Raw genomic sequence first — 57,671 nt, 5'->3', positions numbered from 1 at the left:
ATTGGAGCTAGATGTAACCAATAAGTAACGCAATATTACGATGATTGATCACAACAATAACTAGTTAAATCCAATTATATTTAAGCAATAATTATGCCAGTATCGTAAATTATGAACGTCTTTTTATAAAAAGTGAGATAAACATTAATGCCATGATAGTAAAATAAGGCCAATTTCCCCATCTTGCATAAGGCGTTAGACCTGTTGTGGGTGATACAGTTGCTGATAAAACTGCTGTTTTAAATTGTGATAACTGTTTAACAATATTGCCATGTGGATCGATAATTGCGGTAATGCCAGTGTTAGTGCTACGGATTAAAGGCCTACCAAATTCTAATGCTCTAGCCTGTGCCATTTGTAGATGTTGTTTAGGGCCAATGCTATCACCAAACCAAGCATCATTTGAAACAGTAAGTAAAAAATCGGTATCATGGGCAAAGTTTTGCCACATTAAATTAGATAAAATTACTTCATAACAAATGGCTGGGGTAAATTTAAAGCCTTTTATTTGTAATTGAGGTTGTTTTACATCGCCAGATTTCATTGATGACATGGGTATATTGAGCAATTCAGTAATCGGTTTAAGTATTGATTCTAGCGGTGTAAACTCTCCAAAAGGCACTAAATGGTGTTTTTGATAACGGTTGGTTGTTGGATATTGATATGGCTCTTTTTCACCTAATACTAATAAAGTATTGTAGAGTTCCCCATTAGCTTGAAACCCATCTTTACCAAAGCGGTAATCAATAATACCTACAGCAATTTCAGAATCATGGGCTCTGGCTTCGTTATCCATATATTTTAAAAAAGATTGCTGATTTATTTCATAATCGGTAATACTGGCTTCTGACCATATGATAATTTTATCTTTTTCGAAGTTGTCTTGAGTCAGTTTGATATAGGTTTGTAACGTGTTATTGAGTTGCTCTTTTGTCCAACGAATTGACTGTGAAATATTTCCTTGAATTAAAGCAAAATTAGCCGAACGAGTGTTATCTATCGTAGTCCAATTAATATTATTGAATGAAACTGGTGCAAAAAAGATCGTAAACAGTGCGACAATTGCACCAAGCGCGTGCTGTTTTGGTGTTTTGCTGGTTATTGTCTTTATACAATAAATGAATAGTCCACACAAAATAGTTAACAATAAATTAACGCCATCTATCCCCAATACAGGGAAATAGCCCTTTAACGGGCTATCAATCTGGCTATAACCGAGTTGCAACCAAGCAAATCCGGTTAAAAGATAACCGCGCAAGAACTCGGTTAATTGCCAAAGCATAGGAGCTACAAGCACAAGTTGTTTAAATGAAAATTGTCCAGCAAAACTATTTGCCATTCTTAACAGAAAAGCAAATAGCATCGGGTAAAGCGACAAATATACAATTAAAAGGTCTAAAACGATAATGGCAACCAGAGCAGGTAACTCGCCATACTGTTGAATACTAATATAAACCCAGTGTATCCCTGCCATAAAATAGCCAATGCCCCAACTTAATCCAAGTAACATGGCTTGTTTTTTCGTTTTATCGGCAATAAGCCATAAAAGCCCCGCAAACGAGACAAAAGCTAAAGGCCAAATATGAAATGGGGCATAACTAAAAACCGCTATACCACCTAAAATTAGGCTTAATAAGATTTGTTTAAACATTTTCAGGTAGCTCTAAATTAGGCACAGTTGCTCCATCAGGAATAGTCACATGCAATTGGATTATTCGCCTTCGGTCAACAATGGTGACCTTAAATTGATAACCGTCAATGGTAATGCTTTCACCACGTAAAGGTAATCGTCCAAAATGTTGCATTACCAGCCCACCAATGGTGTCCATTTCGTCATCACTAAAATCAGTGGAAAAAATTTCATTAAAATCTTCAACTGGTGTAAGCGCTCTTACCGTATAAACTGAAGGCGTTAAGCGGCGTATATCGCGATCTTCTACCTCATCATATTCATCTTCAATATCACCAACAATAAGCTCTAAAATATCTTCGATAGTCACAAGCCCCGACACACCACCAAACTCGTCGATAGCCATCGCCATATGATAACGTTGCATACGAAACTCTTTTAACATATGATCGACACGTTTACTTTCTGGTACGACAACGGTTGGTCTAAGGATTTTTTTGAGATCGAAATTATCAACACCTTGGCGAATAAAAATCAAAAGATCTTTAGCTAATAAAATGCCTTCTATATGATCTCTATCTTCACTGATGACAGGATAACGTGAGTGGCCATGTTCAGAAATAATATCAAGACATTCATCAAGCGAATAATTATCTTTAATCGTCACAATTTGAGAGCGGGGAATCATAATATCGCGAACGCGTTGCTCTGCTATATCCATTACGCCTTCAATCATATCAAGGGTATCTGGATCGATAAGTTCGTTTTCTTCAGCTTCGCGAATCACCTCGATAAGTTCTTCTTTATCTTTTGGCTCTGAATTAAATAACTGACTTAACCATAATGCAAACCCTTTTTTAGGTCTCCGGTGATTATCATCACTCATTTGCTCTTTTCCTTTCTTGCTTTGTTTTTAATATAACTTATTTTATATGCTTGTTTAGTTAGCTAAATTGACATTTAACTAAACGGTTAATGGTATATTTTATTCATTAATGGGCTGATAAGGATCTTCAAATCCCAATTGCTGCATAATCTCAATTTCAATATTTTCCATTTCTTCGGCCTCGTCGTCAAGGATATGATCATAGCCTAATAGATGCAAACACCCATGCACAATCATATGTGCCCAGTGCGAAGTTAATGATTTATGTTGTTGTTTGGCTTCGGCTGCGACAACTTGTTTACAAATAATGAGATCGCCCAATAAAGGAACATCAATCTCAATGGGTGATTCAAAGGGGAAAGATAAAACATTGGTGGGTTTATCTTTATGACGATAGGTATTATTTAATTGCTGGCTTTCTTGTTCATCAACAATACGGATAGTGAGTTCGGCATTATCCATAAATTGAGGTAGAATAACATTTAACCACTGCAAAATTTGCGCTTCGGTTGGTAAATTTAGGGTATCTTCTGTAGCAATTTGCAAATCTAAAATAATGGCGCTCATTTTATTACCTTAATTATTCACGATGATAAGGATGATTAGTGGTTAAACTCCATGCACGGTAAAGACTTTCAGCCACAATGACTCGTACTAAAGGATGGGGAAGCGTAAGTGGCGACAGCGACCAACTCTGCTGTGCTGCCGCTTTGCAAGCAGCAGATAAACCTTCAGGCCCGCCGATTAATAAACTCACATCACGTCCGTCTACTTTCCAGCGTTCTAACTGCTCAGCTAAATTATGCGTTGTGTATGGTTTACCCGGTATATCAAGTGTCACAATGCGATTGCTTTTACCGCAAGCATTTAACATCAATTCGCCCTCTTTATCTAAAATTCGGGCAATATCAGCATTTTTAGTGCGCTTACCTGCGGGGATTTCAACTAGTTCTAAAGGCATATCTTTAGGAAACCGTGACTGATAATCATCAAAAGCAGTCGTAACCCAGTTTGGCATTTTATTGCCAACAGCTATAAGCTGTATCTTCACGCCATTAACTCCAAAGCTTCTCAAGTTCGTAAAGCTGACGGCTTTCTTCTTGCATGATATGCACAATCACTGAATCCATATCAACCACGACCCAATCCGCATCACTTTGCCCTTCGCTACCTAACACCAAATGGCCCTGTTTTTTAGCTTCATCAAGCAAATGCCCCGCAATAGACGAAACATGACGGTTTGAAGTACCCGTACAAATAATCATATAATCGGTAATGCTTGATTTACCGCGGACATCAAGGGTAACAATGTCTTTGCCTTTTAGATCATCAATCTTATCAATAATAAAATCTTGTAACGACTGCTGCAAAATAATCTCTCTTTTATTAATTTATGAAACATAAGGCTCCATTATAGCATATATTTCAAAAAGAACGGTGGAGTTAATGTTTGACAGGAAGTTTTTTGTCAAGAAAAACATTGAGCTAATGTATCCGTTTTCACCAAAAAGGTTGAAAAAATTCAAAGATGGAATGCAATATCATAAATTTACCAATTGGGCAAAATCAGATGGTATAGCCATAAATTATATCACAATCCAGATATTCAATATAAAAATGGTTAAATGGTAAGATTTAACCGTACATATCTTACATAATTAAGAATTCGTTAAGATTTGTTAAATACTGAAAATTAGATTAAAAATTAGTCAATCAAACTAAAAAAAAAATAATCTCTCATTTGTTTATTTTTTTTTAAAATTTATATTTAACAATGCGTTAATGTTATTTTTTTTATTATAAAGTTTGTTTTTAACAATATAGGTCATTATAATAAATTAAAATTTATATGGTTAGTAATTGACTGTAATTCGATAATAATTTATACTGCGTAAACTTTCAGATAAGAAAGTAAATTATTTTTAAAAAAATTGTAAGAAATGTAAGAAATTTTAAAGGAGAAAATTATGATGAACTTATCAGTAATCAATACTAAAGTAAGAACTTTTTTAGGTAAATTCGCTAAAACTGAAGAAGGTGTAACTGCGATCGAATACGCGATTGTTGCAGCGGGTGTTGCAGTAGTAGTTATGGCTGTTTTCGCTTCAGGCGGTCCAGTTGAAACTATGCTTAAAACTATATTTGAATCATTAAAAAATAAAGTTGGAGCTATCGTTGGCGGTATTGGCGGTAAATAACTCTTAAATAGCGAAGGTTGTATCTATGAAAATGTTTCTTATGATGTTCGATAGTTACGTAATTCCTTAGCATTTGTAGTTTGAAAATAACGTTTTACCGTTATTTTCTAAGGTGAAAGCTGTTAGAAGCAGAAAGCAACTAGCAGCTTTTAACTGCCTTTAGATAGTAGAGTATGAAATAACCAGCATGGATAATAAAGAATTTAAATTTTCTAGTGAGTGGGGTAAAGTACGCGAATTAGTATTTCAGGTCCTTAATCTTGATTTAATTGAACAATTAAAAAATGAACCCAACCAAATCCTACGTGAAGTCCAAACTGCAATCAGAGAAATCAATAGTTCTGGAGCTGCCTATATTTCCGCAGACGAGTTAAATGTATTGGCAAGTATGATTTGTGATGAAATTGTCGGTTATGGTCCAATTGATTCTTTGATGAAAGATGAAACAGTCAATGATATTTTAATAAATGGACCTTATAGCATTTATGTTGAACGAGGCGGTATTCTTAGTAAAACGGATAAGTTTTTTATTAGTGATCGCCAGTTACTTGATATTGCAAGACGTTTAGTTAATAAAGTTGGTAAAAATTTAGATGAGGCACACCCTTTAGTCGACTCCCGCATGCCTGATGGTAGCCGTCTTAACGTTGTTATTCCACCGATTGCCATTGATGGTGTCTCAATGTCCATTCGTAAATTTGGTACAGGTCGTAGAACATTTCATGATTTAATTCATTCTGGCTCGTTAGATGAAAACATGGCAAATTTTTTAGTTATTGCTGCACGTTGTCGAATGAATATTATTGTTTCGGGGGGAACAGGTTCAGGAAAAACAACAATGCTTAATGCTTTGTCTGGATTCATTGGTGAACATGAACGTACTATTACACTTGAAGATGCCGCAGAATTAAAACTCCAGCAGGATCATGTGGTTAGAATGGAGACGAAAGTAGGAGGCGATGATGGTCGAGGAAAAATTACCATGCGCGATCTATTGGTTAACGCATTGCGAATGAGACCTGATCGGATTATCTTAGGCGAATGCCGTGGTGAAGAGGCGTTTGAGATGCTTCAGGCCATGAATACTGGGCACAGTGGTTCAATGTCAACATTACATGCCAATACTGCTAAAGATGCGTTATCCCGTCTAGAAAGCATGATTATTATGGCTCAGTCTGAATTACCTATTTCGGCAATTAAACGTTATATTAGTTCTTCCATTAATTTTATTATTCAAGTTTCTCGCCTTCCCGATGGACAACGTAAAGTAATGAGTATCACTGAAGTTCTTGGAATAGAGACCGACAATATTGTTACCCATGATGTGTTTAAATTTAAAATTAATGATGAGAAAAAAGAGGGGAGCAAGATTCAAGGTGAATTCATCTGTAATGGACTAGTAAAACGGTCAGCTCTTTATGAAAGTGCTCAATATTATGAAATGTCTGAGGTATTGGAAAAACTAATGTTAAATGCAGTGGGAATTAAAGCATGATTTTAATCCTTTCAGTTGTACTTATATTTGTTGCTCTCGTAAATATTTTGGTATTACTTCGTCGTAAAGAGCGTTTGCAGATTTTTTATAATGTCGAAGTTAAAAAGGTATCACTAACTAGTTTGGTTGAAGACCAACTTACCCAAAAAAAACAATCTTTTGGTGATCAAATTAGCTCTAATTTTATAATTACGATCAAATCTTATTATAATCTCCTAATAATGGGGCAATCTAAAGTGCGATTGCTCGTTTATGTTTTTATAGGTATTGTTGCAGGTATAATATTCAATCAACAGTACATCAATTTTGATAATTATATTGCAATTCCGCTTAGTGCTGTCGTTACAATTGTTATAATACTCTTTATTAAAAAAAAGAAACTAACAAAAGAATTTTACGAAACGTTTCCCGAAGTATTAAATATTATTACGGGTGCAGTCTCATCTGGTAATGCAATAACAACAAGCTTTAAAGAATGCGGAAATACTGTTGACGGCATTGTTGGTAAAACAATGAAAGAGGTTGATAGCAGAATAGAAATCGGTGAAAACATTGAAAGTGTCTTGTTAAACTCTTATCTACGCCTTCCTTTTCCAGAGTATTATTTTTTTATTTTAACGGTAATGGTTAATATTGATAGTGGTGGAGAATTAAAAGAGATTCTTAGTCGATTAACAAAGATGCTCACAAACAATCGTATTCTAACTAAAACTAGAGATGGTAAAACAGCAGAATTAAGAATGACGATGACAATTCTGGGTTGTATGCCTTTTGGCTTCTTGTTAATGCTTAAATTAATCTCACCTACGCACTATGAGAACTTGGTTGATACAACAGTTGGTAACTATCTTTTGTACTATGTCGTAGGTAGCGTAGTTATTGGTTACCTTATTATCAAAGGTATGATTAATAAGATTATTTAAATTATGAATAGTTTACTGTATATATTATTTTCAATTATTTTAATCTACTTTGGTTGTAGAGAGTTGCGTAATTTATATTGTTTTTATCAAAGAAAAGAAAAAATTAGCTCAATCTTCTATGATGAAAATAATGAAAAGAAAGTGTTTAAGAAGAATCTGAACGAAAAAAATCTTGCTTTTGAAAAGATTATTGCTAAAAACAGTATTAGCCTAGAATTTATACGTCGTTTTCAAGAAAAAAATAGCTGGAAGTTGTATGCCGTTATTGTCGTATTTTCATTCTTTTATCTTGTTAATCAAATCTTTTCGTTTATTGTAGTTAATTCAAATATTCTACTGATTTTTTTGCTTATAATTATTATTATGGTTATTTTCTTGCCAGATTGGGTTGTAAGAAGACAAACAATAAAACGGATCAAGAGAATTTCACAGGATTTACCATTAATCATTGATATGATGGCGATTATGATTAAATCGGGTATGACAATCGAAAATAGTTTTAAGTATTTAAGCATAAGAGTAAAAGTGATCAATAAAGATGTGTCAGTAATCTTAGAAAGAGCCTGTTTAATGATGGATGTCAATGGTATTGAATCCGCTGTTGAATTAATTCAACGAGATGTACCATGTAAGGAAATCAGAATGTTTTGTATTACATTAAAAAGAAGTATTAGTTATGGCAACTCAATTTATGATGCTTTATTAGATTTATCAACTGAAATTCGAGAAATGCAAAAATTAACAATAGAAGAAAAAATTGCTGCTCTTGCGGCCAAAATGACTATACCGATGATGATATTTTTCCTATTACCTGTACTAATCATCGTCGTGGGACCTGTTATCATGAATATTATGTCAACATTAGGTAAGTTGAAGGGATAAAAGATAATGAACTATTTTTCAATATGCTGTAAGCCAAAAAGGTTAATGAAACCAAAAATTATTGTTGTATGCTCAATTTTGTTTTTTGCTACTGGGTGTCAAAATAGTACTTTAAGATACGATTTAGATGAGCAACAAAAAATTTATATACATGAAACCACGAAGAACTATGGTGGTTTAATTGAGATTTATAAGCAACGCTTACAACGCACAGACAGTGAAGATACAAGGCATAAACTTGCTCAGATCTACTATCTTTCTAATGATTTTGATGCAGTAAAAAGAGTTTTAAAACCTGTTTTAAGGGAAACTAAAAATGATAGTATTTTGGTTTTATATGGTCATGTTGAATCTAGGCTTGGTCATAATGATATAGCATTAGAATATTTAAATAAGGCAATTGCAATCAATCAAAAAAATGGTGAAGCATATAACGTAAAAGGTATAGTTTTGCTTAAAAAACGACAATATGATGCTGCGCGCTATTCGTTTAATCTAGCCAGAGAAAACTTCTATGATGAGAATAAAGTCACTAATAATTTAGCAATGCTATCAATTTTGAATAAAGAATACAACGAAGCTTATAAGCATCTAAATATCTTATATACTAAAGGATATCGTGACCAAACTATTCTTCATAACTTACTTTATACATTAGTTAAATTAAATAAAATGCAACTAGCTAAGTCTTTTTGTATAGGGCATAGATTATCTAATGATCCAGACATCCTAATTCAAGAATTAAGACAGATTGAACCTGTTGATGCCATAAAATTTAATGAGAGTATACCAGCACAGAGCGAGAATCAAAAGCAATATACCCTTGAAAATACAATATCACAGCAAGTGTCTAAAGTAAAAAACATTAAACCAGAAAAAGGAAATAAATTAGACGTTGGTACAAAATTATCAAATATGGCTAAACTAGAACCAAGCACAGAGCCAAAACAAACTACTCTATCTGTAACAAGCTCAGGGGCAGTCACCAATACTGCTGTTTCTAAAAACAATAATAAAATAAGTAAAACAACGATTGAAGAAAAAATTTTAGCAGTTCGTTCTGGAGAGCATAAAAAATTTAGTCGTATTACTTTTGAAACTACAAATCAATTGAGTAAAAATCAATACGTAATTGAGAAAATTTCTCCCACTGAATTTAAATTAACAATTTATGATGTAACCTTACCTGCTAAGGGAATAAATTATGTTATTAATCAAATCTCCCGTAGTAATAGAGATTTTTCCTACGTCACAGGAACCTTAACTAGCGAGAAAACATTAAATCTAAAAATAAAAACTAAACAAGACTCAATAGTGAAAGATTTTTATGCAGGTCCTAATTCTAAAGGGGATGCCCACTGTTTTGTTTTCGATTTTTATTTAAAAAATAAATAATTGCAACGAAAAAAACAATAGATATAAAATTATATGGAGTTTGCATGAAAGGTAAAAAATTAATTATTTTATATATATTAATGTTAGTTGTGGGACTGGCGTTATTACTTACAAAATCATCACCAAAACAGGTTGCTGAGCCAGCGGTTCAACCTGTTGAGGTGAAAGTAGAACCTAAAAAAACAGAAACGATGACAATTGCTGTAGCAAAAAATGCGATTAATAAAAATACAATTTTAACTAAGGATCATTACTATTTTAAATCAATAGAAATTGATGTTGATGACAGTAGTGACAAAACTAAAGAATATATAACTGATGCAAAAGAACTTGACTCTTATGTGGTTAAGAACAATATTGCGAAAGATACTTTTATTGAACGGCGTTTTATTGCTTCGCCTGATTCGCCTGATTACAGCATGTTAGCGCTAAAAGAAGGAAATTATATGTTTCCATTCAAATTAGATCCTACTGATTATTATTTAACAACAAATCTAAAAAGTGGTGATCTTGTTGATCTTTATATATTTTATGCTGATGAAACGGCTAACTCACGTAAAGAGAATAAGTTAGTTTCACCTAGCGCTGATTTTGTTAAAAATCGCATCAAACCAATTATTGTTGGAAAGAAAATCCTCTATATTACTCAAGCAGGTGAAATAAACTCTAAGTTTCAAAAAGACAATGTTGGTCAAATTCAATTAGAGCTTTCGAATCAAGAAATTAAATTATTAAGAACATTAATGACAAATTCTACAATTATGATATACCCAAGTACTTACAAAAAAAATGTTGAAGATGGATTACGCTTATTAAGTGATAGAGAAAAAAACTGGCCATTATCTGATAATGATATTTTTTCAGAGAAAAAACGGATTAATTTACTAAAAGGTAACTAAGAATGTTTATAAAAATTAAATCAATTATACATATGATAAGACCCCTTGCTTGTTTATTCTCTATTGGCTTTTCTTCACTGGCGTTTGCTAATATTCATAATTTACAAGTTGGGCAAAGTAAAACCATTGTTTTACCAGAGAATGTAGGTACAGTGTTCATTAGTCAAGATTCTGTAGCAAATTATGAGGTTATTGATGGTAAGTCTTTGATTATATATGGTAAATCAAATGGTAGAGCCAGCTTGCTTGTTTATGATGATGCAAATAATATTATCGTTAATGACACCATTAATGTGGATCCGCTTTTATCTCAGATTACACATAGATTGGCTCAAAATTTTCCCAATAGTAGTGTAACAGTCGATCGTTATGATAATGGTGATCCGAATGGAAGATTTGTATATGTACTAAATGGCACCACTCCAGATACTACGACAAAAGGTAAAATTATGGCGGTCGTAGGTTCACTTGTCGGGCAAGGTGCAGAGCGAATACGCACTACTGCAAAGGGGGATGCAGGAAGCGCGGAGCTTACATTTCAAGATTATTATATTTATAACAATATCATTGATAACATTAGAGTGATAGAAGAGTATCAAGTTAATGTCAAACTGACTTTTGTTGAAGTTAGTAAGCAATTTACTGATTCGTTGGGTATTGAATGGCAAAGTTTAACTTTGGATAGTATGATAGAAAATGGATCCGATATGAATACTGTTGGGGAATTTACAGTATTAGGTCTAAAAAAAGGATTTCGTATCCATGATATTACCACAATGATTCGTGCATTAAAAAATGATCGTTTAGCTAAAGTGTTAGCACAACCTAACTTATCTGTACTATCTGGCGAGAATGCATCATTTTTAGTCGGTGGTGAGATTCCCATTGTGACTAAGAATAAAGATGGAGAAGCAAATGTTACCTATAAAGAATACGGTATAAAATTAAACATCAGCACTAAAGTGAATAATGATAAGCGTATTAGATTATTCCTTGATAATGAAGTAAGTTCAATTGCTGGTTCATATGCTTTTAATAACTATAATATCCCAACTTTGACAACTAGAAAAACTAGTTCGACTATTGACTTATCCGACGGAGATAGTTTTGTTATTGCAGGATTAATTAACGAACAAGACAGCGAAACATTATCTCGCCTTCCTTTTATTAGTGATATTCCTATTTTAGGGGCATTAGCTCGTAGTGCGCAGACAGAGCGAGGAAAGACAGAAATGGTAGTATTTGCAACAGTTAATTTAGTGACAGCGAATAGCAGTTTTGATAATGTCGAGTTACCAATTTTGGAACGTACTGATGTGATTAATAGTTTCTTCAATATTAAAAATAATATGAATAAACAACGTCGCAAAACAGTACCAATTTCTAACGAAAGTGAAAAATTTATTAACGATATGGGCTTTATTGAATAAAAGATTATTAGGAATTTTTATGCAATTATTTGGTAATAAAAAAGATACAGAAGTATCGAAAGACTCGTCACAAGAATTTGTAGCTGGACAAATATCGAATTTTCAAGTCGCTATTTTAAGTAAACGAAGTGAACTGATTGAAAAAGTTCGTTCTTTGTTATTCCTTTACAATATATTAAGTATAGATATCATCTCATTAGAATTATCTGAATTGAAAGAAGATCCAATTTTCAATAAGTATGATGTGATTTTTTTAGATATCAAAGATGAAGATAATGCTGCACTATTATCAGAAAGCATTAATAAGTTTCTTCCAATTAAAGCAACTACAATACTTTTGGGCAGCCATGATTCAATCGTATTTTCTGAATCTTTATCAAAAAAAGGAATTCATTTTTTATTAGAAAATAGCCAATTAGAAAAAATCCCTACTATTTTGCATACAAGGAGTTTAACCGCACAAGGTTCACAAAGAGTGGGGAGCATTGTTACATTTTTAGCCACTAAAGGAGGAATTGGTACATCATCATTAGTGGTTCATACAATAAAAAATATTAGCGGCTTAACTAATTATCCTCTTCTTTATATTCAAGGTGCAACTACAAGCCCAAATGCCGACTTCTTATTTGAAATACCAATACCTCAAGATGGTTCAATAATTAATGTTAAAGATTCTTTACAAGTAAAAATTGAAGATAGAGCTTGGCAATATGACAATCTTAGCTCAGGACAATTTAACATTACTTTTATTGAGCAAAATATGGGATTAGCGTCTTCATTTAAACATTTAGAAGAGATCATTAATTTTTCAAATATTGTGTTTATCGTAATAAATCGAGATCCCTACTCAATTAAAATTGCTAAAAAAATGCTTGATGAAATATCGCGTATTAATACGCAAAACTCCGATCTATTAAATAAGCGTTTTTTAGTTTGTTTAAATGACAATCTTCCTTTTGATAAAAGAAATGATTTACGAGATGAAGATATAGAAGAGTTTTTAGATCGAAGTATTGATTTTAGACGTAAATTTATTCCAAAGATGGATAAATTTAAAGAATCCTACAATAGTAGTGAAATAAAAGAGATATCTTCAGCGATTATTGGAAATAAACAAAACAATCAAAATAATTCAAAATCGTCTTTTACATTATTAAAGAGAAAAAAAGATTAACACTTAATATCTAATAGGGCTGAGCAAAAATTATGTTGAAATGTTGGAAATTATTTTTTAGGAAAAACAATGCAAATGTTTCTATTGAGTTTGCAATTGTTTTTCCTTATTTAATTGTGCTATTTGTATTTGTACTTGAATTAAGCCGAATTATGTTTATTGGTTCTGCCTTAGATTTAATGTCAACAGAAATAACAAGAAAAACGGCAATTTCTGAAAATGGAAATTATACTAAGCAAATGCAACAATTAGTCATCTCTGAAGTACCACTATGGCCCTATCTGACTAATCCAGATGATTTTCATGTAACCGTAGCATATTGTCAAACAATACAAGATGTAATTAATAAAACTTGTCAAAATACGCTTAATGCAGATACACGTTTGTTATTATTTAATTTACAGTATGACTACTATGCCATGTTTTCAGGGCCGTTTAGTCGTATTTTAAATTCTTCTTTAACAAAGAAAACTGTTATTTACCGTGAGTTTTATGATAATTAAAGGAATAGAGTAACAATGAAATATTTTGGTAATTTTTTCCGCAATAAAGACGGTATGATGTCAATTGAGTTTGCAGCATCTTTCTGTTTGTTTTCAGCATTAGTGTTTATTATCTATGATGTGTACAGTACCATCATGCTACAAAATAAATTGGAGCGAGCAAATTATGCTGTAGCTTCAATTTTTCGCGAAAGATCGGCTTTCTACCCTGTTATAGATGGCACAAATAATCACAAAATAAGTTTATGTCATTCAAACCCTAGTTCTTGCCATAAATCTTATGAATTATTTGATGATGCTCAAGTGCAAGAATTAGAAAAATTGGCAACTTCATTATTAGATAGTGAAGTTGTTATAAAAGTAGATGCTTTATTTATTTTACAAAATGTTGAGCATCCAAAAAGTTTAAATCATGCTAAGTTAGTAGCTTTAAGTTCTGAATCATGTTCTTCTGGTATTTGTAATAATACGGGAATCAGAAGCTATTTTGATTCACTGCCTAGTATCACCGAGAATTTAACAAATTCTGCAATTGCTAGTTATTCAGATCTTGCCCCATATGCTCCAAGATTTATCGATACAACAACTGGATTAGATGGACGATGGATCCCTATATATCGAGTTAGTATGTGTATTGTTAATGAAGAAAGTCTTTATTTAAAATGGATTAACTCTAATAGAAAAGCAACTGATACTTTCCCAAATTTATGTAGTAATACTGTAGTAATATCTCGTTGTAATGATATTACGAATGTTAATACAGCTTGCCCTATTTATCATCGTTAATCAACACTCTTTTGAGAGGATTTTATGAATAATAATAACAAACTAAAACGGAAAAATTACAAAAAATCTTTTTTACAGTGTACAGCTGGAAATATTATTATAAGTTTTGCGATTATGTTTCCTGCAATGTTTATTTGTATGTATTTTTCAATTGATCAAACACAAAACATGCGCACTCGGGCTCGGATATCGGAAGCGACTAATGAGGCCTCGTTAGCTGTTGTAGCCATAAATAATAAAATTCGAGATCAAAAAGCACTTGAAAAAAATATCAAAATAGCATTGAACTATATTAATTATTTTATGAATCAAACGCGTGAGGATTTAATAGGACTTTCTAGGGCCACTATAACCTATGATAAAGATAAAAAAGAATATTATGTTAGGTATGTACAAGAATTTGCATCTTTACTGGATAGTGATGGTGGATTTGTGGCATTAAATCAAAATACAGTTATAACAAATAATGAAGAAACTTATGGTAATACCAGAAAGTACTATACTCCTGATTCTGTTGGTATTGCTTTTATTAGCGACTTTTCAGGTTCGGCTACATGTCAATACTCTGATTCGTCTTGTAATAATTACTCTCAAGGGTTAAATAACGACCGTAAGCGACTTGACTATATGAAAAAAGCAATAGTAGACATTATTGATAATTATAAAAAGGAGCCTCAATTCAATTTTGCTTTAGTCCCTTATGACATTGGTGTCCCAGTGCCCTTTGACCCTAACGAAGTGAATAATAAAGAAAAAAGTCAAAATCCTGCTGGAGGGGGAAGTTATGCATGTTCTCTTATGTATAAAATGAAATCTCCTTTCGATTCAGTTGATTACAATTTTTGGGCAAATAAAAATATTGCATATCCAAAATGGAATAAGTTGAAGAAAAATGATCTAATTTCTAATTATGTAACCTATGATTATTTTGCTGATTTTAAAAATACGGTTTATTACTATCTAGACTATTATAATTACCTTTATTATTCAAAAATAATTGGACCGGCAAAAGGTTTGAATGATAATGAGTCATTAGTTGATGGCGGATTATGTCGTAAACGACATAATATTGAACGAGTTAATATGGGGTCTACTCGATATGCTTGTGGTGAAAATAATACTGATTATCCATTAAATCAAGAAAATAAAAACACTATTGAGAGTCAATACGGTAAAGTAGTTCAACTATATGATTATATGTTCTCTAATGACTATCCTGATGTGCATTATTCGTTTGCTAATACTAAAACAGTTGATGTAAAAGGCACTATTGACACATTATTTAGTGGTATGAATGTTAATACGATAACGTTTAACCGTCCTATATCACCTGCTATTACTGATTTTTCACCATTTCAGGGGATGTGTCAGTCGCCTTTATACAGCAATGAGATTATGAGTGAAAAAGTGATCAATATGCCAAATTCTAAAAGGCTTGAAGAAGCGTCAAAACATATTAGCAAATTTAAATTGTCACCTCATTTAATTCCTTTCAGTGATGATAGTGAGCACAATATTAAACTTCTTAATTCTATTAAAAGTGCGGATTGGCAACCAGGAGGAGGAACTGATACCATGACAGCTTTGTTAAGGACTGTACCAGTGATGGCTCGAGGTAATACTATTAATAATAAAGTTATGATTATTATAACTGATGGTAAAGATGACGCTGGGGCAGATGTTCTGAGAGATGAATTTTTAGATAATAACGTTTGTCAGAGTATAAGAGAAGGTTTGAAATCTGAGCAAAACCAAGAGAATGGTTATATTGATCAAGCGGCTAAAAATGCAGCTATTTACTATATAAAATTAGATCCTAACGCTGGATATTTGAAAACAGACTCTGAATATGAACGTGCGTTCGGAAAGTGGTTTACTAAGTGCATGAATGGTCACAAGCAATTCTTACATGAGGCTAGCGATTACAAGACATTGTATGACGCAATAAATAGAATCATTGAAGTTGAAACGGGCAATTTTGTTATTAAAAAAGAGCAGATTAAGCAATGAAAAATAGGAGTTATAAAAAATGAAAACGTTAAAAGTCCTGATATTATTTATAACTTGTATATGTTTTCCATTGTTAGCAAACACGCGTACAGATGCAATAATATTTACAACTAAAGCGGAAATAAATCCACACACCCTAACTAACTTATCGAGAACAGGCTTAACCATAGAAAATGGTGATCTTTGGGTTTGGGGTTATAGGAATAAGGGATTACAAGGTAATGGTGATAAAAAGGTTTCTCGTAAAGAGCCACCTGCCAGAATAGAGTACTTTGTTGAAAAAGGACTTTCTATTACACAGGTAGCCGGTGGAACATATCATATTATTGCGCTAGATGATCGAGGAGATGTCTGGGGTTGGGGAAGAGATATCCACAAAGAAGCTTCGGGCGGTAAATATACAGGTCACGGTCATTATCCAAGTCTCCCTGTTTTAGTTTTGGAAAATCAAGATATTATTCAGATCAGTTGTGGTAAACGTATTTCTTATGCTTTAACAAGATCGGGGGAAGTGTATTTTTGGGGAGATGGTCATGATGGTGAATCAGGAACAGGTATTCATGGTGGTCATGCTTCAAAGGTTGCGCTTACAAAGATCCCCTCTGGTTATTTTGACAATCGACCTGTAGTGAAAATCGGTGCTGGTTATGATAGTGGTTATGCCATCAATGATGCTGGGACAGTTTTTGCTTGGGGGGATGAAGAACGAGATTCATTTGGTGAAGTAAATCACAAAGCCCATGTTAAAACTCCTATTCCAAAGCAGATTAAAAATTTAGATGGTATTGATGGTAAAGATATTGTACATATTACCGGTGGAAATGCATTTACTGTTTTTTTAACCTCATCCGGTAGGGTTTACGGTATGGGAAAAGCTAGTCGTTTAGGTGTTGCCGGTCCATATGATGATGATGATGATGATGATGACATAGATGAGGACGATGACGATGACGATGAAGATGATAATAATGATGACGACGACGACGACGATGATGATAAAGAATTGACGCCAGAAGAAATAGAGCACGAGAATCAAAAAAGAGAAGGTGAAAAAAAGGGGAAGACAATTGCTAAACCTGTTCTAATTACACGACATGTTAGCTCCGTTTATTGTAGATTTCGTGGTTGTGTTGCCATCACTAACCATAATAGATTAGTAACATGGGGTCATAAAGGTGGTCCTTATAAAAATATAATGTATGGCAGAAATCCAACGGAGAGAGATTATCTAGGTCATCTAACCAAAATTGATGTTGGTAAACAGCATATTTTTTATTGGAATGACGAAGGTGAAGCTTTTGGTGTTGGATCTGGTGGTGGACATAAATTTAATTTGGGTACTAATAAAAAAAGGGATTGGCCAGGATATAATATGACATCTCTTGTTGATGCAATGAAAGGAGTGTATGGTCAAGATTACATTCCAGGTCAAGGATATGATCATAATGATTAGCCAAGAATTAATTAATGATATTATTATTTTGGTAATTTGGGGATGCTTGTTAGTTACTTGTTATACTGATATAACACGCCGAACGATCTCAAATTATATCGTCGGCATAATATTCATCCTCATTATTTTGAATTTTATTTTCGGACGAGGTCAATTAAATTATAGCGCATCGGGCATATTTTTAATCTGTGGTCTATTTATGTTTTATTGCCGATTAGTTGGTGCAGGGGATATAAAATTAATTACAGTGCTACTGATATCCATTCCATCAAATTGTGTATTGTTTTTCTTGGTGACAATTACGTTAATTGGACTCCCTATTGCAATTGTAGCAATAATATATAAGTACATTAAAAAGCCGGCAGGTGGAGTTACGCTACCTTATGGGCTAGCAATTAGTGGAAGTTATTTTTTAACATCATATATTTTAATAACTAATTTTTAGTTACGGCTACTTTAAAAATATAAACATTAATGTTTCCTAACCTAGCAATTGGTTGGGAAACTTTTTTATTCTAAATAGATAATATATTATAATTAATTTGATAGGTATCTCCTAATGGTTGGTTATTACCATAATACTACTACTATTATTAAAATAATTAATTTATATAAGTGTGCGCTGTCTAATATTTTGTAGAGAAGCCAAAAGGCGTTAACTTTATTTGTTTATAAATAAACATTGAAAATGTTAGTGTGATTGCTTTAATATGTGACTTGAACAAATAAATTATCAATTGTTATATTTTCATTTGATTTATTTAAAAGTAATCTAATATTTCAAAAATAGTTGATTTTTCTGAATTACTTTTGTCCACAAATATACTTATACTTCTGCCTCAGTTATTCTATCTTAAATATTAAAATTTAGAGTTTGTTTAACTTGAAAACCTTTACAATTTTCCGCCTATAATAACTTAATAAAAATTAATTTTTATTATTTAACATATTTATTTTATGCATGTTAATATAATAGCGATTATTTTTTAAATAAAAAGATCAAATGACAATATAGGGGTATTAGTTTAAATACATCGACTTATTTATAAAATAAATATTAATCAATCATCATAAATTTTATATATCTGCAAGTCAAAGATAGTGTACAATAGTTTAAAAAGAGTCCAATACATAAATCTAATTTGCAAAGTTTGAATAGTACTCAATACACATCATTTATCAAAACGAAATAACTCGATCAAACAATGGATTATCTGTCAATCGATGCGTAACCATGATTAGTGTTTTATTTTTGCATGTTTGTTTGATCAATCGGATAATTTGTTGTTCTGTTTGTTGATCAAGGCTTTCTGTGGGTTCATCCATTAAAATTAACGGTGAATTATGCAGCAATGCCCTTGCTATGCCGATTCGGCGAATTTCACCGCCCGATAAAGCGCGACCACCTTGTCCAATCAGCAAATCTAAACCTTGTTCGGTAGTGAGTAATTTGTCGAGTTCAACTTGGTGTAATACGTCGATTAACTGTTGCTCGGTAGCTTGTTGATTGCCTATTAGCAAGTTTTGTCTTAAAGTGTCACTAAAAATAGTGATCACTTGAGGCACCATGGCGACAGTTTGTCGTAGTGTTTTTTCATCAAGTTGATTAAGATCAATACCGTTGATATAGATATGACCTGAGTTAGGTTCCCATGTACGATTAACCAGACTTAATAAGGTCGATTTACCACAACCTGTTTTACCAACCACACCAATATGTTCACCTTGTTCAACCGTCAACGAAAAATCCGTTAACACCGCAAAGGGTTGTTTGGGATAGCTGAAATTAATTTGTTCAAATTGCAATTTTGCCGAACTTAAATCTATTGCTTTGCCTTTAGCAACAAATTGGATATCGGGTATTTGGTTAAAAATAGCTGTTGTACGTGTGGCAGAAGTGAGTACTTGCCCTAAAAAGATAAATGCACCAGGAATTGGCATGAGTATTTCGGCACTTGCAAGACTAACAAATACAAATAAAGCCACTAAAGGGGATAAGGTGTATTGGGTAATTAGCCACAGAACCAGTAACGTTAAAAAACCAGCAATAAGCAAGATCAATGCACTTGATAGCGCCATTAATGTCGATTGCCGTTGTTGATTATAGAGCCAGTTTGATTCAAGCTCATCAAGTTTCGCGCGATAGCGTGGTTGTGCATTAAATAGGATAAGTTCAGCTTGTCCTTGCAGGTAATTAATTAATAATAATCGGTATTCACTTTGTTGTTTAGCCAGTGTTTTACCTAGCTGTTTTCCGGCTTGATAAAAGATAACAGGTACCACAAGTAAGGTGGTTGTAAGGATAATGGTAATGATTAACGCAATGGGTAAGTTTATGCTTGCTAACCCTATAAACAAAACGCCAATGGTAACTAATGCGGTTACAATGGGCGAAAAGAGTTTTAGGTATAAGTGATCAAGTGCATCAATATCGACAATAAAGCGATTAAGCAAGTCTGCTCGTTGGTAATGAGCTAATTGATGGGTACTTAGTGGTAAAATTTTACGAAAAGCAAGTGTTCTTAAATAAGCCAAGATTTTAAAAGTGGTATTGTGATCAACCAAACGCTCCATATAACGTGAAGCGGTTCGAGTAATGGCCGCCGCTCGTACACCTGCCGCAGGCAACATATAATTAAATGTATATAAACCAGCAACGCCAACAAAAGCGGTAGAGGCTAAAAACCATCCTGATAAAGATAGCAAAAATACGCTAGCAAGTAGCGTTAGAATTGATAGCGATAAGCCAAATAAAATTTGCCAAAAATAGTGTTTATAAAGGGCTATATAGGGGCGCAATATGGCTAGCATAAATTCTCCTTGATATCACAATGTAGTTTGCCATTAGCCAATTGCCAGATCTGTGTAAAATCTTGCATATCATCTGTTTGATGAGTAATAGTGATGCTATTGGGCGCTATATGTTGCTTGTCCAAATTTTGTACGGTTTGTTTATCTAAGCTGGCAGTTGGTTCATCAAGAATCAGTAATTGGCAAGGTTTAAGCATTGCTCTTGCTAAAGCGATCCGCTGTGCTTGCCCAACGGACAAACGTACCGCATCTTCACCAACTTGGTTTTCAATACCCTGTGGTAATTTTGCAATGACATCGGTTAATTGGGTTTTGGTTATCACTTCATCAAGTTCTTTTTCAGTGGCATTTTGCTTGCCGAGTAAAATATTATCGCGAATAGAACTATTTAACAGATAAGGATTTTGTCCAATCCAGCTAACGTGTTGTTGCCAATCATTAATATCTAATTGAGTAAATTCAATACCATTAATTTTTAGTGAGCCTTGATAAGGTAAAAAGCCAAGTAGTACTTGTGTTAACGAGGTTTTACCTTCGCCACTTGTACCTATTAAAGCCAATTTAAACGGTGCTTGCAGGCTAAATGATAGCGGACCAACGATCGGTTGTTGTTCGCTAGATAAAACAATTAAGTTATTGGCTTCAATGGTTTTTAATGGTTCAGTCAATTTGATGTTTGCCGTATTAGCGTTAGTTGGTTCTTGCGGTAATTTTTTACTTAAAAACGTTTCGATATTATCAGCCGCGGCGACTGCTTCGGCTTTGGCATGATAGTAAGTGCCTAAATCGCGTAAAGGTTGAAAGTACTCAGGGGCTAAGATTAGTGCAAAAAAACCTGCAAATAGGGTAACGGTGCCATTGTATGAGCCAAAATTAAATTCGCCTAAATACGAAAAGCCAAAATAAACCGCGACAATGGCGATCGAAATAGAAGTAAAAAACTCTAATACTGCGGAAGATAAAAATGCGACTTTTAGGACTTGCATGGTTTTGATTCGAAAATCCTCAGACGCGCGGGCGATTTCGTTGGTCTGTTTTTCGCCTTGGTTAAATAGTCGAATGGTATTAAGCCCCTTTAAACGATCTAAAAAGTGACCGCTTAAGTAAGCGAGTGCTTTAAAATGACGGCGGTTAATATCAGCAGCCCCCATCCCCACTAAAATCATAAAGATAGGAATCAGAGGTGCCGTGCAAAGCAAAATTGTAGCTGCAGCCCAGTTAAATGGGAAGATTGCAATACAGATTAAAAGCGGTGCCATGCTTGCCAAGCGCATTTGGGGTAGATAACGGGCAAAAAAGTCATGCAATTTATCAACTTGTTCAATGAGCAACGTGCTCCAAGCGCCGATCGTACTTTGATTTAGATAAGCAGGCCCATGTAGCTCAAGTTGATCAATTACTTGCTGTCGAATTTGCTGTCGAACTTTTTTGCCTATAGTAAAGTTGATCTTTTCGCGTAGATAGATTAAACCCGCTCGAGCGAGTAGTACCACAATTAATGCGCCAAAAAAGGGTAAAATATCCACAAAATGTTGTTGTTCAATAATGATTCGTTGCAAAATTATTGCAAGTAATCCCGCTTGGATAATGATTAATACCGTTAAAATAAAGCCAGTTAAAATTGAAGCTCGCAAATTAGTTTTATGCCTTTTTGCATGCTGTTTTAACCAGCCAAGTAGATAGGTCTGGCGTTTTTTATCTAATGACATAAAGATTTTTACTGCTTATTTTAAGTTATCCAAATAGTGTTCAGCATCTAAAGCCGCCATACAGCCCGTACCTGCTGATGTGATTGCTTGACGATAGATATGATCCATTACATCACCAGCAGCAAAAATCCCCTCGACACTGGTTTGAGTAGCGTTGCCCTGCGTACCTGATTGTACTTTGATATAACCACCGTTGAGTTCAAGCTGACCTTCAAATATGGCGGTGTTTGGCTTGTGGCCAATTGCGATAAATACGCCTAAAACTGATAATTGTTCGGTTATATTGGGATCTTGTGTGCTACGGATCCTAACACCAGTCACGCCCATATTATCGCCTAATACTTCGTCAATAATGCGATGCGTATGTAAGATAACTTTGCCTTCCTTGATTTTTTGGTCCAAGCGATCCATCAATATTTTTTCAGCTCTAAAGCTATCTCGACGGTGAATTAAATGGACTTCGCTAGCGATATTGGCTAAATACAGCGTTTCTTCAACCGCAGTATTGCCGCCACCCACTACGGCAACTTTTTGGTTACGATAAAAAAAACCATCACAGGTTGCACAAGCAGATACACCTTTGCTTTTGAATGCTTCTTCTGACGGTAAACCAAGGTATTGTGCTGATGCGCCAGTTGCAATAATAAGGGCATCACAACTATATTCAGTCTCACTACCAAAAAGTTTATAAGGCTTAGAACTAAAATCAACACGATCGATCTGATCTAAAATAATTTCAGTATTAAATCTTTCGGCATGTTCTTTCATTTTGACCATTAATTCTGGTCCCGTTAAATCAGGTGCACCAGCTGGCCAGTTTTCAAGCTCTGTGGTTGTTGTCAGTTGTCCACCTTGTTGCATTCCGGTAATTAACACGGGCGAAAGGTTAGCGCGTGCGGCATAAACAGCTGCGGTATAACCTGCTGGACCAGAACCGAGTATTAATAAACGTGCATGTTTGGTTTTCATTTTAAATCCTTACTTATTTTTAATTTTGGCAACTTTAGACAAAACTCGCGCAATTTATGGTAGATAAGTCTAACATCATCAATCTTTATCGTGCAAAAAAATTGGTTATTGTAGCGATAGGTAATGACAATAGGCTTTATTAACGTTAAATAATTAGGTTGTCTGTTCCTTTTCGGTTCTTTTAAAATTAGTTGTGTTTTTTAAAACGATATTTGTTTTTGTTTTTTATTTTTAGTGTTTAAAATATGCGCTTTCCTTATTCTTAAACCTTTAATCTTAAATTCTTTTTCATTATCAGATAATTTATTTTAGATTATCGGTTTATTTGACATCCTAACAAAACGGGGGAGATGCTATGAATAATCCTTCAAAAGAAAGTGTAGAAGCAGTACTTACAAAAATTAATTGGGCTCAAGAGATTTTAAATTCGGTACAACAAAATGTCAGCGATCCTCAGATTGGTAATATTTTATCTGGAATTGCTTTTATTATGGACTCAGCTTCGGCTGACGCCGAAGCGCTCTATCAATCAATTGAATAATGATTGTGCCTGTTTTTTTATCTACCTTCATGCGCCGCGTGTGGCGATTGAAGGTAGCAAGTTGCTATATCTGTTTAGTGATTATCAGTAAGATACGTCGTTAAATCAGCAAGTGGCCAACGAATATGCGCTGCTGGTTCATTGATTCGATAACCAAAAGCTAAACAAAGCCCTATCCCAAATGATTCTTCACCAATTTGTGGAATATGTTTTTCTAGCATTTTTATCACTTTATCGTGGTCGAACCCACCAATAGCACATGAATCAATACCGCGAAATGCCGCAGCAGTCATCATATTGGCACAAGCGATGTAATCTTGCATTTCTGACCAGTGGTTGATCGTTAAGCCATCAGCAAGCCCTTGCTCGCAAAAATTGATAAATGCTTGGCAGGCAATATCAATAGATGTTTGATTATTTGGATCGGGTAAAGTGCGCGCAATTGTACGTCGTAAATAATCGCTCTGTAATGTAAAATTATTCGCTTTTCGATAAAGCACAATCACAAAATGTGAACAGCTGGTGACTTGTTCTTGGTTGTAGCAAACATTACGCAATTCTGCTTTTATTTTGCTACTATCAACAACCACAAAATGCCATGGCTCCATGCCAAATGATGAGGGAGATTGTCGACCAGCTTCCAAAATATATTCAATATCATCATTATTAATTTTTTTTGTATCATCAAATTTTTTACATGCATGTCTAAAGTTGAATGCTTGGGTTAACTTATCCATATTTTCTCCTAAGATTTGATATTCCATGGGGCCACTTTTAATAATAATAGCATACCGGGAAAGGCAAGAATAAAACATAGCCAAAAAAAGTTTGTCCAGCCAAAGTATTCAACCATAAAACCGGTAGATGAATTAATTAATGTTCTTGGGATAGATGCAATACTAGTAAATAAAGCAAATTGGGTCGCGGTATAAAGTGGATTGGTTGTTTTAGCAATAAACGCAACAAACGCGGCTGAACCAAGACCAACGCCAAGTGATTCAAAGCCAATCACTGTGGCTAATAAAGTTTTTTGGGAAGTTCCTATTGTAGCGAACGGACCTTCTATAGAGAGCCAAGCAAAACCTAGAATTGAAATAACTTGTATAATGCCAAAAATCCATAGTGCGCGGTTTATGCCTATTTTAATCATTAAAACTCCACCCATTAATGCACCAAATACACTTGGCCATAATGATGCATTTTTAGCAATCCAACCTATGTCAGGCCGGCTATAGCCCATTTGTAAATAAAAAGGAGTGGCTAAGGATGTAGCCATACTATCGCCTAATTTATATAAAAATATAAATGCTAAAATCGATATGGCTGTTTTAAGTCCATTTCGAGTAATAAATTCACTAAATGGTTTAATAATAATATCTTCAAAATCATGTTTTTTTGATGTTGGACTAATAGGCTCTTTTACTAACAACGTCATGATGATAGCGGGTAGCATAAATAGTGCGGTAATGATGAAAACACTATTCCATGGTAGAGAGTTTGATAAGATCAGTGATAATGAACCTGGTACTAAACCTGCAATCCGATAAGCATTAGTATGAATACTGTTACCAAGACCTAATTCTTGATCAAGTAACAGTTCTCGTCTAAAAGCATCAAGTGCAACATCCTGAGTCGCTGAAAACAGGGCAATAATAAAGGAAATAATTGCGATTAGCCAGATGTCTAACGATGGAGAAAAAAATCCCAATATTGCGATTGAAAAGATAAGCACAATTTGAGAACCAAGCATCCAGCCACGTCGCCTTCCTAAATTAAATAATGAAAAACCATCCATAAAGGGTGACCAGATAAATTTCAAGATATAGGGAATTTGCGTTAATGAAAAAATACCAATCGTTTTGATATTTATGCCTTCACTTTCCAACCAAGCTGGTAATAGTTGTAATAATAAATAAAAGGGTAGCCCAGAAGCGAAGCCAGTAAAAATGCAGATTAGCATCTTAGTGGTAAAAATCGTTTTTAAAAGTGAATTTTTCGCATTATTCATTATTTAACTTTATTGTTAGTTTTTAGCAAAGTGTTATCATAGCACACAACATATTAAAAAATAATTCTACAAGCCAATATAAATCGTTTATCGATAGTCATGTTTTCAACATAAAAAATTATGCGCAATAACATTTTGGAAGCTAAAGATTCATTATTTTAGTCAGATCTTGTAAAAAAGTTTCAGGAAACAATGTGTTTCAGTATAAAAGTGTTTTAGTATAAAAATTAATTAATGCCAATAACCAGCCAAAAATTTAACCAATACTATTAATAGGGGTGTATTAACATGAAAAACTCAATCAAAGTTGCTGTCTTTAGCAGTAAGCATTACGATAAAGAACATTTAGAAATTGCCAATAAAAAATTTGGTTTTGATATTGAATATTATGAACATAAGCTGAGTCATAAAACAGTTGTTACGGCCCAAGGATATCATGCGGTTTGTGTATTTGTTAATGATGAAGTAGATAAAAAAGTACTACAAAAATTAGCTAGCTATGGCATTAAAATTTTGGCACTTCGCTGTGCTGGATTTGACAATGTTGATTTAGCCGAGGCTGAAAAATTGGGTATTGCGGTGGTTCGTGTGCCTGCTTATTCGCCAGAAGCAGTAGCAGAACATGCGGTGGCTTTAATGATGACGCTAAATAGAAGAACACATAAAGCCTATCAGCGTACTCGTGACGCTAACTTTTCATTGGATGGATTAACGGGGGTTAACATGCACAATCGTACCGCTGGCGTTATTGGTACGGGCAAAATTGGTCAAGCCGTTATTCGTATATTGAAAGGTTTTGGTATGCATATCCTTGCTTACGATCCTTATCCGAATGATACTGTGGTTGAGTTAGGGGCTCAATATGTTGAGTTAGATGAATTATATGCAAAATCAGATGTGATTACGCTACATTGTCCAATGACACCCGAAAATTATCACTTAATGAATAAAGAGTCTTTCCAAAAGATGAAAAACGGTGTGATGATTATTAATACCAGCCGTGGAGCATTGCTTGACGCAACAGCGGCTATTGATGCATTAAAGCAAACAAAAATTGGTGCTTTAGGGATGGATGTTTATGAAAACGAACGTGATCTATTTTTTGAAGACAAATCTAATGATGTCATTTTAGATGACGTATTCCGCCGTTTATCTTCTTGCCATAATGTTATTTTTACTGGTCATCAGGCCTTTTTGACACAAGAAGCATTGTTGAATATCTCTGATACCACTTTAAACAATATTAGACAAGTTTCGGAAGGTAAGCTGTGTCCAAATATTGTTAAATAACAAGAAATATCTTATGATGTTGCCAATTTTTAATTACTAAAGATATGGATTTGTATGCAGCGTATTATCATACTTATTAATATAATTTTATTGCTTGCAGCTTGTAGTAATGGTAGATTTTCAACATCCCCTATGAAAGAACACCGTGGGCATGCAAATGTTGTGGGCGGTGTCTATCTCGAAAAAGATCACAATCAATCTAAAATCGCTAGCGCTCCGTTAGCCATAGCTAAAGAAAAATTTATCGATAGAATGGTTAGTAAGCATGGTTTTAATCGCCAACAGCTTCGTAATGTGCTTGCACAAACCAATAAACTTGATTGGGTAATTAATTTAATGGATAAACAAGCACCAAAAGCTAGCCCTTCAACGGGACCAAATGGTGCTTGGATTCGATATAAAAATAAATTTATTACTGCAAGTAATCTTCCTCGAGGTGTTGATTTTTGGAACCAATACCAAAAAGAATTACAGCGTGCTTATAATGAATATGGTGTGCCACCTGAAATTATTGTCGGTATTCTTGGAGTCGAAACTGGCTGGGGTAGGATGATGGGGAAAACTAAAGTCATTGATGCATTGTCAACATTGGCTTTTGACTATCCAAGGCGAGCACAATATTTCTCTAATGAGTTAGAAGATTTTTTAGTTATGTGTCGAGATGAAGGTGTGGATCCGTTTGATTTAAGTGGATCGTTTGCTGGTGCAATGGGATATGGTCAATTTATGCCGTCTGCGTTTAGACGTCATGCTGTTGATTTTAACCATGATGGTCAGATTGATTTATGGGATCCGGTGGATGCTATTGGTAGTGTGGCTAACTATTTTAAGTCACATGGTTGGCAACGCGGTAAAAAAGTGGCAGTAATGGCTGATGGTCAAGCACCATCACTTGATACTGGTTTTAGCACTAAGTACTCAATAAAATCACTTACGAAAGCTGGATTAAAACCCCAAAGTTCATTAGATGGATATACTCAAGTGAGCTTATTGCGTCTTGATATGGGCGATCGTTACCAATTTTGGTATGGATTACCAAACTTTTATACGATCACCCGTTATAACCATAGCACGCATTATGCAATGGCTGTTTGGCAATTAGGAATGGCGGTCAAAGAGGCAAGATAGTCATTGATATTTGATATCAAAATTTATAAGGTCACTTTTGTGACCTTTTTTATATCCAATAATGTTTAAGACATGATTAACTTGATTACGAGCAATAATAAAAATAGACCAAAAAATCTGATTAATTTTTTAATTGATAATTTCTGTGCAATTTGTACGCCCACTTTGGCCATGGGGGTACTTGCTAGCATAATTACTAAGGCTGCAGGTAAATAAATAAAACCTAAACTGTTGCAATAGCTATATGATGAACTCAAGGATTACCTAGATTAAAGTAATTTAAGATAAAAATTAAAGAAGGCACTATTAATGCGCCACCAACGCCAAAAATACCGGCTAATAATCCTGCATCAGCTCCAATACTACGAAAGATAACAAACTCAAAAATCATATTCAATCTTTAAGGTGGTGGTAAAGCGAATCACTTGTCTATTTGTTCGTTAAGTGAAAGTTAAGAGTAGATAATTGATTTTAATTATATTTACAAAGATGTTTGTTGCAAATAAGTTGGTTATTCTACCTGAGCTATTTACAATAACCCAATGAATCTATTCGCAAATAAATCAAAATTATTATCAAGTTTGATCAAAAATTAATAGGTGAAAAGATGATAGAATGCTTAAAAAAGCTTATGTTATTGCGTAAATTATAACGAATGAAAAGTTTAAAGATAAATTAAAAGGAGCGAATAATGAAAGATCGTTTAAAGTGGATTGATGATTTTGGTTTTTTAGGCGAAACAGCAAGTGGACATTCATTAGTGATGGATGGTGGTATTGAACATGGCGGTCGCAATCGTGGCGCTCGTCCTATGGAACTTTTGTTACATGGTGCAGCAGGTTGTATGGCTTACGATATTATCGCTATTTTAAAAAATAATAAAAAAGATGTTCGCGATCTTTGGATAGAGATTGATAAAACTCAAGCCGAATCTTCTCCTAAAGTTTATACATCAATTAATTTTCATATAGTGATTACTGGTATTAATGTAGATAGCGAGGCAGTTGAAAGAGCAGTGAAACTTGCTTCAGAAAAATATTGTAGTGCCTCTATCATGTTAGGTAAGACCGCAAAAATGTCGTATACCTATGAGGTGAGAGAGCATCATTAAACATCTTCTTATAACAAATAATTATAACTTAATAACAAGCTGATCTTAGTGTGTTTTTTAGTAATCATTTAACATTCTACTTTATTGATGATTATGATACGAAAACAATTATGCAACAGTTAAGTAAAAATATGCGGTTCTGGGATTTAGTTATTCTGGGATTGCTTTTTATTGGTCCAGCAGCACCTATAGGATTATTTGGCGTTTTAGATGCGATAAGTGATGGTGCAGTTGCTTTAGTTTATATAGTTGCCACTTTGGTGATGTCATTTACTGCATTTTCTTATGCTAGAATGGCAACTGCTTTACCGCATGCGGGCGCCGTTTACGCTTATTGCTCTATTGGTATCCATCCTAATGCTGGATTTTTAGTAGGCTGGTTGTTATTACTTGATTATATGTTTATTCCTGCTGTTGCTTATTTATTTAGTGGCATATCGTTCAATGCATTGATCCCCGAAGTGCCAATATGGGTATGGACTTGTGTAGCTGTTATGTTAACTACCACGCTGAATTTAATGGGTGCCAAAAAATCGGCCAAAATCACGTTGATCATACTAATATTTGAAATTATTGTCCTGCTTGCTGTGTTAGCTACTGGTATGTGGATAATAATAACCAGTGAGAGTAGCAAAGATTGGTTGCAACCTTTTGTTGGGGGAAATTTATTCAGTTGGGGTAAACTATTTAATGCGGTGTCTATTGCTGTACTATCTTATTTGGGATTTGATGCTATTGCGACTTTTTCTGAAGAAAATAGTGGCCATCATAATTTAGTCAGTAAAGCGATTATGAGCTGTTTAATTTTAGCCGGTTGTTTATTTGTGGTACAAATTTATGTTGGAGCTTTACTTAATCCTTATAGCTCAGACTATTTGCGTAGTCATCCCGAACTACAAGGTAAAGCTTACTATAATATTGTCAATCAAGAAATTAATTTATGGTTAGGATGGGCACTAAGTTTAATGAAAGCTATTGGTGCATCATTTGCTGCAATGGTTGGACAAGCCGCAGCAAGTCGCCTTTTATTTAGCATGGGGCGTGATAAGCGTTTACCTCCAGTTTTTGCTAAAGTGGGTGAAAAAAGCGGTGTGCCAACAATGGCTATTTTATTTGCTGCTTTATTTAATTTATGTTTAGTAGTTATTGCTGCGAATAATGCAAAAGGGTTACCAACGTTAGTGTCATTTGTTGATATTGGCGCATTAACGGCATTTATTATGTTACATTTATCTGTAATCGGCTATTTTAAACTCAAAAAAGGCTCTAAAGGCTGGCTTTCTTGGTTTTTAGATATCTTTATGCCTATTATCGGTATTGTGGTGCTATTACCCGTATTACTACATATTGATAATGATGCTAAAATTGTCGGTATTATTTGGCTAGCAATTGGTGTGATTATTCTCTATTTAAACAACAATCGAACCCAATTACTGTGGCTAGAAAAAAATGAACGATAATAGCTTAAATACGTTTGTTATAAGCATATGGTATCATGATTATATAATAAATTTTCCCATTCTTAAGTGTTATAACAAGTGTTATCAGAAATATTACGTGGCGCTTTAATTTCAGCCAGTCTAATTATTGCTATTGGTGCTCAAGCAAGGGTTATTAAAAAATCATATCTTTTATGTCTCGGCAATTTATTTTATCTGTGATTTTGCTTTGATGTCCGTTGGTATTTTGGGGGTAGGTACCTTTATTGGTAGCAATCCTTTAATTACTAATATACTTGCGCTACTAGGGGGCGGCTTTTTTAGTTTGGTATGGCTTTTGTGCGTTTAAAAGTGCAATTAAAGGCACACGTAGTATGCAAATCAAATCTCAAGTTCCTAATAATAACAGCTTATTAAAAGTTATACTAGCAACTTTGGCAATCACACTGCTCAATCCTCATGTCTATTTAGATACTGTTGTTATTGTGGGTGGGATTGCTGGAACGTTAACCAGTGAACAAAAACTTGCTTTTTTGATTGGCGCGGTTTGTGTTTCATTCATCTGGTTTTTTAGTATTGGTTATGGGGCAAGATTACTCACACCGCTATTTAGACAAAAAAGAATGTGGGTAATATTGGATTGCATTATTGGTACTGTAATGTTCTATATCGCTTACCGATTAGTTATTTATATAGTTTATAAAAATTAAGCTAATAGTTGTAAGCTAGCCATGCATATTACTGACAAAAAATATTTTATGTTTTGACTGATTTTTAGTTCTAGCTAAAGAATATAGTGTTAAAAAAATAATTAATTCATAATTGGTTATTAAATAACATATGGATTAAGAATGTGACTGTCATCACAATTACATCAACAAGTTAAATTATAGGATATCTTCTTTATCTTATTAATGTTAGTTTACATAGTATGAATTTGGATTGTTACTACATCGTCAATTGACGATATAGGCAAAACCTAAACAATTTGGTTAACAAAGTGTTTAGGTTTTTTTGTTTTATATAAAGGCAAAAAAGACGGGATATAAATTCGCTATAGCAAATTTCATAAGATGATTTGTTGCTGTGTATTCAAATCAGCTATTTTAAGAATTTAATATTAATAATAAATGTGTAATAGGTCACTTAAGGAGAAAAAGATGAGAAGTAAGATTTTAAAGATTGCGCTATTAATCAGTTCTGTTCTTACAATAAGCCCATTATTTGCCATTGACCAAGTCAAACTTGAAAGTCGTCAATTAAAAAAAATTATTGTTGATAACCTTGAATTTAAGGATATGGATAAAAATGGAAAACTAACTCCTTATGAGGATTGGCGTTTATCACCAGAACAACGTGCGCAGGATCTGCTTTCAAGAATGACATTAGAAGAAAAAGCTGGGTTGATGATGCATGGCAATGCACCGAGTTTAAATAATGAGATTGGGCGTGGAGACAAGTATGATTTCAAAAAACTGACCGCTTTAATTTTAAAAGATAAGGTTAATAGTTTTATTACACGTTTAGAAGTTAATCCTAAGGATTTTGCAAAACAAAATAATCAACTACAAAAAATAGCTGAATCTTCCCGTTTATCTATTCCATTGACGATAAGTGTTGATCCTAGAAATACATTTTATTATGGCAATGAATCAGGCATAAAAAGCGGTTTTAGCCAATGGCCAGGAACATTAGGAATGGCAGCTATTGGTCATGAAAAAGATATTAATGAATATGGTGATATCATTCGTCAAGAATATAGATCATTAGGAATAACCCAAGCATTATCACCAATGGCAGATTTGGGTACAGAACCTCGTTGGGCTCGCTTTGAAGGTACATTTGGTGAAAATCCTGAACTAAGTAAAAAGATGGTTAGAGGTTATATCTCAGGAATGCAAGGTAAAGATGGTTTAAATTCACAAAGTGTGGCCGCCGTTGTTAAACATTGGGTGGGTTATGGCGCAGCCGAAAATGGTTTTGATAGTCATAGTGCTTATGGTAAATATGCACTTTTTACAAAAAAAGACAGTTTGAAAGAACATATTATTCCATTTACTGGCGCTTTTGAGGCAAATGTTGCCGGTGTCATGCCGACTTATTCTATATTGAAAAATGCTCAAATAAATAATCATAAACTTGATGCTGTTGGTGGTGGATTTAATTCGTTTTTATTAAAAGATTTATTACGTGACACCTATAAATTTAAAGGTGTTATCATGAGTGATTGGAATATTACGAGTGATTGTAATGAAGTTTGTGTCAATGGCACGCCTTCAGGTGTTAAACCCAAAGTAGAAGGCATGCCATGGGGAGTTGAAGATCTGACCAAAGAGCAACGTTTTATTAAAGCTATTCAAGCAGGAATTCAACAATTTGGAGGTGTTAGTGATAGCTCAATTATTGTAACAGCTGTTAAAAACAAAAAAATTGCTGAAAAAGACATCGATAACGCAGTGTTGGCTATCTTGATTCAAAAGTTTTCTTTAGGTCAATTTGAAACACCGTATGTTGATCCAAGTAAAACAAATCTTGTCGGTAACAAAGATTTTCAAAAAGTGGCAAATCAAGCTCAATATAATTCTTTAGTATTACTTGAAAATACACAAAACACATTACCATTAAATCCTAATAACAAAATCTATTTACATGGTTTTTTATCAGATGCTAAAAATCTTTTAAAGCACAAAGCTAATATTGTTGATGATTTAGACCAAGCTAATGTTGTTGTAGTTCGAATAAATGCGCCTTATGAACAAAACCATAAAGGTTACTTTTTTGGCTTAGAACAGCATGAGGGATCATTGGCATTTCCGCCTAACGACAAAGATATTGAATTTATTGCTCAAGCAAGTAAAACGCATCGTGTTGTTGTTACCGTTTATTTGGATAGACCAGCAGTTCTTGCCCCTATAAAACAATATGCTAGTGCGATTATTGCTAATTTTGGGGTAAATGATAATGTATTATTTGATAGATTATTTGATAACAAACCTTATTTGGCTAAAATGCCATTTTCATTACCCGATTCAATGGATAGTGTAAAAAAACAAGCGTCTGATTTGTCAAACGATGTAAAAGCAATATACCTACAAGGTTATGGTTTAATAGATTAATTGTAAGTATTGGTATCAAAAAATGGTGGTCGTGAGGTTGATTATTCAGTACATTGTGTGCCTCACCCCCTTTGGGGATAACCTAACGTGTCGTTCAAATTTGTTCCAGACAAATTTTTTAAACGACTGGTGTACTCACCATGTTTTTCGTTAAATAAATTTTGATTTGGTTTATTTGAAGTTTACTAAAGATAAATGGTGGGTCGTGAGCGATTCGAACGCTCGACCAACGGATTAAAAGTCCGCTGCTCTACCGACTGAGCTAACGACCCATCTGGAGATGGTGGGTGATACCGGGTTCGAACCAGTGACCCCCTCCTTGTAAGGGAGGTGCTCTCCCAACTGAGCTAATCACCCCAAGTGTTCCATTGCTAAAACGTCACGGTAAAGATTGGTGGGTGATACCGGGTTCGAACCAGTGACCCCCTCCTTGTAAGGGAGGTGCTCTCCCAACTGAGCTAATCACCCTTACCGTGTGGATGTGCATTATAAGGCACGTCTTATTTCAGTCAACCTTTTTTTTTAAATTTTTCTAAAATCCGTCTTGTTCGGTTTAAATTTAAACATTTTTTGGATGATAGTTCACAAAAATAACGTTTATTTATTTTCATTGAGTAAAGGATGATTATGATTAAGGGATGCTGTCATCAGAATCAAGAAGATAATCCATCATGTTTTTTAATAAAAATCGTGCCATTATTTATGTAGAGCCTACAATTTTACGCTATAGAATCATAAGCAACGTTAAGCAAAACACTACATTATCCACTAACGAAGATTTGATTATCTTTAAATATCAAAATGCGTCCGAATTAGAAGTTTTTATTGATGAGTTATGTAAAAAAATTTCTGGTCGTACTGTATTTGAAGTTAATTTGGATATTAATTTGCTTCAAATGCAACAATTAACCTTACCTGATGTAAAGCTAAATTTTAGTGAATTGATTTTATATGTTGAAGCAAACATTTATAAATTATTTCAAGTGTCAGCTAAAAGTGTGTTTTTTGATTTTGTTTATTCAAATGATCAAACAAAACAAATCACGGTGATGACAGTTGAACGCCATTATATTGAAAATTGGATTAATCTTTTTAAAAAGTATGAACGACTATTAACATTTGTGGGTTGTCAATTTGAAAATACAACAGTTAATTTTTTACCTTGGCGGCAAGAAAAGCAAGCCAAGCATCAACGACAACTGATAGGTGTGGTTACTGGTTTTATTGGCATAGTTAGCTATTTGCTCTGTTATCTGTGGATACAGGCACGAAATGATCTACAAAACTATGATGAAAAATTACTACACCAACAAGGGATAGCACAAAAGTTAACTGAAGAATTAACAAATTATTTACCTAATCCATCATTAAGCCAAAAACAAATTCAGCAATCTTTATTATTGCTTTCAAAGCAATTACCTTCAGTAATTTGGCTTGAATCATTTTATTATCAACCACAAAAAGTAAGAATCGAAGGGCAAAGTTTTAGTTATGTTGAGCTGACTAATTTTAATCAAAGTTTATTAACACTAAAAAATATAAGTCATAGCCAAGTAAAAACTATCTCGTCCAATGAAAATAATCTATTTTTTGAAATGGAAATAAAGCTTAATGAATAATAATTTTTTTTACCGCCCAGTTTGGCAACAATATACGATTTGTATTTTATGTTGCTTAGTACTTTTTGTTATTGTTTATATTATTTTTATTAAAGATGTCCAGCAGCAAGCTGCGCTAAAGCTCCAGTTATATCAGCTAAAAATTACTGAAACTGAAGTGCTACAGGCAAAAGTAAATCGCTATCAGGCAAGTAAAAATACTTTATATAGTTTGATATCAGAAAAAGAACTAGCACAGACGATCGAGCAAAATCATCTGGCATTAAATTCCTTTAAACATTATCAAACAGACAATATGGTTAATTGGGATATTGAATTAGAGGGGCAGTTTTTTGATTTTATGACTTTAATTGCATCATTAACGGATGATTTTTATTATCTTGATTTTCAAAATCTAAAAATCAGCAAGCAAGATCAGCAGTTGCAGATCATATTTACTTTATTGTTTAAAAAGGGCATAGAGTGAAGTATTGTTTATATAGTTGCATCAGCCTACTGGCTATTAGCTGTTCTGACCTAAAGGCTGATATGTCTTTAGAGCGAAATCCTTTTCAACAAAATCACTCAGTTTCTTGTAGTGAGCAAACGGCGTTACTACTTGAACAAATTCAAGTTTGGCATTTTAGGGGGCTGATGAAACAAATTGATCAAAATTATCAACAGATTTGGTTAGTATCCGACAATCAATGGCTAGCAATAACCGATGATAAAGTACCGAATGTTTTGTTTCCTTGGTATGTACAATCTTTACTAAACGATAAAATTAAATGGCAAGCAGATTTACCTGATTATTGCCATAATAATGTGTCATGGACAATGCCCATCAATGAATAATAACAATAGCACCAATCAAACGTATCATTGGTTCAATCAATGTATTAGCAGAATAACTAAAATTAAAATAAGTTTGTTAGTTGTAATAGCCTTTATAGCCGTAACAATTGGCATAAATACTGTTCATGCAAATCTGAATCAACCAGTAAATGTTGATCAACAAAAAAATATCTCAATGACATTTTATCAAACGGATATTGCAATTATCTTGCAGGCGTTAGCCGATAATAAGCAAATGAATTTGATTATGTCAGAAGATTTACCAATGAAACAGACTATCAAGCTTAATAATATTAATTGGCACAAAGCGCTAAAGATCATATTAGACTCAGCAAATTTACAAGCTGAAATTGACGATAATATTTTGTTCGTTTCTAAAGCGATAGATCCTGAATTTTTAATGCAAAAAAAACAGTTACAGCAAAAAGAAAAAGAATTAAAACAACCGCTTAATTCATTATCTATAGCAGTTAATCATGCTGACCCAACGACCTTAATCGAAACGATTCAACAACAAGAATTATTATCAGAACGGGGTAAGGTTGCATTTGATAAACGGACAAACTCACTTATAATTACTGATCTAGCTAAACAATTTACTAATATCGAAAAATTAATTAAAACACTTGATAAACCTATGCCTCAAGTGCATATTTCAGCGCATATTGTTACCATGAGTGATGAAAGTATGTCTGAAATGGGGATTAAATGGGGTTACTCCGGCAAATCATCGCAATTATTAGATAAGTTTAATGTAGGTCTTGGCACGAGTCATCCGACCGCAACAGTAGGTTTTAATTTAGCTAAACTATCAGGTAGTTTACTCAATTTAGAGTTATCTGCGCTCGAATCTGAAAATCAGCTTGAAATTATAGCCAGCCCCAATTTGCTCACATCTAATCAAAATATGGCTTCAATAAAACAAGGTACTGAAATTCCTTATGAGGTTTCGAGTAGTAATAATGGTGCCACATCTATTGAATTTAAGCCTGCTGTGTTGGGATTAGAAGTTACACCTAAAATACTATCAAATGATCGGATGATTTTAGATTTGTATATTACGCAAAATACGGCTGGTCGCTCAATAAAACGAAGCGATGGCGGTGAAGCGTTAGCTATTGATACTCAGGAAATTAAAACACAAGTTCAAATAAAAAATGGCGAAACAGTGGTATTAGGGGGTATCTTTCAAGAAGTTAATACTCATGGTCGAAGAAAATTCCCTGGTGCAGATGATATGCCAGTTATTGGAAATTTGTTTAAATACAACAGTAAAAGACAACAAAAACGCAAGTTAGTTATTTTTATTACACCACAATTGGTTGAGTAAATGCTAATGGAGTTGTATCATACATCAACTTGTTTTAGTCTTTGCTTGAATAAGTAATTATTGTTTTAATACAATATTATTTTAATCGTTATTATTACCATTTATTATAAAAGTTGAGAATATTATGTATGTTGTTGCTTCTGATTTAGACGGCACTTTATTAACTCCTGAACATAGCTTATCACCTTATACCAAACAAGTCCTTCAAGGACTACGTAAAAAAGGAATTCATTTTGTTTTTGCAACCGGCAGGCACCACATCGATGTCGCTCAGATGCGAGAAAATATGGAAATTGATGCTTTTATGATAACGGCAAATGGTGCTAGAGTACATGATAGCGAAGGTAATTTAGTCTTTAGCCAAAGCATTGAACCATCGCTTGCTAGAGAAATAGCTAAAATGAGTATGGAAGATCCTTTAGTTTATACTCATTTGTATCGTGGTGATGAGTGGTTAATTAACAAAGAAGATACATATTCATTAGAATTTTATCGAGACACGCAGTTTACTTATCAATTATTTAACCCACTTGATTTTGATACCAATAATATTGCTAAAATTTATTTTACTACCACAGATAATGCACTTTATCCACATTTAGTTCAGCTAAAAAATCGACTAGATGCAAAATTTGGTAATAAAATTAGTGTCGCTTTTTCTACTTTAAATTGCCTAGAAGTGATGGACGAAAAAGTGTCTAAAGGCAGTGCATTAAAAAAAGTGGTTGAAAAATTAGGTTACAGTTTAAAAGATTGTATCGCTTTTGGTGATGGCATGAACGATTACGAAATGCTAAAAGCCACAGGTAAAGGTTGTATAATGCAAAATGGTAGCTCAGAATTAAAAGCATTGTTACCAGAATTAGAGGTGATTGGATCAAATGCTGAAGATGCTGTGCCACACTACCTAAGTAAACTATTTTTATAATTATCAAATGTTTAAACATGAAAATAACTATCAACAAAGAACTCAATACGCTTGGTTTACGTTGCCCAGAACCCATTATGTTAATCAGAAAAACGATTCGGGAACTGGCTATTGGACAAGTTCTTTATGTGATTGCTGATGATTTAGCGACCACTCGTGATGTTCCTAGCTTTTGTCGCCATATGGATCACGAATTACTGTCATTGCAAATAGAATCTCAACCCTATCAGTATTGGATTAGAAAATCTCATTAGTTTAACAACTTTTTGACAAAAACTTTCAAGAACCTAGGTATTTGCGTTAAGTGAATTGAATTTGTTTTAAGTAAAAACGTAATGTTCGCCAGTCATTAGATTGCAAATTATCAATCATTAACAACAGCGTACAGCGTTTGCCATTATGTCGAGATTTTAAATTCAATATAACAATATAACGAAATATCAGCGGTTTATGCATTAAATACCAGCGTTGTTTGTGCCAATATATTTGATTGATATAGTGAAATAGTGCAAATTCGCCTTTAATGGTTTTGAAATAACAGGCACAACGCCACCATTCTATTATTAATAATATTATAATAATAAAGGTATAAGAATTTAAAGATGTGTTAGCAAACATGACTAGACAAAGCGTTATTAGCATGGAATAAAAAAGTGTTGAAATCAATAATTGCAGTTTTGATATGCTAAGTTTTATGCTCCACATAATACTTACTCTACTTAGTTAAAACAGAATTATTTCATGATTTTGTTAAAAATTGCTTAAAATAAAGAGAAAGATGGGAGATAATGCACACAATTTCAGTGTGTTTTAATAAATAAATGAACGATCAACCATTAGCATTTTCCTTTAATGTCAATGTGAAGATCCTTACCTGAAGGCAGCATTACTAAATTTGGCGCAGAGATGACTCTGGTGCCATTATTTTTGCCTTAAAAATTTAGATAGGAAAGATTCGTGATATTACTTAGAGTGTTAAAATTTCTTCTAAAATTTCTTCTAAAATTATTCATTGGCTTATTCCTTTGTGGCTTAATTATTGGTATTGCAGGTTATGCTTATTATTCGAAGGATCTTCCCGACGTTGCGTCTTTAAAAGATGTTCAATTACAAACACCAATGCAAGTATTAAGTAAAGACGGCGAGTTAATTGCTATTTTTGGTGAAAGGCGTCGAACACCACTAAAATATGACGAAATTCCCCCAATGGTGGTTAACGCAGTGATTGCAACTGAAGATGCTCGTTTTCATGAACATTTTGGTGTTGATCCAATAGGTATCGTACGAGCAATGTATGTTGGTTTAAAACAGAAAGGATTTTCTCAAGGCGGCAGTACAATCACTCAACAAGTTGCTAAGAACTTTTTCTTAACGCCTGAAAAAAGCATAACACGTAAAGTCAAAGAAATGATTTTGGCTACTCGTATGGAAAAAGAGTTATCCAAAGAAGAAATCATGGCACTGTATCTTAACATGATTAACTTTGGCTCTAGAGCATATGGTGTTGCTGCTGCTGCTTATACTTTTTTGGGTAAAACACCAGATCAATTAACGGTTGATGAAGCAGCTTTATTAGCGGGCTTACCGAATGCACCATCTGCTTTTAATCCAATTTCTCATCCAAAACGTGCATTAACTAGACGTAACTGGGTATTAAGGCGAATGTTAGATCAATCCTATATCACTCAAGCTGAATATGATGCAGCGATTATAAAACCGCTTGGTGCGAGTTATCATTCACCTCAAATCGATTTTTCTGCTCCTTATGTCGCAGAGATGGCTCGGCAATTTATGTACAATAAATTTGGCGAGAATGCCTATACAGATGGCTATAAAGTCTATACGACTATCTCGAAAACGGATCAAATAGCAGCTAAAGAAGCTGTGCAAAAGCATATTATTGATTATGATATCAGACATGGTTATCGTGGTGCTGAAAAAGTATTATGGCAACCCAATGAAATGCCATGGGATCTTGAGAAGATCCAGCAAACTCTTGATAAATATATATGCTATAGTGGCATGTGCCCAGCTGTTGTTATGACATTTTCAGATAAAGAAGCGACAGCCGTGTTATCTGATAAAAGTAATATCACTATTTCATATCAAGACATGAAATGGGCTCGCCCTTTTATTAGTGACACAAAGCAAGGTGCGTACCCTAAAAAAGTGTCTGATACCCTCAAAGCTGGACAGCTAATTTGGGTTAAAAAGTCAGGTGATAATTGGGAATTAGCACAAATACCAGCGGTTAATGCTGCATTAGTCTCGCTTGATTCAGACAATGGTGCCATCAAAGCGATTGTCGGTGGTTATGATTTTAATTTAAGTAAGTTTAATAGAGCAACTCAAGCACTTCGACAATTAGGTTCGAGTATTAAACCATTCATTTATACTTCAACCTTAGAACAAGGCTTAACGATGGCAACACTGCTGAATGATGCACCCATCGTCCGTTCAACGGGGAGTGCAACTTGGCGCCCTAAAAACTCACCACCTACCTATGCAGGGCCATTACGTTTAAGAATTGGGTTAGGGATGTCTAAAAATGTCATGATGGTAAGAGCATTACGTGCAGTTGGTATAGATTATGCAGCGACTTATTTAGAGCGTTTTGGATTTCCCAAAGAAAATATTTCACATAACGAATCGTTAGCTTTAGGTTCGGCTTCGTTTACCCCATTGCAAGTAGCAAGAGCCTACTCGGTGATTACTAATGGGGGGTATTTAATTTCACCATATTTGATTGAAAAAATTGAGAACAATAATGGTAAAGGTATAATTTATCAGCATCAACCTTTGATTGCTTGTCACAATTGTACTAATGATGACGTGTTTACTGAATCAACACTTACATCATTTGATAATGTTGAAAAAGGATCAAATGAATCGGACAATGAAGAACCCGACCAAGCTAATCTAAAATCAGATAACAATTTAGTCTTACCTGATATCAACACCAATAAAAAAGTCACTGATGTCACGCCAAAATACGCACCACATACGATAAATAGTGGAATTGCATTTATTATGAAAGATGGTCTTCGATCTATTGTCTTTGGTGGTTCAGATTGGCAAGGTACGGCATGGCGTGTAAAAGCGTTGGGTAGAAAAGATGTCGGTGGTAAAACAGGGACTACTAACTCTTCAAAAGACGTTTGGTTTTCTGGATTTGGTGGCAATATTGTTACGACTGTTTGGATGGGTTTTGATGATCACCGCCGTGACTTAGGTCGAACTTACCGAGCCGAAGCAGGGGCTGTAACCGCAAATCCAATATGGGTTGATTATATGAAAGTTGCTCTACAAGATGTACCAGTAATAGAAGATGTAAAACCTGAAAATGTTATTTCTGTTACTATCGATCAAAAAACAGGGTTATTACCTCAGTCTGAATCTAGAACCATGTCAGAGTACTTTATAAAAGGTACCGAGCCAACGACTTATGCAACCCAAGAAGTGGGCACGAGAGTAATAGATTCAGAAGGCAACACTTCAGAGCTATTTTGATATAGGATTTAAAATGAATGGTTCAATAAGAATTATTGGCGGAAAATGGCGTGGGCGTAAACTGTCGGTACTTAATAAGCAAGGATTGCGCCCAACCACAGATCGTATTAAAGAAACCCTATATAACTGGTTAATGCCTGTTATACACGATAGCGATTGTTTGGATTGTTTTTCAGGTAGTGGATCATTAGGTTTTGAAGCCGCATCACGAGGCGCCCAAAGTGTTACCTTGCTTGAAAAAGATAAACAAGTTGCACAACTACTCAATAAAAATAAACAGCTTATTGCTAGCGATACAATCGATATTTATCATACCGACACTTTACATTGGCTAAACAAACCAGCTATAAAACAATTTGATATTGTATTCATCGACCCACCATTTCATCAAGCATTGGTGGCAAAAACGGTTAGTGAGCTTGAGAATAATAACTGGCTAAAACCGTCAGCTTATATTTATATTGAAACAGAAATAGATCATGAATTAACAACTTATATTCCAACTCACTGGCATTTGCACCGCGAAAAAACAGCTGGACAAGTTCATAGTTATCTATTTATACGAGAAGGCAATTAATGTTCATATTTATAGGAAAAGTATTATATTCATTGATATGGTTATTTTTGGTATTTAACCTTATCCATCCTTACCCACGACCTGCCAATGTGGTAGCTAATATCGGTTTAATTGCCTTTGCGGTTACTCATGGCTTACAAGCGTGGATATTAAACTCAACCATGACCAATCAAGAAAAGCAACAAAACAAATTTAAAGTATTACGTCTTTTTTTATTTGGTATTTTTGAAGCACTTAACTGGAAAGATAAAAAATAATAATAAAAATAGTTGCGAGATACAAAAAATTTTGTATAATGCTCTCCACTTCTTTCGAAGTGCCTCAATAAGCGGGAATAGCTCAGTTGGTAGAGCACGACCTTGCCAAGGTCGGGGTCGCGAGTTCGAACCTCGTTTCCCGCTCCAATTTAACATTCAATGTAATTCGTCAAAGCATAAATAAGTTAGACTTTACAATACGTTCGATGAATATATTCTCCTGTATAGAGTAGATTAATGCGTAATCATCTTAAAAAATTTAGTCCAGAAATTAGTCTAAAAAATATGTTATCGAGTTAACTTTTTTAAACAACTTGTCTAAATATTGGTTAGCAATCCTTTTTTATTCATGGTTCTGCTTTTTTTACAGGTATTGAGAAAGAAAAAGAAACATTAACATTGGTTGTAATAGATTTACATCTCGATGTTTGTGTACATATTCGTATTGTTGATGCTAATGATTATCAAAATAAATCATATTTAATTTCATCAGTTAAGAATCATAATTTTATTGGGGAATTATATATTGTGCCTATTTCTGTTATGCATCTGTATATCGTGATTTGTCTATTCCTCTAGTATGATAATTGATTAACTTGTTAGCTTACATGTGCTAAATATTCCATAAATTATCTAAATCATACTTTTTAGTATCTTCGTCTGAGACACATTCATTGATAAATGACATAAGTTACTCTTTAATTGAATTAAATGATTTTGAATTATTTTATATAAAAATGGTAGACAAAATTTTAAGTTAAATAGTTTTTTCGGAAATAACAAAAAACAGGTTATTGATTATCAGTAAATAATTTAATTAAGCGATTGCCATAAGCTTGCGTGGTAACAATCGCACAATAGACGATACTGATGGCATCTAAGACACACTATTCACACTCTTCTTGATTTATTTGGTATACACCACAACCAAGAACCGGTATTTTTATTCCATTGTTTAATGTGATATGTTGCATGGGTTCTCTCCTTTTTAGCCGATAACTATTTGATGTATGTTAAACATTAAAACTAATTTAAGATGGGTGGTAAAACCATCGAATTTTCCTTAGTTAACCAAATCTAAAATAGCAGTTGGCTTGATGGCTATAAATATCACTTATTTGCCAATCAATGGCATTTTGTACCTATTTTACTAAACCCGATTTTTTATGCTTCAAGACCTTGCTCAACTGTTGATAAACCAAAAATCTCTTCCAAATTAGGCGTTTTAGTTATTGCCTAGGTATGGTTTGCACTACATTTTTAGCCGTAGTTTCAAGTTGTCTTGCTAACTTAACGTAAACAATATCTTGTCCTTGTATCACCTTTTCTAATTGGATTAAGTCCTTAACATTGATTTGAATAATAACGACGCTTTCATTGGCTAATGATATTAATTCGTGGGTGTGGTGAGGGTACTATACAAATTTAACTTCATAATTTGTAACAAAACAGGAATCATGACTTTAGGTAAGCTCCCACTGGTGCTAAGTATAAGTATATTTTCAGTCAGTTTGCTTACTGAATAAAAATAACATTATTTTAAAGATGTCTTTTATTGAGATAAATGGAGGGGGGGTTATAGTGTAGTGAATTAAATTCACTAATAGCATGCGATTATGTATAACCTTAATGAATTAAATTACTTTATTACTTTGGCACAGACCAACAGTTTTGTAAAAGCAGGGCAGTTATTGGGAATTAGCTCATCGGCGCTTAGCCATAGTATGCGAAATCTAGAGACTCGTTTGAATTTGCGTTTATTTAATCGTAATACTCGGAATGTTTCATTGACCGAGGCGGGCGAACAATTATACCGAAAAAGTTCTCCTTTATTTGACTCGATTAATCACGAGGTGAATGAATTAAGTCATTTTACCAATACGCCTTCAGGGACGATCAGAATTAATGCTCCCAGTATATTGCGGTAGAACATATTATCTATCCGAAATTATGCGATTTTTTGCTTGGTTATGCGCTCATTAGAGTCGAAATTCAAGCCGATAATAGCTGGGCTGATATTGTTAAACAGAGCTTTGATATGGGTTGCCGGTTAGGTGATGATCTTGCTAAAGAGATGATCGCAGTTAAAATATCGCCTCCGCTAAAAATGGCTTTAATTGCTAGCCCTAAATATTTAATAGGAAAATCGATACCAAAACAAATCAAAGATTTAGATAAACATCGTTTAGTTGGAATGCGAATATCGGTTCAACATGGTACAGAATTACCATGGGAATTTACGCAGAAGGGAAAAATGATTAAATATCATTCGCAATCCCAATTTATAATTAATAATCAATTGTGTAAACAAGCGGCTTTAGATGGTTTAGATATCACTTGGATTGCTAGAGTAGATATTGAAAAGGAATTATCATCGGGAGGGTTAGTTGAATTATTGGCCGATTTTGCTATTACCTATGACTCTTTTTATCTTTATTACCCAAGTCGGAAAGGACATTCCAATGTTTTTAAATTAATTATCGATGAGTCAAAGTGTTAGCAATAATTTGGTAAATTTTAAAAAAAAGATTCGGGTTTGAATGTTTACCTTTGGTGCAAATTAGCGTTATTAAGTGTTAATTATTAATTTGTTATGGATAAATAATAAGCAATTAGAATTATTTTTAATTAGTTTGTTGCTAGGAAATAGTAATTATAAAGATATTCGATAATGAAAGTAGCACTATGGCATGATACTTGCATTACCTTGAAAAGTAGTAAAAAGTGCTAATACGGTTGTTGTATCAATAATTGAAAAACAAATTAAGAGGAAACATGCATATGGAAAATAATAGCGGTAGCACCGTTGCTTTTGTTAAAAATCGGCGTGCTTCATTAATCAGTGCCATTTTTTTAATGGCGACTTCGGCAATTGGTCCGGGCTTTATTACCCAAACAGCCACTTTTACTGTCACCCTTGGTACGGCTTTTGGCTTTGGTATTTTAGCCTCTATTATTATTGATTTTGTTGTTCAGCAAAATATTTGGCGAATTGTTGCGTTAACCAAAATGAATTCTTCAGATATTGCTAATGCGACGATTCCATTTAGTGGCTATATACTTGCAGTGCTGATTATATTTGGTGGATTGGTGTTTAATATTGGTAATATAGCCGGTGCTGGTTTAGGTTTAAACGCACTTGTTGGGCTTGATCCTAAATGGGGCGGGGCAATTAGTGCACTCTTAGCGGTTTATATCTTTTCATCCCGTAAAGCCAGTCATTTTATTGATCGTTTAATGATTGGTTTTGGTTTGCTCATGATTATTTTGACCTTATTTGTGGTATTTGCTTCTCAACCACCTGTTGGGCAAGCTTTAAGGGAAACGGTTTTTCCAAGCAGTGTTGATTTTGCCTCTATTACGACTATTGTTGGGGGAACGGTTGGGGGGTATATCTCTTACGCTGGTGCTCACCGATTACTTGATAAAGGTATGGTTGGTGCTCAGCATATTGATTATGTTTCCGGTGCTGCAACCAAAGGAATAATGGTTGTGGGTTTGATGCGTTACATCTTATTTCTAGCCATTTTAGGTGTGGTTGCAAGTGGTGTAACAATTGACATTTCAAGTTATGCAGCCAATCCGGCATCGCAAGCCTTTCAGGCCGCTTTAGGTAAATTGGGGTTACGTATTTTTGGTTTGATTTTATGGGCGGCTGCGATAACTAGTATTATTGGTGCAGCTTATACTTCAATGACTTTTATTACCCCTTTTAAGCGGGCAATTACAGACAAACAACGCCAGTTTTCCACTATTGTTTTTATTGCTGTTTCGCTAGCTATTTATTTAATCATGGGAACCGCACCTGTATCATTATTAGTTTTTGCGGGCGGTTTTAATGGTTTAGTTTTACCGCTTGGTTTAACTATTTTTGTCTATATTGGTTGGCGACGTGCTGATCTTATGTCTGGATATCACTATCCAAGATGGTTATTGCTGTCAGGTGTAGTTGTGTGTGCAATTACTTGGTATATGGGCATAATGTCGGTTGCTACTATTTTTAACTATTTAAAATAGAGGACAATATGACAATCACTAAATGTATTGATTTAAACAGTGACCTTGGCGAGAGTTTTGGTCAATGGCAGATGGGAAATGATGAGGCAATGCTAAAAGTTGTTAGCAGTGCCAATATTGCTTGCGGATTCCATGCAGGATCGCCAGCGGGTATTTTAAAGACATTAAAAGCGGCCAAAGCTAATCATGTCGAAGTCGGTGCTCATGTCGGTTATCCTGATTTAGTTGGTTTTGGCCGTCGTAATATGGATATAGCCGCCGATGAATTAACCGCAGATGTGATTTATCAAATTGGTGCACTCAAAGGGTTAGCCGCTTCAATTGGTGCTAAGGTGAGTTATGTTAAACCTCATGGTGCCTTATATAACACAATTGCGCATGATAAGCGTCAGGCAATGGCAGTGATTGATGCACTTTGTTCGATTGATTCAACACTGATTTTAGTTGCGCTTGCGGGCTCAAAACTCATTGAGTGGGCTAAAGAAAACGGCTTACGTGTGGTTGCCGAGGCTTTTGCTGATAGGGCATATCATGTCGATGGTACGTTAGTGTCTCGTAAAGAAGCCGGCGCTGTGTTGCACGATCCCGATCTAGTTGCAGACCGTATGCTACAGTTAGTGAGTGATGGTGGTGTAACTTCTATAGACGGGCAGTTTGTCGATATTGAGGCAGGATCAATTTGTGTTCATGGCGATAGTGCTGGTGCCTTAGCAATGGCGCAAAAAGTTCGTGAAAAATTACAACAAAATGGCATTAATATTGTCTCATTTGCTAAGGTAAATAATCATTAGATTAGTTAAATTTTGGAAACTTAATTAAGTTAACGAAAAAATAGAACTATGATTAGACACGAATTTGTTAAGCCGGCAATAAATTTAGTCTCAAATATGACACAACGCTATAAAATAGTTATAGTTAGGGATTGGATATTTACCATATATAGAGGTGCTTAATGCGATTTTTACCCGTTAATGTTGATGCGTTTATTGTTGAATTAACAGCTCTTGAGCAAACAATGGCGCTTACCAATGCACTGCAAAGTGTATTTATGCATTGGCATATAGAAGAGATAATCCCCGCAGCGCGCACTATATTGATTCGTTATAATCCCATTGCGACGAATGCTAATACGCTCATTAAGCATATTGCTAAATTGGATATTTCAGCAAGTATTATGCAATCTGGTGAATTGGTGATAATACCTGTGCATTATAATGGCGAGGATTTAGCCCAAGTGGCTGAATATCTAGGTATAACTGTTGCTGAAGTTATTGCAAGACACACCAATAATGAATATCAAGTGGCTTTTTGTGGCTTTGCGCCTGGCTTTGCTTATATGGTATCTAAAAATGCTCAGCTTAATGTACCGCGTCGTCAATCACCACGAGTTCGTATTCCAGCTGGTTCAGTTGCTTTAGCAGGCGAGTTTAGTAGTATTTATCCTCAAGCAAGTCCTGGCGGTTGGCAACTTATTGGTATAACTGATACCGCTGTATGGGATTTAAATCGCGATCAACCTGCACTATTGAAACCCGGTAGCCGAGTTAATTTTGTTGATGCTAGCAAATCCACTAAAAAGTGTCATTTGCCTACCGCTAAAAAAGTCGATAGCAACAGCAATCAACAACAGGATATCAAAATATTAGCAACAGGATTACAAACACTTTTACAAGACGCAGGGCGCATTGGTCAGGCGGCATTAGGTATTTCTGAATCTGGAGCGATGGATAAAGGGGCATTACATAGTGGTAACCGCATTGTGGGCAATCCAATTAATGAAGCCGTATTAGAAATAACGCAAGGTGGTTTTAAAGCGCAGGTAAATTGTGGTATGTTGGTCGCTGTCACAGGGGCTGAGTGTGATATACACATTACAACATCAGATGGTGAAAAGTATAATGTTGCCATGTATCAGCCGATTCAATTGGAAAAAGGCGATATGATTAGCTTGGGAAGCGTAAAATGTGGTGTGCGTAGCTATTTCGCTGTGCGTGGTGGTTTTCAAGTGTCACCTGTTTTAACCAGTTGCTCTTTTGATACACTCGCCCAAGTCGGACCATCGCCACTTAAAATTGGTCAAACGCTAGCTATTAAGAAAATTCAAACCTTAAATGCGGTGTCGTTAACCGAAACACCAATGATACGCTATCCGACTTGTAATGATGTTATTGTACTCGATATTGTGCTTGGGCCGCGTACTGATTGGTTTACAAAGCAAGCAGTAGAATTACTTTCTTCTCAACTATGGCAGGTGACACCTGCTTCTAATCGCATTGGTTTGCGTTTGTCTGGTGACATGCCTTTAAGCCGTGACAAAGGGCAAGAATTACCCAGTGAAGGCACCTGCATTGGAGCAATACAAATTCCAGCGAATGGGCAACCGGTACTATTTTTGAATGATCACCCTTTAACAGGGGGCTACCCTGTTATCGGGGCTGTGTGTACATACCATTTAGATTTGGCCGGTCAAATTCCAGTCAATGCCAAAATAAAATTTAATCCTATAGGGATGTTTAAAGAATTTGAAGGGAGTGATATTGATCATGTCTGAAAATAATCAAAAAATAACTCACAAAGTATTGATCGCTAACCGAGGCGAGATTGCAGTACGTATTATACGTGCTTGTCGTGATATGGGCTTTTTGTCTATTGCAATTTATGCCGATGCGGATATTGATGCACTTCATGTACAAATGGCTGATGAAGCTTATGGATTATCAGGCAACTTTCCGAGTGAAACTTATCTTGATATTGATAAAATCATTGCTATAGCCAAAAAATCAGGCGCTACAATGGTGCACCCAGGTTATGGTTTTTTATCAGAACGTGTTGAATTTGCTAAAGCAGTGCAAAATGCTGGTTTAATATGGATTGGGCCAAATCCAGAAACGATCGAAATATTAGGCGATAAAGTCAGAGCCAGACAACTTGCATTGCAAGTTGGCGCGCCTTTAGTTGCTGGAACTAAACAACCAGTGCAAGATGTTAAAGAAGTCGTTGAATTTGCGCACGCTCATGGTTTACCGATAGCGATTAAAGCGGCATTCGGTGGCGGCGGTCGGGGATTAAAGGTGGCTTGGCAAATGGAAGAAGTTGAAGAACTTTATCATTCTGCTGTACGCGAAGCGACTACTGCTTTTGGTCGTGGTGAATGTTTTTTAGAACAATTTTTACATAATCCTCGGCATATTGAAGCACAAATCATTGCAGACACATTAGGTCATGTTGTTGTGGTTGGAACTCGTGACTGTTCACTGCAACGTCGTAACCAAAAATTAATTGAAGAATCACCAGCACCGTTTTTAACCGAACCATTAGAGCAACAAATTATTCAAGCTTCGATTGATATTTGTGTTAAAGCAAATTATGTCGGCGTGGGTACGGTTGAATTTTTGCTTAGTCAGGATGGCAAGTTATCCTTCCTTGAAGTAAACACAAGATTGCAAGTTGAACACCCAGTTACAGAAGAAACAACGGGTGTCGATCTTGTTATCGAGCAACTGCGCATTGCCCAAGGTTTACCGCTTAGCATTAACCAAACGCCTAAACCACGAGGTCACGCCATTGAGTTTCGTATTAATGCTGAGGATGTAGCTAATGGCTTTTTACCCGTAGCTGGTACAATTACGCGGTTTGATGCACCATCGGGGCCGGGAGTACGTTTAGATAGTGGGGTGGTAACGGGTTCAACGATCCCTGCAATGTTTGATTCACTCATAGCAAAACTGATTATTGTTGGAAATAATCGTGAACAGGCCATTGCAAGGGCCCGTCGTGCTTTAGCGGAGTTTTCGATTGAAGGGGTGGCAAGTGTATTACCATTTGCACGTGCAGTTATTGAACATCCTGATTTTTGTGATGATTTTAAAGTGCATACGCGTTGGATCGAAACTGAATTGGCTGCAACAATAGCACCAACTAAAAGGCAAATACCACCAAAAGAAGCAACGCTGACTCACACATTTATCGAGATTGACGGTAAACGTTGTAAACTGGGGTTACCTGTACAACTATTTTCTTCGTTATCTTTGCAAACGGATACTAATCTAGATACATCTTCTTCCATGAAAGAAGCGCTTTCCGATTTGATTGTCCAATCACCAGTTTCGGGTAGCCTTTTTAAATGGGTAGTTAATGATAATCAAAGCGTAAACAAAGGGGATGTGATTGCTATAATGGAAGCGATGAAAATGGAAGTACAAGTTATCGCACATCGAAATGGTGTTTTAAAACAAACGCTCAAAGTGGGGAACTATGTTTATGCGGGAGATATCGTTGCAGAAATTAATTAGTAATGAATATAGTATTAATAACATGACGCTAATTGAGTATAAAAACACTAAAACACGCAGCGTAATTTTCTAAGTGGATGTTGTCATCACAATGAGGTATTTAAAGGTAAACAATATTTTAATAAGATATTGAGATATTTTAGTCTCTTAACATCGTATATTTTATTTTTATTGAAATTATTATAACAGATGTCTATACCAATCTTTTTTATCAAAATGCTAATAATCTATATAAACAAAAAAACTCTCAGTTTTGAAAATTTGATTTTATAATTTTACTTATGAGTTTGTATTGAATGTTGACTTATATGAGCATGGGTTATCGCAATAGCTAAAGCATCTGCAGCATCAGCTTGTGGGCTGGCTGGTAACTTTAATAATAATTTGATCATATGTTGTACTTGTTTTTTGTCAGCAGCGCCTGTTCCTACTACACTCTGCTTAACTAAACGAGCTGCATATTCAAAAACAGTTAGATTATTATTTACAGCTGCGACAATTGCAGCGCCTCTTGCTTGACCTAGCTTTAACGCAGAGTCGGCATTACGTGCCATAAAGACTTTCTCAATAGCAAACATATCGGGTTGGAATTGTAAAATAATTTCACTAACGCCAGCATATATGCGTTTTAAACGGGTAGGTAAATCATCAACAGCAGTACGAATGCATCCACTACCAAGGTAGGTGAGTTGACGTCCCGTTTGATGGATTACGCCGTAACCCGTCAAACGAGAACCTGGATCGATGCCAAGAATAATGGCCATTAGAGCGCGGCTGCAACCTCATCAGAAACTTCACCATTATGATAAACTTCTTGGACATCATCACAATCTTCAAGCATATCAATTAAGCGTAATAATTTTGGTGCAGATTCAATATCAAGATCAACTTTTGTTGCTGGAATCATTGATACTTCAGCTGCTTCGGCAACTAGTCCAGCTGCATCAAGTGCATCTTTTACTTCACCAAATGATTCAGGTGTCGTAAATACATCAATTGCACCGTCATCATAAGTCACAACGTCATCCGCACCCGCTTCAAGCGCTGCATCCATAACCTGATCTTCATTAGTTCCACTCGGATATGAAATAACCCCTTTTTTGGTGAATAAATATGAAACTGAGCCATCAGTACCTAAGTTACCACCCGATTTAGTAAAGGCGTGACGCACTTCTGATACCGTACGGTTGCGGTTATCGCTTAGACATTCAACCATTACAGCGGTACCAGCTGGTCCATAGCCTTCATAAATGATCGTTTCCATATTGCTGTCATCTTCACCTCCAACACCGCGGGCAACAGCTCGATTCATGGTATCGCGAGTCATATTATTAGATAATGCTTTGTCCATTGCAGCACGTAATCGAGGATTTGACGCTGGATCGCCGCCACCTAATTTTGCTGCTGTTACTAGTTCACGAATAATTTTAGTAAAGATTTTACCGCGTTTCGCATCTTGTGCTGCTTTGCGGTGTTTCGTATTGGCCCATTTACTATGACCTGCCATAAAATTCTCCAGATAATAATTTAAAAATCGCTGTATTTTAGCAAACTTTTACTTAAAATTCATTATCAATATGCTTATTCATTTTGCATGATTAATTCTATGAACTTTTTTATTTATCAGTAAAAAAGCGCCCTACATGAAGGCGCTTTTTTGTCATATTATAAATTCTTAAATAATAGACAATTAACTCATTCCGTATTGTTTTAATTTTTTGCGTAATGTGCCGCGGTTGATACCAAGCATATTTGCTGCTCGAGTTTGATTGCCACGTGTATATTGCATAACCATATCAAGGAATGGGTGTTCAACTTCAGCTAACACTAATTCATATAGATCTGTAGGATCTTCACCATTTAATTGTGATAAATAGTTTTTTAAAGCTTGCTTAACTGAATCTCGCAAAGGCTTTTGTGTTATTTGGTCTTGAGAGTTTACAGTTGTAAATTTAAGTGCTGCAGCTGTAACGCGTTGTTCTGACATAGTATTTTTAACTCTTTGGGTTGTTTCTAATTTGACTAAAAAATGCTTTTAGAGTGTTTACTTGCTCACTTGTATTGCTAAGTACACTAAATAAGCGCCTGAATTGATCGCTGTCAGCATAATTCTTGGTGTACCAATTTACATGCTTTCTGGCAATCCTTAATCCTTTGTATTCTCCATAAAATTGATAAAGCTCATCAAGATGTGACAATACAACTTGTTCTACTTCATCAATAGTTTTATTATTTTGTAACTGTCCATGTGTTAAATAGAATGCAATTTCTTCAAATATCCAAGGTCGCCCCTGTGCCGCTCGGCCGATCATTATAGCATCAGCCTGCGTATATTGAAAAACATCTTTTGCCTGTTCAGGTGTACAAATATCTCCATTAGCAATTACAGGAATCGTAACGTTTTCTTTAACTGCTTTAATGGAATCATATTCAGCCACACCGTTGAATAAGCAAGCACGTGTTCTTCCATGAATAGTAATTGCCTTTATGCCACAATCCTGTGCAATTTGTGCGATTTCTATGCAATTTCTATGATCTTTATTCCATCCAGTCCGCGTTTTTAATGTTACCGGAACATCGACTGCACCGACAACTTTCTGCAAAATTTTTTTAATAAGTTCTGGATACTGCATTAAAGCAGATCCTGCCAATTTTTTATTGACCTTTTTAGCTGGGCATCCCATATTGATATCAATCAATTGAGCGCCATGCTTGACATTAAATTCGGCAGCTCTCGCCATTTCGTCGGGATCAGAACCAACGATTTGCACTGCACGAACACCAATATCCTCGCTTGCGATCATTCGCAAAGCTGATTTATCGGTATGCCAAACATCCGAATTTGCTAAAAACATTTCTGAAACTGTCATACCAGCCCCAAATCGATGACACAAATTACGAAATGGTTTATCGCTGATTCCAGCCATTGGCGCAGCAATTAAATTATTTTTTAATTTAATCTCACCAATGCTAAGCAAATTAAGGCCGGCTATATTACGCATTTTTTCTCTAACTTAAAAGGGGGTAACGTTATTTTTTTACTTTTTTTTACCAGTGATACGGCACCACTCATCCTGTTCAGCAACGGGATCTAATTCAAATTGAGGTTGATAAGCCATGCAAACGCTTGATGATTGAGTTGCTAAAATACCTGACAATCCTAGTTTACCTTGGGTTTTTACTAATTTACTTATATGTGGCTCAAGTTCTTTTAATGGACCAGCTAAAATATTAGCAACAAGGATATCTGCTTGTAAATTATTGGGAATATCTTTTGATAAATAAAGTTCTAGTTTTTGGCTGACATCATTACGCAGCGCATTGTCACGGCTAGCTTGAATAGCTTGAGGATCGATATCAATACCAATTACGCGCTTTGCACCTAATTTAAGTGCTGCAATTGCCAAAATGCCAGACCCACAACCATAATCAATAACTAATTTATCTTTAAGATCTAAACTATCTAGCCAAGTTAAGCATAACGCAGTAGTGGGATGAGTACCGGTGCCAAATGCTAAACCAGGATCTAACATGACATTGACAGCGTTAGCATCGGGCACATCGCGCCAACTTGGGCATATCCAAAGCCGTTTACCAAATTGCATAGGATGAAAGTTATCCATCCATTCACGTTCCCAGTCTTTATCTTCTAATTGTTCAATCTTATAAGAATATTGTTCAAGATTTAATATTGCTTTTAATTCATCGATATCTGTTTGAGCATCATATAGACCAATTACATCAGTATTACCCCAGAGTTTAGTTTCTCCCGGTAATGGTTCGAAAACAGGATTATCATAAGTATCTTGAAACGTGACTGATGCCGCGCCAGATTCTTCTAATCGTTCGCTAATTTGTTCGGCAAGATCGTTAGTTGTATTAATTCTGAGTTGTATCCAAGGCATAGTTTTTTCCTGTATTACCAAACATATTGGCGATAATAAATACTACCAATCCAATAATTAAGGATGGGATAATTGGATGAAAAGCATAAAGCTTTATATTGTAAACAGCTAATAAAATATAGCTTATTGCACCAGCAAACATAGAACATAAAGCACCTGTTGAATTGGCTTTTTTCCAATAAAGTCCAAGCACTAATGGCCATAAAAATACGGCTTCAAGTCCACCAAATGCAAGCAAATTTAACCATATAATCATATTTGGTGGATTCCTAGCCGCAAAAATAAGTAATCCGCCAAAAATAAAGGTGATGATAACAGATTTGCGCGTTAACATTTTATCACTATAGTTTTTGTTATGTTTCATACTTAAAAATAGGTCTTTAATAATCACTGATGAAACTTGTAATAACTGGGCGTTAATTGTCGACATAATAGCTGCAAGTGGTGCAGCCAAAAAGATGCCAGCGGCTAATGGTGGCATAATGTTAATTATTAAGGTAGGAACGATTTGATCTGGAACAGTTAAATCGCTAATAATAGCTCTACCTAGTGCGCCAGATAGATGCATGGTTAACATAATGATTGTGACAACAATCGTACCAATAATAATACCTTTATGTACGGCTTTACTGTCTTTGTACGCCATGCAACGAACCGCTGTATGAGGTAAACCAACTACGGCAAAACAGACAAGAACCCAAAATGAAGCCATAAATGGAAAGTCCATAAAATTGTCAGGACCTTGTGGTGTGAGTAGTGCAGGGTCAATTTCATTCAAACGGTGAATAATTGCTGTTATACCGCCACCAGCATAAATAATAGCTGTTAATAGTAAGATGGCACCAATGATCATTACTAGGCCTTGGAAGGCATCATTTAAAATACTCGCTCTAAACCCACCAAAAGCGGTATAGATAACGGTACCAATACCAAAAATTAATAATCCGATATCATAAGAAATACCAACAGATGATTCCAATAATCGTGCGCCACCGACAAACTGTACTGTCATCGCGCCAATAAAAGCAACAACTAATGCGATACTTGCAAACCAAACTATGGTTTTACTTTTATAGTGTGCATAAAGCATATCACTTAAGGTTATTGCATTATATTTGCGTGCTAAAATGGCAAATTTTTTACCTAAAATACCAAGCGAAAGTAGCACAGTTGGGACTTGGATCATCGACAATAACACCCAACCAAGACCAAATTTATAAGCAGCGCCAGGTCCACCAATGAATGAGCTAGCACTTATATAAGTTGCAGCTAGTGTCATGGCGAGTAAAAATCCCCCCATGGTTCGATTACCAATAAAGTAATCAGTAAATTGATTTACCTTTTTGCGTTTCACATAAGCATAAATTGATAACGCAAACACAAAAATAAGATAGATGACAAGCGGTACAATAATATCTAAATGCATTTTTTAATCACTTAGTTTGTTCTAATGAGATATTTCGGAATTGAAATTTTACAACCAAGCAGCAAAGTAATATAAAACCTAAAGGTACCATGATGCAAGATAATTCAAACCACAATGGAAGTCCTAAAAATCCTAGTTTATCGTTAACATAGTAAGCACAAAAAATCCATCCGAGAAGATAAATAAAAGTTAATAATAACGAAAGTTTAGCTTCTTTATTTGCTTGCTTATATCGAGCATCCATATTGATTGATTGGTGAATTGAGGGTGGCTTAGATTAAAAGAAAGTACTGAACTTAGCAAGTATGTTGCAATTTATGCAACATTGTGTTGTTAATATATCAATTTTAGCAACATTAAAAGTACTATATAGTGGTTAATATTCGATTATGAATAACTCAACTCTTGGAGAGAATAATGTCAAACTACTTTAATACACTCAATTTACGTGAAAAATTAGAACAATTAGGCCAATGCCGTTTTATGGCTCGTGATGAGTTTGCATCAGAAGCGAACTTTTTAAAAGGTAAAAAAATTGTCATTGTTGGTTGTGGAGCTCAAGGTCTTAACCAAGGTCTTAATATGCGTGATTCAGGTTTAGATATATCTTATACATTACGTAAAGATGCCATTGCCGAAAAACGTGCCTCTTGGAAAAAAGCAACTGAAAACGGTTTTAAAGTAGGGAGTTACGAAGAATTAATTCCAACTGCGGATCTTGTTATTAACTTGACGCCTGATAAGCAACATTCAGCCGTTGTGCAAGCCGTCCTACCATTAATGAAACAAGGCGCAGCACTGGGTTACTCTCACGGTTTTAATATTGTTGAAGTAGGCGAAAAGATTCGTTCTGATATCACTGTTGTTATGGTTGCACCTAAATGCCCAGGGACTGAAGTGCGTGAAGAGTATAAACGTGGATTTGGCGTACCGACACTGATCGCAGTTCATCCAGAAAACGATCCAAAAGGTGAAGGGTTAGCGATCGCCAAAGCATGGGCTGCGGCAACTGGTGGACATCGTGCTGGTGTTTTACAATCGTCATTTGTTGCCGAAGTTAAGTCTGATTTAATGGGTGAACAAACCATTCTTTGTGGTATGTTACAAACTGGATCGTTACTTTGTTTTGATAAACTGGTTGCTGATGGTGTCGATCCTGCTTATGCTTGTAAATTACTCCAGTTCGGTTG

Annotated in this window: 53 protein-coding genes, 4 tRNA genes and 1 pseudogene (1 of these 58 only partly in view); 36 read left to right on the top strand and 22 right to left on the bottom strand. The window is 34.8% G+C overall.

Features of this window, described 5'->3' with window-relative positions:
• Window positions 1-109 precede the first annotated feature (109 nt).
• The 5 genes from lnt to rsfS all read right to left on the bottom strand — a co-directional run bounded on the left by lnt (window position 110) and on the right by rsfS (window position 3,889).
• Window positions 110-1,651, bottom strand: a complete 1,542-nt coding sequence (gene lnt / locus A9G23_RS01715) for an apolipoprotein N-acyltransferase (RefSeq protein ID WP_065585976.1) — start codon at window positions 1,649-1,651, stop codon at window positions 110-112.
• Window positions 1,644-2,516: a CNNM family magnesium/cobalt transport protein CorC gene (corC, locus tag A9G23_RS01710; protein WP_065585975.1), complete on the bottom strand. Its 873-nt coding sequence runs from the start codon at window positions 2,514-2,516 to the stop codon at window positions 1,644-1,646. Before corC ends, lnt begins: the two co-directional genes overlap by 8 nt.
• A 99-nt stretch (window positions 2,517-2,615) precedes the next feature.
• The gene (gene ybeY / locus A9G23_RS01705) at window positions 2,616-3,083 is read right to left on the bottom strand and encodes an rRNA maturation RNase YbeY (protein ID WP_065585974.1); all 468 of its coding nucleotides are present in this window, start codon (window positions 3,081-3,083) and stop codon (window positions 2,616-2,618) included.
• Window positions 3,084-3,096: 13 nt separating this feature from the next.
• Window positions 3,097-3,567, bottom strand: coding sequence for a 23S rRNA (pseudouridine(1915)-N(3))-methyltransferase RlmH (gene rlmH, locus A9G23_RS01700; protein ID WP_065585973.1), 471 nt, complete (start codon window positions 3,565-3,567; stop codon window positions 3,097-3,099).
• A gap of 4 nt (window positions 3,568-3,571) precedes the next feature.
• Window positions 3,572-3,889 (bottom strand): ribosome silencing factor, encoded by a 318-nt coding sequence (gene rsfS, locus A9G23_RS01695; protein ID WP_065585972.1) that lies wholly within the window; start codon window positions 3,887-3,889, stop codon window positions 3,572-3,574.
• A 594-nt stretch (window positions 3,890-4,483) separates the two neighbouring features.
• Here rsfS and A9G23_RS01685 point away from each other — a divergent pair.
• From A9G23_RS01685 to A9G23_RS01625, 13 genes are all read left to right on the top strand, one after another.
• Window positions 4,484-4,714 carry a Flp family type IVb pilin gene (locus A9G23_RS01685; protein ID WP_218059462.1) on the top strand — a complete coding sequence of 77 codons (231 nt, stop codon included), beginning with the start codon at window positions 4,484-4,486 and terminating at the stop codon, window positions 4,712-4,714.
• 187 nt (window positions 4,715-4,901) lie between these two features.
• A complete protein-coding gene (locus tag A9G23_RS01680) occupies window positions 4,902-6,209 on the top strand; it encodes a CpaF family protein (RefSeq protein WP_065585970.1) in 1,308 nt (435 codons plus the stop codon).
• Entirely contained in the window at window positions 6,206-7,132 is a 927-nt protein-coding gene (locus tag A9G23_RS01675) for a type II secretion system F family protein (RefSeq protein ID WP_065585969.1), read from the top strand. The genes A9G23_RS01680 and A9G23_RS01675 overlap by 4 nt, the downstream gene beginning before the upstream one ends.
• 141 nt (window positions 7,133-7,273) lie before the next feature.
• A complete protein-coding gene (locus A9G23_RS01670) occupies window positions 7,274-8,014 on the top strand; it encodes a type II secretion system F family protein (RefSeq protein ID WP_176700254.1) in 741 nt (246 codons plus the stop codon).
• Between the two features lie 45 nt (window positions 8,015-8,059).
• Window positions 8,060-9,409 (top strand): tetratricopeptide repeat protein, encoded by a 1,350-nt coding sequence (locus A9G23_RS01665; protein WP_065585967.1) that lies wholly within the window; start codon window positions 8,060-8,062, stop codon window positions 9,407-9,409.
• Between the two features lie 44 nt (window positions 9,410-9,453).
• Window positions 9,454-10,308, top strand: a complete 855-nt coding sequence (locus A9G23_RS01660; protein ID WP_065585966.1) for a hypothetical protein — start codon at window positions 9,454-9,456, stop codon at window positions 10,306-10,308.
• 2 nt (window positions 10,309-10,310) lie between these two features.
• Window positions 10,311-11,738 (top strand): type II and III secretion system protein family protein, encoded by a 1,428-nt coding sequence (locus A9G23_RS01655; protein ID WP_065585965.1) that lies wholly within the window; start codon window positions 10,311-10,313, stop codon window positions 11,736-11,738.
• 19 nt (window positions 11,739-11,757) lie between these two features.
• Entirely contained in the window at window positions 11,758-12,912 is a 1,155-nt protein-coding gene (locus tag A9G23_RS01650) for a hypothetical protein (RefSeq protein ID WP_075508419.1), read from the top strand.
• A gap of 32 nt (window positions 12,913-12,944) precedes the next feature.
• Window positions 12,945-13,415, top strand: a complete 471-nt coding sequence (locus A9G23_RS01645; protein ID WP_065585963.1) for a TadE/TadG family type IV pilus assembly protein — start codon at window positions 12,945-12,947, stop codon at window positions 13,413-13,415.
• Window positions 13,416-13,430: 15 nt separating this feature from the next.
• Window positions 13,431-14,201, top strand: a complete 771-nt coding sequence (gene tadF, locus A9G23_RS01640) for a tight adherence pilus pseudopilin TadF (RefSeq protein WP_065585962.1) — start codon at window positions 13,431-13,433, stop codon at window positions 14,199-14,201.
• Window positions 14,202-14,225: 24 nt separating this feature from the next.
• Window positions 14,226-16,211: a TadE/TadG family type IV pilus assembly protein gene (locus tag A9G23_RS01635; protein WP_065585961.1), complete on the top strand. Its 1,986-nt coding sequence runs from the start codon at window positions 14,226-14,228 to the stop codon at window positions 16,209-16,211.
• Between the two features lie 70 nt (window positions 16,212-16,281).
• Window positions 16,282-17,664: an RCC1 domain-containing protein gene (locus tag A9G23_RS01630; RefSeq protein ID WP_176700228.1), complete on the top strand. Its 1,383-nt coding sequence runs from the start codon at window positions 16,282-16,284 to the stop codon at window positions 17,662-17,664.
• On the top strand, window positions 17,657-18,109 hold the full coding sequence (locus A9G23_RS01625) for an A24 family peptidase (protein ID WP_176700229.1): 453 nt from the start codon (window positions 17,657-17,659) through the stop codon (window positions 18,107-18,109). Before A9G23_RS01630 ends, A9G23_RS01625 begins: the two co-directional genes overlap by 8 nt.
• Before the next feature lie 734 nt (window positions 18,110-18,843).
• Here the strand turns inward: A9G23_RS01625 and cydC are convergent.
• Genes cydC through trxB form a run of 3 tightly spaced genes read right to left on the bottom strand, consistent with a single transcriptional unit; the run spans window position 18,844 to window position 23,153 of the window.
• Window positions 18,844-20,475, bottom strand: coding sequence for a heme ABC transporter ATP-binding protein/permease CydC (cydC, locus tag A9G23_RS01620; RefSeq protein ID WP_065585959.1), 1,632 nt, complete (start codon window positions 20,473-20,475; stop codon window positions 18,844-18,846).
• Complete coding sequence (gene cydD / locus A9G23_RS01615) at window positions 20,469-22,184, bottom strand: heme ABC transporter permease/ATP-binding protein CydD (protein ID WP_065585958.1); 1,716 nt, start codon at window positions 22,182-22,184, stop codon at window positions 20,469-20,471. The genes cydC and cydD overlap by 7 nt, the downstream gene beginning before the upstream one ends.
• 15 nt (window positions 22,185-22,199) lie before the next feature.
• Complete coding sequence (gene trxB / locus A9G23_RS01610; protein ID WP_065585957.1) at window positions 22,200-23,153, bottom strand: thioredoxin-disulfide reductase; 954 nt, start codon at window positions 23,151-23,153, stop codon at window positions 22,200-22,202.
• A 355-nt stretch (window positions 23,154-23,508) separates the two neighbouring features.
• Between trxB and A9G23_RS01605 the strand changes: the two genes are divergently transcribed.
• Entirely contained in the window at window positions 23,509-23,694 is a 186-nt protein-coding gene (locus A9G23_RS01605) for a hypothetical protein (RefSeq protein ID WP_065585956.1), read from the top strand.
• A 74-nt stretch (window positions 23,695-23,768) separates the two neighbouring features.
• Here the strand turns inward: A9G23_RS01605 and A9G23_RS01600 are convergent, their stop codons facing one another.
• Both A9G23_RS01600 and A9G23_RS01595 read right to left on the bottom strand, forming a co-directional pair.
• Window positions 23,769-24,431: an NAD(P)H-dependent oxidoreductase gene (locus A9G23_RS01600; protein ID WP_065586030.1), complete on the bottom strand. Its 663-nt coding sequence runs from the start codon at window positions 24,429-24,431 to the stop codon at window positions 23,769-23,771.
• Window positions 24,432-24,439: 8 nt separating this feature from the next.
• Window positions 24,440-25,702 carry an AmpG family muropeptide MFS transporter gene (locus A9G23_RS01595; RefSeq protein ID WP_065585955.1) on the bottom strand — a complete coding sequence of 421 codons (1,263 nt, stop codon included), beginning with the start codon at window positions 25,700-25,702 and terminating at the stop codon, window positions 24,440-24,442.
• Between the two features lie 300 nt (window positions 25,703-26,002).
• Between A9G23_RS01595 and A9G23_RS01590 the strand changes: the two genes are divergently transcribed.
• Both A9G23_RS01590 and mltB read left to right on the top strand, forming a co-directional pair.
• Window positions 26,003-26,992: a 2-hydroxyacid dehydrogenase gene (locus tag A9G23_RS01590; RefSeq protein ID WP_065586029.1), complete on the top strand. Its 990-nt coding sequence runs from the start codon at window positions 26,003-26,005 to the stop codon at window positions 26,990-26,992.
• 54 nt (window positions 26,993-27,046) lie between these two features.
• Window positions 27,047-28,120, top strand: a complete 1,074-nt coding sequence (gene mltB, locus A9G23_RS01585; protein ID WP_065585954.1) for a lytic murein transglycosylase B — start codon at window positions 27,047-27,049, stop codon at window positions 28,118-28,120.
• A 253-nt stretch (window positions 28,121-28,373) separates the two neighbouring features.
• On the opposite strand, the gene A9G23_RS11430 is transcribed toward mltB, so the two are convergent.
• Window positions 28,374-28,511, bottom strand: coding sequence for a hypothetical protein (locus A9G23_RS11430; RefSeq protein ID WP_176700199.1), 138 nt, complete (start codon window positions 28,509-28,511; stop codon window positions 28,374-28,376).
• Between the two features lie 300 nt (window positions 28,512-28,811).
• Between A9G23_RS11430 and A9G23_RS01575 the strand changes: the two genes are divergently transcribed.
• From A9G23_RS01575 to A9G23_RS01560, 4 genes are all read left to right on the top strand, one after another.
• Window positions 28,812-29,231: an OsmC family protein gene (locus A9G23_RS01575; RefSeq protein ID WP_065585952.1), complete on the top strand. Its 420-nt coding sequence runs from the start codon at window positions 28,812-28,814 to the stop codon at window positions 29,229-29,231.
• Window positions 29,232-29,341: 110 nt separating this feature from the next.
• Window positions 29,342-30,691: an APC family permease gene (locus A9G23_RS01570; RefSeq protein ID WP_065586028.1), complete on the top strand. Its 1,350-nt coding sequence runs from the start codon at window positions 29,342-29,344 to the stop codon at window positions 30,689-30,691.
• Window positions 30,692-31,026: 335 nt separating this feature from the next.
• Window positions 31,027-31,380: a LysE family transporter gene (locus A9G23_RS11615; RefSeq protein WP_218059464.1), complete on the top strand. Its 354-nt coding sequence runs from the start codon at window positions 31,027-31,029 to the stop codon at window positions 31,378-31,380.
• Window positions 31,381-31,830: 450 nt separating this feature from the next.
• Complete coding sequence (locus A9G23_RS01560) at window positions 31,831-33,786, top strand: glycoside hydrolase family 3 protein (protein ID WP_065585951.1); 1,956 nt, start codon at window positions 31,831-31,833, stop codon at window positions 33,784-33,786.
• 196 nt (window positions 33,787-33,982) lie between these two features.
• On the opposite strand, the gene A9G23_RS01555 is transcribed toward A9G23_RS01560, so the two are convergent.
• From A9G23_RS01555 to A9G23_RS01545, 3 genes are all read right to left on the bottom strand, one after another.
• Window positions 33,983-34,058 (bottom strand) — tRNA-Lys (locus A9G23_RS01555).
• Window positions 34,059-34,067: 9 nt separating this feature from the next.
• A tRNA-Val gene (locus A9G23_RS01550) sits at window positions 34,068-34,143 on the bottom strand.
• 35 nt (window positions 34,144-34,178) lie between these two features.
• A tRNA-Val gene (locus A9G23_RS01545) sits at window positions 34,179-34,254 on the bottom strand.
• A 203-nt stretch (window positions 34,255-34,457) separates the two neighbouring features.
• Between A9G23_RS01545 and A9G23_RS01540 the strand changes: the two genes are divergently transcribed.
• From A9G23_RS01540 to tusA, 6 genes are all read left to right on the top strand, one after another.
• Complete coding sequence (locus A9G23_RS01540; protein WP_065585950.1) at window positions 34,458-35,405, top strand: PilN domain-containing protein; 948 nt, start codon at window positions 34,458-34,460, stop codon at window positions 35,403-35,405.
• A complete protein-coding gene (locus A9G23_RS01535) occupies window positions 35,398-35,871 on the top strand; it encodes a hypothetical protein (protein ID WP_065585949.1) in 474 nt (157 codons plus the stop codon). The genes A9G23_RS01540 and A9G23_RS01535 overlap by 8 nt, the downstream gene beginning before the upstream one ends.
• Before the next feature lie 62 nt (window positions 35,872-35,933).
• Window positions 35,934-36,239: a hypothetical protein gene (locus A9G23_RS01530; protein WP_065585948.1), complete on the top strand. Its 306-nt coding sequence runs from the start codon at window positions 35,934-35,936 to the stop codon at window positions 36,237-36,239.
• Window positions 36,232-37,569 carry a secretin N-terminal domain-containing protein gene (locus tag A9G23_RS01525; RefSeq protein WP_176700200.1) on the top strand — a complete coding sequence of 446 codons (1,338 nt, stop codon included), beginning with the start codon at window positions 36,232-36,234 and terminating at the stop codon, window positions 37,567-37,569. Before A9G23_RS01530 ends, A9G23_RS01525 begins: the two co-directional genes overlap by 8 nt.
• A gap of 121 nt (window positions 37,570-37,690) precedes the next feature.
• Entirely contained in the window at window positions 37,691-38,497 is an 807-nt protein-coding gene (locus tag A9G23_RS01520; protein WP_065585947.1) for a Cof-type HAD-IIB family hydrolase, read from the top strand.
• Between the two features lie 17 nt (window positions 38,498-38,514).
• On the top strand, window positions 38,515-38,751 hold the full coding sequence (gene tusA, locus A9G23_RS01515; RefSeq protein WP_065585946.1) for a sulfurtransferase TusA: 237 nt from the start codon (window positions 38,515-38,517) through the stop codon (window positions 38,749-38,751).
• 46 nt (window positions 38,752-38,797) lie between these two features.
• On the opposite strand, the gene A9G23_RS11800 is transcribed toward tusA, so the two are convergent.
• A complete protein-coding gene (locus A9G23_RS11800; protein ID WP_065585945.1) occupies window positions 38,798-39,202 on the bottom strand; it encodes a protein YgfX in 405 nt (134 codons plus the stop codon).
• 267 nt (window positions 39,203-39,469) lie between these two features.
• On the opposite strand from A9G23_RS11800, the gene A9G23_RS01505 reads away from it, so the two are divergent.
• From A9G23_RS01505 to A9G23_RS01465, 9 genes and pseudogenes are all read left to right on the top strand, one after another.
• A complete protein-coding gene (locus tag A9G23_RS01505; RefSeq protein ID WP_065586026.1) occupies window positions 39,470-42,007 on the top strand; it encodes a PBP1A family penicillin-binding protein in 2,538 nt (845 codons plus the stop codon).
• Window positions 42,008-42,020: 13 nt separating this feature from the next.
• The gene (rsmD, locus tag A9G23_RS01500; protein WP_065585944.1) at window positions 42,021-42,584 is read left to right on the top strand and encodes a 16S rRNA (guanine(966)-N(2))-methyltransferase RsmD; all 564 of its coding nucleotides are present in this window, start codon (window positions 42,021-42,023) and stop codon (window positions 42,582-42,584) included.
• Window positions 42,584-42,841, top strand: coding sequence for a DUF1145 domain-containing protein (locus A9G23_RS01495; protein WP_065585943.1), 258 nt, complete (start codon window positions 42,584-42,586; stop codon window positions 42,839-42,841). Before rsmD ends, A9G23_RS01495 begins: the two co-directional genes overlap by 1 nt.
• A 71-nt stretch (window positions 42,842-42,912) precedes the next feature.
• Window positions 42,913-42,988, top strand: a tRNA-Gly gene (locus A9G23_RS01490).
• A gap of 1,469 nt (window positions 42,989-44,457) precedes the next feature.
• A pseudogene (locus A9G23_RS11605) lies at window positions 44,458-45,341 on the top strand (LysR family transcriptional regulator).
• Window positions 45,342-45,622: 281 nt separating this feature from the next.
• Window positions 45,623-46,858 carry an NRAMP family divalent metal transporter gene (locus tag A9G23_RS01480; protein ID WP_141670002.1) on the top strand — a complete coding sequence of 412 codons (1,236 nt, stop codon included), beginning with the start codon at window positions 45,623-45,625 and terminating at the stop codon, window positions 46,856-46,858.
• 14 nt (window positions 46,859-46,872) lie between these two features.
• Window positions 46,873-47,649 (top strand): LamB/YcsF family protein, encoded by a 777-nt coding sequence (locus A9G23_RS01475; protein ID WP_065586025.1) that lies wholly within the window; start codon window positions 46,873-46,875, stop codon window positions 47,647-47,649.
• 161 nt (window positions 47,650-47,810) lie between these two features.
• Window positions 47,811-49,409 (top strand): 5-oxoprolinase/urea amidolyase family protein, encoded by a 1,599-nt coding sequence (locus tag A9G23_RS01470; RefSeq protein ID WP_065585941.1) that lies wholly within the window; start codon window positions 47,811-47,813, stop codon window positions 49,407-49,409.
• Window positions 49,402-51,150 (top strand): acetyl/propionyl/methylcrotonyl-CoA carboxylase subunit alpha, encoded by a 1,749-nt coding sequence (locus tag A9G23_RS01465; protein WP_065585940.1) that lies wholly within the window; start codon window positions 49,402-49,404, stop codon window positions 51,148-51,150. Before A9G23_RS01470 ends, A9G23_RS01465 begins: the two co-directional genes overlap by 8 nt.
• A gap of 275 nt (window positions 51,151-51,425) precedes the next feature.
• On the opposite strand, the gene ruvC is transcribed toward A9G23_RS01465, so the two are convergent.
• From ruvC to A9G23_RS11795, 7 genes are all read right to left on the bottom strand, one after another.
• Complete coding sequence (gene ruvC / locus A9G23_RS01460) at window positions 51,426-51,914, bottom strand: crossover junction endodeoxyribonuclease RuvC (protein WP_065585939.1); 489 nt, start codon at window positions 51,912-51,914, stop codon at window positions 51,426-51,428.
• Entirely contained in the window at window positions 51,914-52,657 is a 744-nt protein-coding gene (locus A9G23_RS01455; protein WP_065585938.1) for a YebC/PmpR family DNA-binding transcriptional regulator, read from the bottom strand. Before A9G23_RS01455 ends, ruvC begins: the two co-directional genes overlap by 1 nt.
• Window positions 52,658-52,840: 183 nt before the next feature.
• Window positions 52,841-53,137 (bottom strand): DNA-binding transcriptional regulator Fis, encoded by a 297-nt coding sequence (gene fis / locus A9G23_RS01450; RefSeq protein WP_034883623.1) that lies wholly within the window; start codon window positions 53,135-53,137, stop codon window positions 52,841-52,843.
• Window positions 53,138-53,144: 7 nt separating this feature from the next.
• Window positions 53,145-54,152 (bottom strand): tRNA dihydrouridine synthase DusB, encoded by a 1,008-nt coding sequence (dusB, locus tag A9G23_RS01445; RefSeq protein WP_065585937.1) that lies wholly within the window; start codon window positions 54,150-54,152, stop codon window positions 53,145-53,147.
• Between the two features lie 36 nt (window positions 54,153-54,188).
• Window positions 54,189-55,055, bottom strand: coding sequence for a 50S ribosomal protein L11 methyltransferase (gene prmA / locus A9G23_RS01440; RefSeq protein WP_065585936.1), 867 nt, complete (start codon window positions 55,053-55,055; stop codon window positions 54,189-54,191).
• The gene (panF, locus tag A9G23_RS01435; RefSeq protein ID WP_065585935.1) at window positions 55,030-56,481 is read right to left on the bottom strand and encodes a sodium/pantothenate symporter; all 1,452 of its coding nucleotides are present in this window, start codon (window positions 56,479-56,481) and stop codon (window positions 55,030-55,032) included. Before panF ends, prmA begins: the two co-directional genes overlap by 26 nt.
• Before the next feature lie 7 nt (window positions 56,482-56,488).
• Complete coding sequence (locus A9G23_RS11795) at window positions 56,489-56,725, bottom strand: YhdT family protein (RefSeq protein ID WP_065585934.1); 237 nt, start codon at window positions 56,723-56,725, stop codon at window positions 56,489-56,491.
• Window positions 56,726-56,898: 173 nt separating this feature from the next.
• Here A9G23_RS11795 and ilvC point away from each other — a divergent pair, with 173 nt between their 5' ends.
• A protein-coding gene (ilvC, locus tag A9G23_RS01425; RefSeq protein WP_065585933.1) for a ketol-acid reductoisomerase crosses the window boundary here: on the top strand, window positions 56,899-57,671 show its 5' portion. 706 nt of this gene lie beyond the right edge of the window; only the first 773 of its 1,479 coding nucleotides appear in the window; the start codon lies at window positions 56,899-56,901; its stop codon lies beyond the right edge, outside the window.

The organism is Gilliamella sp. App4-10, assembly GCF_001690495.1.
Taxonomy (GTDB): Bacteria; Pseudomonadota; Gammaproteobacteria; order Enterobacterales; family Orbaceae; genus Gilliamella; species Gilliamella apicola_G.
This window is presented reverse-complemented; position numbering and strand designations above follow the sequence as displayed.

Bases quoted from the DNA above. Each gene is read 5' to 3' on its own strand.
- lnt (WP_065585976.1), bottom strand. From the start codon at position 1,651: ATGTTTAAACAAATCTTATTAAGCCTAATTTTAGGTGGTATAGCGGTT.
- corC (WP_065585975.1), bottom strand. From the start codon at position 2,516: ATGAGTGATGATAATCACCGGAGACCTAAAAAAGGGTTTGCATTATGG.
- ybeY (WP_065585974.1), bottom strand. From the start codon at position 3,083: ATGAGCGCCATTATTTTAGATTTGCAAATTGCTACAGAAGATACCCTA.
- A9G23_RS01685 (WP_218059462.1), top strand. From the start codon at position 4,484: ATGATGAACTTATCAGTAATCAATACTAAAGTAAGAACTTTTTTAGGT.
- A9G23_RS01680 (WP_065585970.1), top strand. From the start codon at position 4,902: ATGGATAATAAAGAATTTAAATTTTCTAGTGAGTGGGGTAAAGTACGC.
- A9G23_RS01675 (WP_065585969.1), top strand. From the start codon at position 6,206: ATGATTTTAATCCTTTCAGTTGTACTTATATTTGTTGCTCTCGTAAAT.
- A9G23_RS01665 (WP_065585967.1), top strand. From the start codon at position 8,060: ATGAAACCAAAAATTATTGTTGTATGCTCAATTTTGTTTTTTGCTACT.
- A9G23_RS01660 (WP_065585966.1), top strand. From the start codon at position 9,454: ATGAAAGGTAAAAAATTAATTATTTTATATATATTAATGTTAGTTGTG.
- A9G23_RS01655 (WP_065585965.1), top strand. From the start codon at position 10,311: ATGTTTATAAAAATTAAATCAATTATACATATGATAAGACCCCTTGCT.
- A9G23_RS01650 (WP_075508419.1), top strand. From the start codon at position 11,758: ATGCAATTATTTGGTAATAAAAAAGATACAGAAGTATCGAAAGACTCG.
- A9G23_RS01645 (WP_065585963.1), top strand. From the start codon at position 12,945: ATGTTGAAATGTTGGAAATTATTTTTTAGGAAAAACAATGCAAATGTT.
- tadF (WP_065585962.1), top strand. From the start codon at position 13,431: ATGAAATATTTTGGTAATTTTTTCCGCAATAAAGACGGTATGATGTCA.
- A9G23_RS01635 (WP_065585961.1), top strand. From the start codon at position 14,226: ATGAATAATAATAACAAACTAAAACGGAAAAATTACAAAAAATCTTTT.
- A9G23_RS01625 (WP_176700229.1), top strand. From the start codon at position 17,657: ATGATTAGCCAAGAATTAATTAATGATATTATTATTTTGGTAATTTGG.
- cydC (WP_065585959.1), bottom strand. From the start codon at position 20,475: ATGCTAGCCATATTGCGCCCCTATATAGCCCTTTATAAACACTATTTT.
- cydD (WP_065585958.1), bottom strand. From the start codon at position 22,184: ATGTCATTAGATAAAAAACGCCAGACCTATCTACTTGGCTGGTTAAAA.
- trxB (WP_065585957.1), bottom strand. From the start codon at position 23,153: ATGAAAACCAAACATGCACGTTTATTAATACTCGGTTCTGGTCCAGCA.
- A9G23_RS01605 (WP_065585956.1), top strand. From the start codon at position 23,509: ATGAATAATCCTTCAAAAGAAAGTGTAGAAGCAGTACTTACAAAAATT.
- A9G23_RS01600 (WP_065586030.1), bottom strand. From the start codon at position 24,431: ATGGATAAGTTAACCCAAGCATTCAACTTTAGACATGCATGTAAAAAA.
- A9G23_RS01595 (WP_065585955.1), bottom strand. From the start codon at position 25,702: ATGAATAATGCGAAAAATTCACTTTTAAAAACGATTTTTACCACTAAG.
- mltB (WP_065585954.1), top strand. From the start codon at position 27,047: ATGCAGCGTATTATCATACTTATTAATATAATTTTATTGCTTGCAGCT.
- A9G23_RS11430 (WP_176700199.1), bottom strand. From the start codon at position 28,511: ATGATTTTTGAGTTTGTTATCTTTCGTAGTATTGGAGCTGATGCAGGA.
- A9G23_RS01575 (WP_065585952.1), top strand. From the start codon at position 28,812: ATGAAAGATCGTTTAAAGTGGATTGATGATTTTGGTTTTTTAGGCGAA.
- A9G23_RS01570 (WP_065586028.1), top strand. From the start codon at position 29,342: ATGCAACAGTTAAGTAAAAATATGCGGTTCTGGGATTTAGTTATTCTG.
- A9G23_RS01560 (WP_065585951.1), top strand. From the start codon at position 31,831: ATGAGAAGTAAGATTTTAAAGATTGCGCTATTAATCAGTTCTGTTCTT.
- A9G23_RS01540 (WP_065585950.1), top strand. From the start codon at position 34,458: ATGTTTTTTAATAAAAATCGTGCCATTATTTATGTAGAGCCTACAATT.
- A9G23_RS01535 (WP_065585949.1), top strand. From the start codon at position 35,398: ATGAATAATAATTTTTTTTACCGCCCAGTTTGGCAACAATATACGATT.
- A9G23_RS01530 (WP_065585948.1), top strand. From the start codon at position 35,934: ATGTCTTTAGAGCGAAATCCTTTTCAACAAAATCACTCAGTTTCTTGT.
- A9G23_RS01525 (WP_176700200.1), top strand. From the start codon at position 36,232: ATGAATAATAACAATAGCACCAATCAAACGTATCATTGGTTCAATCAA.
- tusA (WP_065585946.1), top strand. From the start codon at position 38,515: ATGAAAATAACTATCAACAAAGAACTCAATACGCTTGGTTTACGTTGC.
- A9G23_RS11800 (WP_065585945.1), bottom strand. From the start codon at position 39,202: ATGTGGAGCATAAAACTTAGCATATCAAAACTGCAATTATTGATTTCA.
- rsmD (WP_065585944.1), top strand. From the start codon at position 42,021: ATGAATGGTTCAATAAGAATTATTGGCGGAAAATGGCGTGGGCGTAAA.
- A9G23_RS01495 (WP_065585943.1), top strand. From the start codon at position 42,584: ATGTTCATATTTATAGGAAAAGTATTATATTCATTGATATGGTTATTT.
- A9G23_RS01480 (WP_141670002.1), top strand. From the start codon at position 45,623: ATGGAAAATAATAGCGGTAGCACCGTTGCTTTTGTTAAAAATCGGCGT.
- A9G23_RS01470 (WP_065585941.1), top strand. From the start codon at position 47,811: ATGCGATTTTTACCCGTTAATGTTGATGCGTTTATTGTTGAATTAACA.
- A9G23_RS01465 (WP_065585940.1), top strand. From the start codon at position 49,402: ATGTCTGAAAATAATCAAAAAATAACTCACAAAGTATTGATCGCTAAC.
- ruvC (WP_065585939.1), bottom strand. From the start codon at position 51,914: ATGGCCATTATTCTTGGCATCGATCCAGGTTCTCGTTTGACGGGTTAC.
- A9G23_RS01455 (WP_065585938.1), bottom strand. From the start codon at position 52,657: ATGGCAGGTCATAGTAAATGGGCCAATACGAAACACCGCAAAGCAGCA.
- fis (WP_034883623.1), bottom strand. From the start codon at position 53,137: ATGTCAGAACAACGCGTTACAGCTGCAGCACTTAAATTTACAACTGTA.
- dusB (WP_065585937.1), bottom strand. From the start codon at position 54,152: ATGCGTAATATAGCCGGCCTTAATTTGCTTAGCATTGGTGAGATTAAA.
- prmA (WP_065585936.1), bottom strand. From the start codon at position 55,055: ATGCCTTGGATACAACTCAGAATTAATACAACTAACGATCTTGCCGAA.
- panF (WP_065585935.1), bottom strand. From the start codon at position 56,481: ATGCATTTAGATATTATTGTACCGCTTGTCATCTATCTTATTTTTGTG.
- A9G23_RS11795 (WP_065585934.1), bottom strand. From the start codon at position 56,725: ATGGATGCTCGATATAAGCAAGCAAATAAAGAAGCTAAACTTTCGTTA.